Annotated in this window: 45 protein-coding genes (1 of these 45 running past the window's edge); 22 read left to right on the top strand and 23 right to left on the bottom strand. The window is 60.9% G+C overall.

Annotated elements, in window-relative coordinates; genetic code table 11:
• A protein-coding gene (gene ppdK / locus KBF66_RS03560; protein ID WP_296652330.1) for a pyruvate, phosphate dikinase crosses the window boundary here: on the top strand, positions 1 to 1,800 show its 3' portion. Its footprint begins 927 nt before the window's first position; only the last 1,800 of its 2,727 coding nucleotides appear in the window; the start codon falls outside the window, past its left edge; the stop codon is at positions 1,798 to 1,800.
• 70 nt (positions 1,801 to 1,870) lie between these two features.
• Positions 1,871 to 2,455, top strand: a complete 585-nt coding sequence (locus KBF66_RS03555) for a DsbC family protein (RefSeq protein WP_296652326.1) — start codon at positions 1,871 to 1,873, stop codon at positions 2,453 to 2,455.
• 12 nt (positions 2,456 to 2,467) lie between these two features.
• On the opposite strand, the gene KBF66_RS03550 is transcribed toward KBF66_RS03555, so the two are convergent.
• The 9 genes from KBF66_RS03550 to KBF66_RS03510 all read right to left on the bottom strand — a co-directional run bounded on the left by KBF66_RS03550 (position 2,468) and on the right by KBF66_RS03510 (position 12,560).
• Complete coding sequence (locus tag KBF66_RS03550; protein WP_296652324.1) at positions 2,468 to 3,370, bottom strand: DHHA1 domain-containing protein; 903 nt, start codon at positions 3,368 to 3,370, stop codon at positions 2,468 to 2,470.
• Positions 3,367 to 4,332: a ribosome biogenesis GTPase YlqF gene (gene ylqF, locus KBF66_RS03545; protein ID WP_296652321.1), complete on the bottom strand. Its 966-nt coding sequence runs from the start codon at positions 4,330 to 4,332 to the stop codon at positions 3,367 to 3,369. The genes KBF66_RS03550 and ylqF overlap by 4 nt, the downstream gene beginning before the upstream one ends.
• On the bottom strand, positions 4,332 to 5,780 hold the full coding sequence (locus KBF66_RS03540; RefSeq protein WP_296652319.1) for a diguanylate cyclase: 1,449 nt from the start codon (positions 5,778 to 5,780) through the stop codon (positions 4,332 to 4,334). The genes ylqF and KBF66_RS03540 overlap by 1 nt, the downstream gene beginning before the upstream one ends.
• Positions 5,781 to 5,863: 83 nt before the next feature.
• Positions 5,864 to 6,148 carry a hypothetical protein gene (locus KBF66_RS03535; RefSeq protein WP_296652317.1) on the bottom strand — a complete coding sequence of 95 codons (285 nt, stop codon included), beginning with the start codon at positions 6,146 to 6,148 and terminating at the stop codon, positions 5,864 to 5,866.
• Between the two features lie 13 nt (positions 6,149 to 6,161).
• The gene (gene arfB, locus KBF66_RS03530; protein WP_296652314.1) at positions 6,162 to 6,569 is read right to left on the bottom strand and encodes an alternative ribosome rescue aminoacyl-tRNA hydrolase ArfB; all 408 of its coding nucleotides are present in this window, start codon (positions 6,567 to 6,569) and stop codon (positions 6,162 to 6,164) included.
• A gap of 32 nt (positions 6,570 to 6,601) precedes the next feature.
• Positions 6,602 to 7,972, bottom strand: coding sequence for a tRNA 5-hydroxyuridine modification protein YegQ (gene yegQ, locus KBF66_RS03525; protein ID WP_296652311.1), 1,371 nt, complete (start codon positions 7,970 to 7,972; stop codon positions 6,602 to 6,604).
• Between the two features lie 103 nt (positions 7,973 to 8,075).
• Positions 8,076 to 9,170 carry a chorismate synthase gene (gene aroC / locus KBF66_RS03520; RefSeq protein WP_296652308.1) on the bottom strand — a complete coding sequence of 365 codons (1,095 nt, stop codon included), beginning with the start codon at positions 9,168 to 9,170 and terminating at the stop codon, positions 8,076 to 8,078.
• A gap of 47 nt (positions 9,171 to 9,217) precedes the next feature.
• A complete protein-coding gene (locus KBF66_RS03515; protein WP_296652305.1) occupies positions 9,218 to 9,682 on the bottom strand; it encodes a CBS domain-containing protein in 465 nt (154 codons plus the stop codon).
• 91 nt (positions 9,683 to 9,773) lie between these two features.
• On the bottom strand, positions 9,774 to 12,560 hold the full coding sequence (locus KBF66_RS03510) for an EAL domain-containing protein (RefSeq protein ID WP_296652302.1): 2,787 nt from the start codon (positions 12,558 to 12,560) through the stop codon (positions 9,774 to 9,776).
• Positions 12,561 to 12,728: 168 nt separating this feature from the next.
• Here KBF66_RS03510 and KBF66_RS03505 point away from each other — a divergent pair, with 168 nt between their 5' ends.
• The 4 genes from KBF66_RS03505 to KBF66_RS03490 all read left to right on the top strand — a co-directional run bounded on the left by KBF66_RS03505 (position 12,729) and on the right by KBF66_RS03490 (position 20,132).
• Entirely contained in the window at positions 12,729 to 14,027 is a 1,299-nt protein-coding gene (locus KBF66_RS03505; RefSeq protein ID WP_296652299.1) for an O-acetylhomoserine aminocarboxypropyltransferase, read from the top strand.
• 121 nt (positions 14,028 to 14,148) lie between these two features.
• Positions 14,149 to 14,976, top strand: a complete 828-nt coding sequence (locus KBF66_RS03500) for an alpha/beta hydrolase (RefSeq protein ID WP_296652297.1) — start codon at positions 14,149 to 14,151, stop codon at positions 14,974 to 14,976.
• 85 nt (positions 14,977 to 15,061) lie between these two features.
• Entirely contained in the window at positions 15,062 to 19,111 is a 4,050-nt protein-coding gene (locus KBF66_RS03495; protein WP_296652356.1) for a response regulator, read from the top strand.
• Positions 19,104 to 20,132, top strand: a complete 1,029-nt coding sequence (locus KBF66_RS03490) for a two-component system response regulator (RefSeq protein ID WP_296652294.1) — start codon at positions 19,104 to 19,106, stop codon at positions 20,130 to 20,132. Before KBF66_RS03495 ends, KBF66_RS03490 begins: the two co-directional genes overlap by 8 nt.
• Positions 20,133 to 20,182: 50 nt before the next feature.
• Here KBF66_RS03490 and KBF66_RS03485 read toward each other — a convergent pair whose 3' ends face one another.
• Genes KBF66_RS03485 through KBF66_RS03475 form a run of 3 tightly spaced genes read right to left on the bottom strand, consistent with a single transcriptional unit; the run spans position 20,183 to position 25,277 of the window.
• Positions 20,183 to 22,201: a beta-propeller domain-containing protein gene (locus tag KBF66_RS03485; RefSeq protein ID WP_296652291.1), complete on the bottom strand. Its 2,019-nt coding sequence runs from the start codon at positions 22,199 to 22,201 to the stop codon at positions 20,183 to 20,185.
• Positions 22,191 to 23,993, bottom strand: a complete 1,803-nt coding sequence (gene rmuC, locus KBF66_RS03480) for a DNA recombination protein RmuC (RefSeq protein WP_296652289.1) — start codon at positions 23,991 to 23,993, stop codon at positions 22,191 to 22,193. Before rmuC ends, KBF66_RS03485 begins: the two co-directional genes overlap by 11 nt.
• 45 nt (positions 23,994 to 24,038) lie before the next feature.
• A complete protein-coding gene (locus tag KBF66_RS03475; RefSeq protein ID WP_296652287.1) occupies positions 24,039 to 25,277 on the bottom strand; it encodes a YihY family inner membrane protein in 1,239 nt (412 codons plus the stop codon).
• An 87-nt stretch (positions 25,278 to 25,364) separates the two neighbouring features.
• Between KBF66_RS03475 and KBF66_RS03470 the strand changes: the two genes are divergently transcribed.
• The 11 genes from KBF66_RS03470 to KBF66_RS03420 all read left to right on the top strand — a co-directional run bounded on the left by KBF66_RS03470 (position 25,365) and on the right by KBF66_RS03420 (position 38,016).
• Entirely contained in the window at positions 25,365 to 25,781 is a 417-nt protein-coding gene (locus KBF66_RS03470) for a DUF2069 domain-containing protein (protein WP_296652353.1), read from the top strand.
• Positions 25,750 to 27,207 (top strand): FAD-binding oxidoreductase, encoded by a 1,458-nt coding sequence (locus tag KBF66_RS03465; RefSeq protein ID WP_296652284.1) that lies wholly within the window; start codon positions 25,750 to 25,752, stop codon positions 27,205 to 27,207. The genes KBF66_RS03470 and KBF66_RS03465 overlap by 32 nt, the downstream gene beginning before the upstream one ends.
• A 60-nt stretch (positions 27,208 to 27,267) precedes the next feature.
• Positions 27,268 to 27,426 (top strand): type II toxin-antitoxin system CcdA family antitoxin, encoded by a 159-nt coding sequence (locus KBF66_RS03460; protein WP_296652282.1) that lies wholly within the window; start codon positions 27,268 to 27,270, stop codon positions 27,424 to 27,426.
• Positions 27,427 to 27,448: 22 nt separating this feature from the next.
• Positions 27,449 to 27,673: a CcdB family protein gene (locus KBF66_RS03455; RefSeq protein ID WP_296652279.1), complete on the top strand. Its 225-nt coding sequence runs from the start codon at positions 27,449 to 27,451 to the stop codon at positions 27,671 to 27,673.
• Complete coding sequence (locus tag KBF66_RS03450) at positions 27,673 to 28,506, top strand: thymidylate synthase (RefSeq protein WP_296652277.1); 834 nt, start codon at positions 27,673 to 27,675, stop codon at positions 28,504 to 28,506. The genes KBF66_RS03455 and KBF66_RS03450 overlap by 1 nt, the downstream gene beginning before the upstream one ends.
• Positions 28,507 to 28,539: 33 nt before the next feature.
• Complete coding sequence (locus KBF66_RS03445) at positions 28,540 to 29,706, top strand: MFS transporter (RefSeq protein WP_296652274.1); 1,167 nt, start codon at positions 28,540 to 28,542, stop codon at positions 29,704 to 29,706.
• Positions 29,707 to 29,743: 37 nt separating this feature from the next.
• Complete coding sequence (locus KBF66_RS03440; protein ID WP_296652269.1) at positions 29,744 to 30,631, top strand: DMT family transporter; 888 nt, start codon at positions 29,744 to 29,746, stop codon at positions 30,629 to 30,631.
• Between the two features lie 14 nt (positions 30,632 to 30,645).
• Positions 30,646 to 31,143 (top strand): dihydrofolate reductase, encoded by a 498-nt coding sequence (locus tag KBF66_RS03435; protein ID WP_296652266.1) that lies wholly within the window; start codon positions 30,646 to 30,648, stop codon positions 31,141 to 31,143.
• A gap of 53 nt (positions 31,144 to 31,196) precedes the next feature.
• Complete coding sequence (gene xth, locus KBF66_RS03430) at positions 31,197 to 31,997, top strand: exodeoxyribonuclease III (protein ID WP_296652265.1); 801 nt, start codon at positions 31,197 to 31,199, stop codon at positions 31,995 to 31,997.
• Between the two features lie 218 nt (positions 31,998 to 32,215).
• A complete protein-coding gene (locus tag KBF66_RS03425) occupies positions 32,216 to 37,009 on the top strand; it encodes a PAS domain-containing protein (protein ID WP_296652262.1) in 4,794 nt (1,597 codons plus the stop codon).
• A gap of 2 nt (positions 37,010 to 37,011) precedes the next feature.
• Positions 37,012 to 38,016 (top strand): HD domain-containing phosphohydrolase, encoded by a 1,005-nt coding sequence (locus KBF66_RS03420; protein ID WP_296652259.1) that lies wholly within the window; start codon positions 37,012 to 37,014, stop codon positions 38,014 to 38,016.
• A gap of 96 nt (positions 38,017 to 38,112) precedes the next feature.
• On the opposite strand, the gene ntrC is transcribed toward KBF66_RS03420, so the two are convergent.
• From ntrC to ompA, 11 genes are all read right to left on the bottom strand, one after another.
• A complete protein-coding gene (gene ntrC, locus KBF66_RS03415; RefSeq protein ID WP_296652255.1) occupies positions 38,113 to 39,618 on the bottom strand; it encodes a nitrogen regulation protein NR(I) in 1,506 nt (501 codons plus the stop codon).
• 73 nt (positions 39,619 to 39,691) lie between these two features.
• On the bottom strand, positions 39,692 to 40,714 hold the full coding sequence (glnL, locus tag KBF66_RS03410; RefSeq protein WP_296652352.1) for a nitrogen regulation protein NR(II): 1,023 nt from the start codon (positions 40,712 to 40,714) through the stop codon (positions 39,692 to 39,694).
• An 87-nt stretch (positions 40,715 to 40,801) separates the two neighbouring features.
• Positions 40,802 to 41,314, bottom strand: a complete 513-nt coding sequence (locus tag KBF66_RS03405; RefSeq protein ID WP_296652252.1) for a hypothetical protein — start codon at positions 41,312 to 41,314, stop codon at positions 40,802 to 40,804.
• A 176-nt stretch (positions 41,315 to 41,490) separates the two neighbouring features.
• The gene (glnA, locus tag KBF66_RS03400; RefSeq protein WP_296652250.1) at positions 41,491 to 42,906 is read right to left on the bottom strand and encodes a type I glutamate--ammonia ligase; all 1,416 of its coding nucleotides are present in this window, start codon (positions 42,904 to 42,906) and stop codon (positions 41,491 to 41,493) included.
• A gap of 257 nt (positions 42,907 to 43,163) precedes the next feature.
• Positions 43,164 to 44,003, bottom strand: coding sequence for a molybdopterin-binding protein (locus KBF66_RS03395; RefSeq protein WP_296652246.1), 840 nt, complete (start codon positions 44,001 to 44,003; stop codon positions 43,164 to 43,166).
• Positions 43,969 to 44,880: an EI24 domain-containing protein gene (locus tag KBF66_RS03390; protein ID WP_296652243.1), complete on the bottom strand. Its 912-nt coding sequence runs from the start codon at positions 44,878 to 44,880 to the stop codon at positions 43,969 to 43,971. The genes KBF66_RS03395 and KBF66_RS03390 overlap by 35 nt, the downstream gene beginning before the upstream one ends.
• A 45-nt stretch (positions 44,881 to 44,925) precedes the next feature.
• A complete protein-coding gene (locus KBF66_RS03385; RefSeq protein ID WP_296652240.1) occupies positions 44,926 to 45,669 on the bottom strand; it encodes a 16S rRNA pseudouridine(516) synthase in 744 nt (247 codons plus the stop codon).
• A gap of 14 nt (positions 45,670 to 45,683) precedes the next feature.
• Positions 45,684 to 46,868, bottom strand: a complete 1,185-nt coding sequence (locus KBF66_RS03380; RefSeq protein ID WP_296652237.1) for an acetate/propionate family kinase — start codon at positions 46,866 to 46,868, stop codon at positions 45,684 to 45,686.
• An 11-nt stretch (positions 46,869 to 46,879) separates the two neighbouring features.
• Positions 46,880 to 48,301 (bottom strand): bifunctional enoyl-CoA hydratase/phosphate acetyltransferase, encoded by a 1,422-nt coding sequence (locus KBF66_RS03375; protein WP_296652234.1) that lies wholly within the window; start codon positions 48,299 to 48,301, stop codon positions 46,880 to 46,882.
• 37 nt (positions 48,302 to 48,338) lie between these two features.
• Positions 48,339 to 48,743 carry a hypothetical protein gene (locus tag KBF66_RS03370; protein WP_296652231.1) on the bottom strand — a complete coding sequence of 135 codons (405 nt, stop codon included), beginning with the start codon at positions 48,741 to 48,743 and terminating at the stop codon, positions 48,339 to 48,341.
• Positions 48,744 to 48,906: 163 nt separating this feature from the next.
• The gene (gene ompA / locus KBF66_RS03365; RefSeq protein WP_296652229.1) at positions 48,907 to 49,578 is read right to left on the bottom strand and encodes an outer membrane protein OmpA; all 672 of its coding nucleotides are present in this window, start codon (positions 49,576 to 49,578) and stop codon (positions 48,907 to 48,909) included.
• 251 nt (positions 49,579 to 49,829) lie between these two features.
• On the opposite strand from ompA, the gene gyrA reads away from it, so the two are divergent.
• From gyrA to KBF66_RS03340, 5 genes are all read left to right on the top strand, one after another.
• The gene (gene gyrA, locus KBF66_RS03360) at positions 49,830 to 52,481 is read left to right on the top strand and encodes a DNA gyrase subunit A (protein WP_296652226.1); all 2,652 of its coding nucleotides are present in this window, start codon (positions 49,830 to 49,832) and stop codon (positions 52,479 to 52,481) included.
• A 69-nt stretch (positions 52,482 to 52,550) separates the two neighbouring features.
• A complete protein-coding gene (serC, locus tag KBF66_RS03355; protein WP_296652223.1) occupies positions 52,551 to 53,672 on the top strand; it encodes a 3-phosphoserine/phosphohydroxythreonine transaminase in 1,122 nt (373 codons plus the stop codon).
• A gap of 20 nt (positions 53,673 to 53,692) precedes the next feature.
• Entirely contained in the window at positions 53,693 to 54,781 is a 1,089-nt protein-coding gene (gene pheA / locus KBF66_RS03350; RefSeq protein ID WP_296652220.1) for a prephenate dehydratase, read from the top strand.
• The gene (locus tag KBF66_RS03345) at positions 54,774 to 55,643 is read left to right on the top strand and encodes a prephenate dehydrogenase/arogenate dehydrogenase family protein (protein ID WP_296652217.1); all 870 of its coding nucleotides are present in this window, start codon (positions 54,774 to 54,776) and stop codon (positions 55,641 to 55,643) included. The genes pheA and KBF66_RS03345 overlap by 8 nt, the downstream gene beginning before the upstream one ends.
• Before the next feature lie 53 nt (positions 55,644 to 55,696).
• The coding region (locus KBF66_RS03340; RefSeq protein ID WP_296652212.1) for a bifunctional 3-phosphoshikimate 1-carboxyvinyltransferase/cytidylate kinase at positions 55,697 to 57,671 on the top strand (1,975 nt) is incomplete at its 3' end.

The raw sequence follows: 57,671 nt of genomic DNA, 5'->3' as shown, positions 1-57,671 counted from the left end.
CGCCGCTGGGCTGAACTGGCACAGGTGAACGAGGCCGAGCGGGCGCACAGTTTCCCGTCGCTGGAAGAGCTGATGCCTGAGATTTACGCACAGCTCTTGCACTTTGAGACCACGCTGGAAAACCACTTCAAGGACATGCAGGACATCGAGTTCACCATCCAGGAGGGCAAGCTCTGGATGCTGCAAACCCGCAATGGCAAACGCACCGGCGCGGCCATGGTGCGCATCGCCATGGAGATGCTGCAGCAAGGCATGATCGACGAAAAGACCGCGCTGCAGCGTGTCAGCCCGGACCGGCTCAACGAACTGCTGCACCCCATTTTTGACCCCAAGGCGCTGGCGTCTGCCGTGCCCATTGCGCGGGGCCTGCCGGCATCACCCGGTGCAGCCACCGGTCAGATCGTGTTTTTTGCTGACGAAGCCGAAGCCTGGGCCAAAAAGGGCAAAGCCGTGATTCTGGTACGCCAGGAAACCTCCCCCGAAGACCTGCGCGGCATGAGCGTGGCCAAAGGCATTCTGACGGCGCGCGGCGGCATGACCTCGCACGCCGCCGTGGTGGCGCGTGGCATGGGCAAGTGCTGTGTCTCGGGCGCAGGGGCCGTGCACGTCGACATGAAAGCCCGTACCATGACCATCGGCGCCGTGGACTACGCTGAGGGCGACTGGATTTCGCTCAACGGCTCGACCGGCGAGGTGTTCGAGGGAAAACTCACCACCAAAGAGGCCGAGCTCAGTGGCGATTTTGGCCGCCTGATGGCCCTGAGCGACCGCTACAAACGCCTGGAAGTCCGCACCAATGCCGACACCCCGGAAGAAGCCCGCATGGCCCACAGTTTTGGTGCCACCGGCATTGGGTTATGCCGTACCGAGCACATGTTTTTTGAGGGCGAGCGCATCGTGGCGGTGCGCGAGATGATTCTGGCTGACGACGAGGCCGGTCGCCGCAAAGCGCTGGCCAAGCTGCTGCCGATACAGCGCGGTGATTTTGAAGGCCTGTTTGCCGCCATGAACGGCTTGCCCGTCACCATTCGCCTGCTCGACCCGCCGCTGCACGAGTTTGTACCGCAGGACGACGCGTCACAGCGCGTGATGGCGGCTGACATGCGGGTGTCGCTGGGCAAGATCAAGATGCGGGTGGACGAGTTGCACGAGTTCAACCCGATGATGGGGCACCGCGGCTGCCGGCTGGGCATCAGCTACCCCGAAATCACCGAAATGCAGGCGCGCGCCATTTTGGAGGCGGGGCTGAACATGCGCGCCAGGGGCATCGATGTCAAGGCCGAAATCATGGTCCCGCTGGTGGGCACAGCACGCGAATTCAACCTGCAGGCGGCTGTGATCCGGCGCGTGGCTGACGCCGTGTTTGCCGAACGGGGTGAGGTCTTGCCCTACCTGTTGGGCACCATGATCGAGACGCCGCGTGCCGCCCTGGTGGCCGACAGCATTGGCAAAGTGGCCGAATTTTTCTCGTTCGGCACCAACGACCTGACGCAGATGACGCTGGGGTTCTCACGCGACGACGCGGCCAAGTTCTTGCCGGACTACCTCAAGAACGGTGTGTACGACCAGGACCCGTTTCGCAGTATCGACCAGTCCGGGGTTGGCATGCTGGTGCAGATGGCGGTGCAGAAAGGCCGCAGTGTGCGCCCCCACATCGAGGTCGGGGTCTGCGGCGAACACGGGGGCGATCCCGCCTCAGTGGCGTTTTTCCACCGTGCCGGTCTGGACTATGTGAGCTGCTCGCCGTACCGGGTGCCGATCGCGCGACTCGCCGCAGCACAGGCCGCCATTGCGGTTTGACCGGTTTCATGCAGACCGGTGGCATCGCTGCGAAAATAGCGGCAATGTTCACTTGTTTGAAGGAAACCAATTGAAATCTATCACTCTGACGCTGGCCTTGATCGCTGGTCTGGCCTGTGGGCTTGGTGCCTGCTCCAAGGGCGACGCTCCGCCTGCCGCCGCCACTGCGGCGGCTCCCATCGGTGCCAACAGTTACGACACCGTTGCCGCCACCGCCAAAGGGTTTACCGTGGGTGCGTTGATGAGTGCTCAGCCGGTGTACGTGTTGTTCGACCCACAATGCCCACATTGCGGTCACCTCTGGAATGCCTCGTTACCGCTGCACAGCAAGGTCAAATTTGTCTGGGTACCCATTGCGTTCAACGCAGGCAAAAGCCTGGCGCAGGCTGCCGCCTTGATGTCGGCCGCCAACCCGGTCGAAGCCATGACAGCACACGAAACTTCCCTGCTTGCCGGCACCGGTGGCATGTCGGCGTCGAGCAGCATTGCGCCCGAGCTGGAGCAGGCTGTCAAAGCCAACACGCAATTGCTGGTTTCGCTGGGCGTGGATTCGGTGCCTTTTGTGCTGGCCAAGAACCGTCGCACCGGCGAGGTGGTGAGTCACAACGGCGCCTTGGAAACCGCGCCACTGGCCCAGCTGCTGGGATTGGACTGAGAGCCCTCGCTCTCAGGCATTCAGCGTGCCGCCCAGCATTTCGGTCAGGCGCTGGTAGGGCATTCTGAACGCTGCGGCCTGGGCGTGCCCGCCACCGCCCATGCTCTCAGCCAGCGCGATGCAACTGAAGTTGCCGCGGGAGCGCAGACCACATTTGACCTGCCCCTTGCGGTCAAGTGTCCACATCAGGGCGAAACTGCCTGATCGCTGGCACAGCAGGTGACCCACCTCACTGTGGAAAACACCTGGCGCATTCACCATCCAACCGTCAACACCGTTGAAACGCAAGGTGTGCGCCTGCTGTGCAATCTGGACCGCCAACTGCTTGAATTTGGCGTCCATCGCTTCACCACGGGTGATATAGGCCGCAAGGCCGGTTGCGTCAAGTTTGGCAATTGCATGCCAGCGGGCAAACTCAAACGGCTCCATGTCCAGTGAGGCCAGGAAACTTGAGCTTTCAGGATACTGCCAGACCCAGATGTCACGGTCTTCCACATAACGAACCAGATCGGGCAAGGGTTCATCCGGGTAAAAAAATTCCCAGGCCAGGCGCGCACCCGCCTTCTCGACATCAAAGTGCACTGCCCCGCAGCGACACTGGAAACCGGACAGTTTTTCAGCGGCGCTCAAGTGGTGATCAAGCAGAACCAGCTTGGCCGCACGGCAATCAACATCCCGCAAAACCGCCTCAGAGAACGCAAAGTCCAGGACATAAACCGCCCTCGCCCTGAGTTCGGGTAAATCCTCCACCGTACGCACATCGTCATGGTCCAGACCTACAAACTCGGCTTGTCCACCAAAATAGAGCCAGGCCGCCAGTGCTGCGGCGAACCCGTCGGGGCAATGATTGCCGTGATAAATCACCAGCGGCCGGGGATCGTTTTTTTCTGGAAAGACCGGCAGTTTCAACTTCATTTGAAGGCTCCGCGCACATCAGGCCTTGGCAACTGCCGGAAACGGATCTTGCGGTCAAGCTCGATCGCGTCTTTCTTGCGCTGGCGCTGCGCATCCAGCGTCTGGCCCGCCGCCAGCCACTGCGCAAACTCTGTTGGTGTTTCCAGGCTGATGCGACCGATCACGGCCGATCGAAAGTCAAAAATGGCAATCTCGGCGGCCTTTTGCAGATTGACCCTCTGCCCACCCTGCAAAGCACCGCGCTGGCGGCCAATCGCTTCAAGCAACTGCTCATCGCTCATGGTCGCCACCGACTGCAGCTTGAAACGTGCTTCCAGCTGCGTCGGGTAGTGCTGGCGCAGATAGTCCAACAGCTCCAGCGCCACTTCCTGCTCGTCAAACGCATTGCGTCCCACCGCGCCGCTGGCCGCCAGGTTATAGCCACTTTTGGCCACGATGATGCGTGGCCACAGCATACCGGGTGTGTCGTACAGGTAGAAGTCGGGGGCCAAGGCAATACGCTGCTCCAGCTTGGTGACACCGGCTTCGTCACCCGTCTTGGCTGCGCGCCGTCCCGTCAGGGTGTTGATCAGGGTGGACTTGCCAACATTGGGAATGCCACAAATCAACACCCGCATCGGCTTGGCCATGCCACCCCGGGTGGGCGCGAGGTCATGGCAGGCGGCAATCAGGGCTTTGGCCGGTGCAGCAGCACTGGCATCCAGCGCTAGGGCGCGGGTACCGGGCAAGGCGTTGAAGTGCCCCAGCCACAGTTGTGTGCAGTCCGGGTCAGCCAGATCCTGCTTGTTCAATACCTTCAGCGTCGGCCTGCCATGGGTCAGCTGTGCCAGCATCGGGTTGGCACTGGAGGCGGGCAGGCGTGCATCGAGCAGTTCAATCACCACGTCAATGTTCTTGATGCGTTCGGCAATGGCCTTTTGCGTCAGGTGCATATGGCCAGGGAACCATTGGATCATGGCCATCAGTTGTCCCCTTGGCGTCGGTTTGCCGCCACCACCCGGTCGCGACCCTGGGCTTTGGCCTGGTAGAGCGCGCCATCCACCTGCTCAAACATATCGCCTGGTTGGTCGTGCAACTCCAACGTGGCCACGCCCGCACTGAGTGTCAAAGGACGGCCGATCCTGAAGTCACGCGTCCGCGCCGCCTGCACCAGCCGCTCGGCCAGTCGCTGTGCCTGCTCTGGTGAGGTGGCCGGGCACAGCAGCAAGAACTCTTCGCCACCCCAGCGCAGGATGTGGTCAATGCCGCGGGCAGTCTCGCGCAGCAGCGCGGCGACTTCCTGCAGCACCCGGTCACCCTCGGGGTGCCCCAGCTCATCATTGATGCGCTTGAAAAAATCGATGTCCACCAGCACCACCGACAACGCCTGCTTTTGACGGCGTGAGCGCGCCAGCTCATGCTGGTACAAGGCATCAAAACCGGTGCGATTGCGCAGACCGGTGAGTGCATCGGTCAGTGACAGTTTCTGCAGCTCGGCGTTAACCCGGCGCAAGCGCCGGATCCAGTAGGCGCTGGTGAGCATCGCTGTGAACCATACCGCTGCCAGCCAACCGAGCAAGCGGTAGTTGATCGGATTGACCACCTTGATGGCGATATGCTGGTCAATGATTTTTTGTCGCTCGACCGGGGTGATGCTTGCCACACCGGCGTTCAGAAGCCCAAGCAAGGAAGCTTGCGACTTGACCACCCCAATGCGCAGCTGATTGCCATAGTTGGGCACCTGGCCCGCAATCTTCAGGTTGAACCAGCCCTGATTCCTGATGGTGTCAGCCGCCACAATCAGCGAGCGCATGGTCAGGTCGGCCTGGCGTTCGGAAACCAGCTTGAGGGCTTGCGCTTCGCTGTCCACCAGCACAATGTTCAGATTCGGGTAGTCGCGGCGCAGGCGCTCCTCCACCGAGGTGCCTTTGGGCAGCACCATGGTTTCGTCAGACAGCGAGGACAGATCCGACACAAAGCCGTGCTCTTCGCGGGTGATCAGCACGTTTTCATCGACCAGCACCGGGTTGGTGAACAACAGCCAGCCATCGCGTTTGGGGCTCTGGTTCAAAAAACTCATCACCTCGCAGCGCCCGGCCTGCGAGGCTGCCAGGCTATCGTCCCAGTCTTTGGTCGGCAGCAGCTGCAAAGCCAGACCGCTGCGCTGCGCCACGAGCTTGAGCAGGTCGGCCGCGATCCCGACATGCTGACCCTGCGCGTCGATCTGTTCAAACGGTGGCCAGTCAGGGTCAACACAAAACGTCACCACACGGCTGACGGGTGTCGCCAGCGGCGCAGCATCCAGTGGCAGGGCTGCCACCGCCACGCGGGCCAGTTGCATCAGAGCCAACAGCAGGCTCAAGGCCAACCGGCACCACCAAACATGACCCATGATCAGCCCTAAAGTGTGTCGTAAGTCGTATGGATTCATGGGTCGCCGTTCTGCTTGACTCGATTATCCGGTCCACCACCCTCCGCCCAACAGCGGCCGGCGCAGAAAACCGTTCACCATCGCTACAAATCGAGCGACGGTCGCAACAACGACGATTTGACAAAACGCCAGTGCCCGACAAAACAGGCCTTGGCAGCAGCGAAAATGCCGGCCAACGCCGCCCCGCTGTCCAGATTGACGATCGCCACCGGCAAGGCACCCGTCTTGGCGGCCGGATCCCACACGCTGGACAGATAAATCAGCACATAAAGCGCCGGAATCAGCGCCACCACGGCCGCTGCCAGAAGCAATCGTGGGTAACGCCGAAAAAAATGTCCCTCGATCTGGGCGATTCGCAGAAACGACATGCCAGCCGCCGGTTCAGGTCTCATACCCCACCCGGGCACGCTGGGTCTTGATCTGGGAAAGCTGGACTTTATGGTCACGCAAGCGCCGCCTGGAGGCTTGTGTGGGATGAGTCGGACGACGCATTTTGGGCGGACGCGCCACGCTGTTGACCAGTTCATGCAGGCGCGCCAGCGCGTCAAACTTGTTGGCCTCTTGTGTGCGGTGACTCTGCGCCTTGATCACCAGCACACCATCCTGGGTGATGCGACTGTCGCGCAAGGCCAGCAGCCGTGCCTTGACATCATCGGGCAGACTGGATGCGCCAATGTCAAACCGCAGATGAATGGCGCTGGACACCTTGTTGACATTCTGTCCGCCCGCCCCCTGGGCGCGGATGGCGTTCAGTTCCACCTCGTCTGGCAGGACATTCAGTACATTCATTTCAATAGCAATCTATCTATATAAAATAATCGCTAGAGGCTTAAAACACCATCACCCGATGTGTGAGCGACCTCTGGCGGGTTAACGTAGCGCGCCACAAACGCTCCCACCGCGCTCTCAGGCAAGGGCAGCCACACCGTGTGGCCGCTACCGGGTGCCACGGTCATCGGTTGGGCGTCCAGATTTTCCATCGACGTCAACCGCACATCCTGATTGCCGCCAGGCTGGATGATCTCCAGCCAGTCACCCACGGCAAAGCGGTTGCGCACATTGACCTTCATCAGTCCGCGCAGCGGATCGAATTCAAGCGCATCACCCACATACAGGCTGCGGCCGGACTCGGAATAACCGCGCAAATAATTCTGCGTGGCCTCCGGCGTGTGGCGTTGAAAAAAACCGCTGGTGTAGCCCCGGTTGGCCAGGCCTTCCAGTTGCCCGAGCAGCGCCGGGTCAAGTTCGCGCCCGGCTACCGCGTCGTCAATGGCGCGCCGATACGTCTGCACCGTGCGCGCGACGTAATACGGGCTTTTGGTGCGACCCTCAATCTTGAGCGAATCCACGCCGATCTCCACCAGCCGCTTGATGTGTTCCACCGCGCGCAGGTCCTTGCTGTTCATCACATAAGTCCCGTGCTCGTCTTCTTCGATCGGCATGTAACTGCCTTCGCGCTGACTTTCTTCAATCATGTAAACCTTATCGGCCTCGGGCGCGCGTTCGATCGCGTCCTGCTCGCGCTCACGCGCGGCCGCCTGGGTCAGCACGTCGCCCGAGGCATCGACCACACCCTTTTGCGTCTTGTAGTCCCAGCGGCAGGAGTTGGTGCAGCTGCCTTGATTGGCGTCGCGGTGGTTGAAATAGCCAGAGAGCAGGCAGCGCCCCGAGTAGGCAATGCACAGCGCGCCGTGCACAAATACTTCAAGCTCCATGTCGGGGCAGGCCTGGCGGATTTCTTCCACCTGATCGAGCGACAGCTCGCGCGACAGGATGATGCGTTTGAGCCCCACCTTTTGCCAGAATTTCACCGCCGCCGAGTTGACGGTGTTGGACTGTACCGACAAGTGGATTTCCATCTCGGGCCATGTCTCACGCACCATCATGATCAGACCGGGGTCGGACATGATCATGGCGTCAGGCTTCAAGGCGATCACCGGTGCCATGTTGTCGATGTAATGGCGGATCTTGTTGCCGTGCGGAAAGATATTGCTCACCAGAAAAAACTTCGCGCCTTTGGCATGGGTGGTGTCGATGCCTTGTTTGAGCACCTCGATGTCGCCAAAGTCGTTGTTGCGCACGCGCAGACTGTAGCGTGGCTGGCCGGCATAGATGGCGTTGGCACCAAAGGACAGCGCGGTTTGCAGCATGGCCAGCGAGCCGGCAGGTGCTAGCAGCTCAGGGATTTTCATGGTCGCTCTCTTGGTTTGGCGGTTTCACGTATCCGCTATCACAATACTTTTGATAGCTTCCAGCGCATGCTGAATATTGGCTAGAACCACATTTTTACGAAATTCAGACTTGCGCGGCAATGGGTGCCAGGCCGGACTGCACATTGCCACACTGCGCCCGGTGGCGCAGCGCATGGTCCATCACCACCAGCGCCAGCATGGCCTCCAGAATCGGGGTGGCACGAATGCCCACACAGGGGTCGTGCCTGCCTTTGGTGACCACTTCGGTGGGCTGACCGGTGGTATCGATGGAATCACGCGGGATCAAAATCGAACTGGTCGGTTTGACCGCCACCGATACCTCGAGGTCTTGCCCGGAGGTGATGCCCCCGAGCGTGCCGCCCGCATTGTTGCCGATGAAGCCGTTGCGCGTCAGCGCATCGCCATGCGTGCTGCCGAGTGCCGCCACACAGGCAAAGCCGGCACCAATTTCCACCCCTTTGACCGCGTTGATGCCCATCATCGCGTAGGCAATGTCGGCGTCCATCTTGTCGTACAGCGGCTCGCCCAGACCCACGGGCACGTTGGACGCACTGACGCGCAGTCGCGCACCACACGAGTCGCCATGCTTGCGCAGCGTGTTCATGTAGTCCTCCAGCGTGCTCACGTCAGCCACCGGGGCAAAAAACGGATTGTTGGGCACATGCTCCCAGGACTCGAAACCAATCGGCACGCTGCCAATCTGCGTCATGCAGCCACGAAAGACGGTTCCGAATTTCTCAAACAACCATTTCTTTGCCACCGCACCCGCAGCCACCGAGGGCGCGGTCAGCCTTGCGCTGGAGCGGCCACCGCCACGCGGGTCACGAAGGCCGTATTTCTGAAAATAGGCGTAATCGGCGTGACCTGGACGAAAGGTCTGCACGATGTCGCCATAGTCCTTGCTGCGCTGGTCGGTGTTTCTGATCAACAGACAGATTGGCGTACCGGTGGTCGTACCCTGGTACACGCCAGAGAGGATTTCGACCTCATCGGGCTCCTTGCGCTGGGTTACAAAGCGGTTCTGACCGGGTTTGCGACGATCCAGATCGGCCTGGATGTCGGCTTCGCACAGCGCCATGCCGGGCGGACAACCGTCTATCACGCAGCCAATGGCCGGGCCGTGGGATTCACCAAAATTGGTGACGGTGAATAAGGTTCCAAAGGTGTTTCCGCTCATGGGTGGCGATTATCCCAGAGCGGTCAATGCCACGCTGCGCGCAGCAACTAGAGCGTGGGCGCGCCATCGCTTGCTTCGCCCTCGGGCCAGTCGTGGATGTAGGCCTTGAGCATCTTGTTCTCAAAATTCTGGCTGTCAACCACCGCCCGCGCCACGTCGTGAAAACTGATCACGCCCATGAGCATGCGCTTGTCCATCACCGGCATGTAGCGGGCGTGGCGGTCGAGCATCATGCGGCGCACTTCGTCCATGTCGGTCTCCATGGTACAGGTCAGCGGGTGATCGTCCATGGCGGTACGCACAATGGTGCTGGCAATGTTGCCCCCCATCTTGACCAGCACCTGGGTGAGTTCGCGCACGGTCAGCATACCCACCAGGTCACCATGCTCCATCACCACCAGTGAGCCGATGTCACGCTCAGCCATCAGACCAAGCGCCTTGATCAGGGATTCATCCGGGTTGGCGGTGTAAAGTGTGCTGCCCTTGATGCGCAAAATATCACTGACTTTCATGGATTTCCTCGTGTTCGATAGGAGCAATTGCAAACGGTGCGACTGACCCATTCATCTTAATGGCAAAGGTGGCGCCGTCAAGATGATGTTACTAGACAACCCAGTGCTCACCATCAAGTGCTGGCTGGCACAGCAGCGAATCCTGCTCCAGCAAGGTTTCGACTTCGTTGGCGGCCAGCGGTTTGGCATAGTAGAACCCCTGGGCAAAGTCGCAACCCATGGCCAGCAAGAGCTGGTGTTGTTCGATGGTTTCAACGCCCTCGGCAATCACCTTCAGCTCAAGACGATGCGCCATCACCACAATCGCCGTGGCCAGTGCCCTGTCACCCTCACCACTGGCAAGTTGCTGGATAAAGGTTTTTTCAATCTTGAAATAGTCGATGTGCCGCTTTTTCAGCTGAAACAGCGAGGCATAGCCGTCACCAAAGTCGTCAATCGCCACTTGCACCCCGGCATCGCGAAACTCCTGCAACTTTTCACTGACCCCTGCCGCCTCGCTTTGCAACAGCTTCTCGCTGATCTCAATGACAAAACACTGGCTGTTGAAGCCGCCGCCATCAAGCCGGTTGCGTGGGCCAATACGGTGCACGTCTGCCTGTAACAGTTGCATGGGTGACACATTCAGGCTGATCTGGAACGCGCGCCCATAGCGCTGACGCCACCGTTTGGCCTGGCGTGCGGCCTCACCAAAGACCCAGTTGCCAATGCTGTGGATCAAGCCGGACTCTTCTGCCAGCGGGATGAACTCGCTCGGGCTGACCATCCCCCGCTGCGGATGCAACCAGCGCAACAGCGCTTCAACTTTGTGTAACCTGCCACTTCGCAAATCCACGATCGGCTGAAAATGCAGTTGCAATTGACCGTTTTGCAAAGCACCCCGCAAATCATGAAGCATGTGCTGCCGCTCCAGGGCGAATACCTGCATGGCCTGGGTGTAGTAACTGAATCGGTTGCGACCGGCATTCTTGGCCGCATACATGGCGCGGTCAGCGTCCTTGAGCAACTCTTCCAGGCTGGTCGCATCGTCCGGGTACATGGCGATGCCAATGCTGGCCGAGATGTTGACCACTTCGTCCCCCAGCGCGCAGGGGCACAACAGCGACTGAAGAATGTTCTGGGCGATCAGCTCAACCCGGCCCGGGTCGTCAATGCTCGACAGGATCACCGTGAACTCGTCGCCGCCCAAACGAGCCACGGTGTCCGAGTCACGCACGCAGTTGGCAATGCGCTGGGCGGCCTCCACCAGCAGCAGGTCACCGGCATCATGCCCCAAGGTGTCATTCACCTCCTTGAAATTATCCAGATCGATGAACAGCAACGCCAGCTTGTGCCCGGTACGCTGCGTTTTCTTGAGCTCCTGGGACAAGCGATCTTGGAACATGCTGCGATTGGGCAGCTTGGTCAACGGGTCAAAATTGGCCTGGGACCAGATCACCTCCTGGGCCAGTTTTTTGTCGGTGATGTCGGAAAACAGGCCAACCCGGCATTGCACGGAACCGTCCCCGTGCCGGATGGTGCTGATGGTTTGCCATTGCGCGTAACAACTGCCATCCTTGCGCCGGTTCCACAACTCGCCCTGCCAATGGCCGGTGGCATCGATCTGGTGCCACATGTCGCGGTAGAAGGCCGCCGTTTGTCGCCCGGAGTGCAGCATGGCGGGGTTCTTGCCCAGCACCTCGTCGCGGCTGTAGCCTGTCAGACGGGTGAAGGCCGGGTTGATTTCCACAATGGCGTTATCAGGGTCGGTGACCATCATCGCCTCACTGCTGTTCTCCAGCACCAGTGAGGCCAGGCGCAACTTGTCTTCAGCCGCCTTTTGTGCGGTCACGTCGCGTGCCGAGCCGACCACCCCAATGACTTCACCCGCATCATTCACAAATGGTGCCTTGTGCACATCCAGGAACATGAACTTGCCACGCACATTGCCAAACTCGTCAAACTGCGAGGCTTTGCCGTTGGCCAGAGTCAAGGTATCCGAGTCCTGACACAGCTCACCAAAGGTGTGCCACTGTGGATCGTCCGGATGCGCGCTGCGCTCGCGCAGCGCAAAGTCGAGGTCGGTGCGCCCAAGCGGCTCATCGGTGCTGCCGGCAAACAGCAACTGGTCACAAATCGCCTTGTTGGCAAACAGATAGCGTTTATGCAGGTCCTTTGCCCAGATCATGTCGGGCACGTTGTCACTGATCAGACGCAACAACGTACTCAGGTCGTGGCTCTTTTGTTCACTGGCGCGCAGAGCCAGTTCTGCCTCCTTGCGCGGCGTGATATTCAGACTTCCGCCGGTGGCGGTCAACACTGCTCCATGCTGGTCCCGACTCACTGCCCGACCCCGGGTGACAACCCAACTCCAGCCACCCTGCGCATGGGCAATCCGGTATTCCAGGCGAAAGTCCCCTGCCATCGAGCGCCGTGCCAGGCGCATCTGCGCTTCAAATGTTGCGCGATCATCGGGGTGGAGCAAGGCCAGCCAGTGTTGCAGGTTGCTGACCGGGGTATCCGCTGCCAGACCAAGCCAGGGCAGGCGGCTACGGTCAACCCGAATCTGCCCGGTCACAAAGTCAAGCTCCCAAAGCACCATCTGGGCGGCGTCGATGGCCAGGCTGAGGTTGAACTCCGCCCGTGCATGGGTCTGCAACACATGCTGCCGGTTGATGGCCAGCTCATCAAGCAGGCGCGTCAGCATCGTCAAAGTGACCGGGGCCACCACGCTGGCTGCCACCAGTCCTGTCAACAGGTAGTCGTAACTGACCTCACCCTTGAGCAGCCAGCCCATGCCAGACACAATGAGCTCGGCCAGCAGCACCGCCACCAGCACGATGGCAAGCCGCAGCTTCCAGCCGCGATAACCTTCCAATTGCGCGATCCAGTGGCTTGACATCTGAACGGCTGACTACTGACGGGTATGGGTGAATGTTCGCATCAATAACTACTCCCTGATATGGTGCATTCTGCCTTCAGAATTTGCAGATCCTTTAGTTTGAATCAAACAAAGCCGTGCAGAATCCACTTTTTATCCAACGGCTCACTGGCCCACCCGAGGACTTCCATGCCTGGTTACTCCGACCCCGGTTTTGACACCCTGGCACTGCACGCCGGCAGCGCCCCAGACCCCAGCACCGGTGCGCGCGCGGTGCCGATTCACCTCAGCACCTCGTTTGTGTTCGAATCCAGCGATCACGCCGCCGCGCTATTTAATCTGGAGCGTGCCGGGCATGTTTACAGCCGCATCAGCAACCCAACCAACGCGGTGCTGGAGCAACGCATCGCCGCACTCGAGGGCGGCATTGGCGCCATCAGCGTGGCAAGTGGCCAGGCGGCGCTGCACCTGAGCATCGCCACATTGATGGGGGCAGGCAGCCACATCGTGGCGAGTACGGCGCTATATGGTGGGTCGCAAAACCTGTTGAATTACACGCTCAAGCGCTTTGGCATCGACACCACTTTTGTCAAACCCGGTGACATGGATGCCTGGCGAGCTGCCGTGCGACCCAACACCCGACTGTTTTTTGGCGAAACGGTGGGCAACCCGGGGCTCGACGTGCTGGACATTCCCACGGTCTCGGCAATCGCCCATGGCGCTGGCGTGCCGCTGCTGGTGGACTCGACCCTGACCACACCCTGGCTGATCAAACCGTTTGAACTCGGTGCCGACCTGATCTACCACTCGGCCACCAAGTTCTTGAGTGGGCACGGCACGGTGATTGGCGGGCTGGTGATCGACGGTGGCAGCTTTGACTGGGACGCATCGGGCAGGTTCCCCGAGCTGACGCAAGCCTACGACGGCTTTCACAACATGGTGTTTTCGGAAGAGTCCACTGTGGGTGCGTTCTTGCTGCGGGCGCGACGCGAAGGCCTGCGCGACTTTGGTGCCTGCCTGAGCCCACATTCGGCCTGGCTGATTTTGCAAGGCATGGAGACGCTGTCGCTGCGAATGGCACGGCACATGGAAAACACGCAGAAAGTGGTGACGTTCCTGACGAGCCAGCCATTTGTGGCGCGGGTGGGCCACCCGATGCTGGAAAACCACCCCAGCCATGCGCTGGCACAGAAACTGTTGCCACGCGGTGCGGGCTCGGTGTTCAGTTTTGACCTGAAAGGCAGTCGCACGCAGGGCAAGGCGTTTGTGGAAAGCCTCAAAGTCTTCAGCCACCTGGCCAATGTGGGCGACTGCCGCAGCCTGGTGATTCACCCGGCCAGCACCACCCATTTCCGTATGACTGACGCGGCGCTGGTGGCAGCTGGCATCACCCAGGGCACGATCCGGCTGAGCATTGGGCTGGAGGATGCCGATGACTTGATCGATGACTTGAAGCGTGCGCTCAAAGCCGCTGAGAAAGCCGCCTGAGCGGGGACAAGTCGATGCTTCCAGTTCGCTGCCAACACCCCGATTTAATCAGATAGCATAGCATTTACCGCATGATGGATAAGCGCTGGATGCCAATTTGATCACACAAAAGACTTAGACCATGTACCTCACTGTCAACCATGTGCCCACCTACTGCTACACCGGCGGCAAGCCCTTTGATGCGACCCAGCCCACGGTGGTGTTGATCCACGGGGTTTTAAATGACCACAGCGTGTGGATCTTGCAAAGCCGCAGCCTGGCGCACCATGGCTATAACGTGCTGGCCGTCGACCTGCCCGGCCACTGCCGCAGCGGCGGTGATGCGCCGAGCAGCGTCGAGCAGGCGGCAGACTTTATTGCCGCGCTGCTGGATGCCGCCGGGGTGCAGACCGCCGCGCTGGCGGGTCACAGCTGGGGCTCGCTGATTGCACTCGAAGCAGCCGCGCGCCTGGGGGCACGGGTGAGCCATTTGGTGCTGGTCGGCACGGCGCACCCGATGCGGGTGTCGGCCACTTTGCTGGACGCCTCGATCAACGCACCCGAAGAGGCGATCAAACTGGTGAACGTTTTTTCACGCAGCACGCTGGCTCCGCCACCGTCGGCATTGGGGCCGGGTACCTGGGTGTATGGTGCCAGCATCGCGCTGGCGCGGCGGGTGCTGGCCAGCAACCGGGAGGTCAACGTGTTTCACCGCGGTTTTGTGGCCTGCGACAGCTACCGCAACGGCGAGCAGGCGATCACCCGCATCACCTGCCCGGTGCTGTTTGTGCTGGGCGCGCAAGACCAGATGACGCCGCCAAGATCCGCGCAAAGCCTGGTCAACGCAGCACGCGGCGCTGGCAAAACTGTGCAGGTGGTCAGCCTGCCCGTGGGCCACCAGCAGATGACCGAAGCACCTGAACAAACGCTGGCCGCGCTGACCGTCTTTCTGCGCACGATGCCGATTTGAAAGACTGGGACACGCAAGACTGACCGATTGGCTGCCGCGAACACATGACCTACCGATCCTTGTGAGCAAGCTAAGACACCTCTTGATGCTTTGGTTCATGGGCCTGACCTCGGTCTGTTGGGCACAGGCGCTGCCATTTGACTATCGCTGTGGGGTCGATAACATTTTGGCCCCTGCTACGACCGCAGAAAACCCCTGGATACACGCCCAAGACGGCCTACTGCCGGCGACCGCGGGTGCAGACCCCTGCTGGCTCAGACTGGATCCAACCAGCATTGCACCCAAAACCCTGTCGATCAGCGCCGAGCTGATTGCTTCCAACGCCAACCTGTCCGTCCGAGTGATGGACGCTTCCGGCCTGGTACTGGCCGAAGCCAACGCATTCGGCGCGCGCAGCCAAGTGCTGGTGTTGGCCACCGGTATGTTGTTTCCACAGTTGCCGCACCCTCCGCCGATGCTGTATGCACGGGTGCTCCGCCAGGGTTTTGACGGCGAAGTTCGCTCAAACGTTATCGTCAGCGCAGTGGACCTGGCGTCCGCGGTCTCGCAGGTACAGCGCACCACGCTGTTTCACGTCGGCATTGCGCTCGCTTACACCACCTTGGCTTTGTTTTTTGGCTGGATGGCCTGGTTGCTGCGCGACACCACCTACGTCGTATTCATGGGCTATTTGCTGGTGTTTGCCGTCACCGAAGTCATTGATACGCCGATTCTGCTGAGCATCGGCAACGTAGTACCAGCGCCCTGGCTTCGACTGGCCGAAGCGGCGACGATTCCACTGGGAACGGCATTGACGCTCCTGGCCTATTCGCGTCTGGCAAAGTTTAGCCAGTATGCCCCTACTGTGAGCCGGTTAACGAATGCTTTGGCGATCATTTATGGCCTGAGCGTGATGCTTTGGCTGAGCTCCGTCGGAGAAGGTAACCGCCTGCAAATGCAGCTCAGCTACGCGTTTTGGGGATTGTCCTTGGTAGGGGTGGTCGCGTCTTGGCGCGGTGGAAACCGTACCGCTGGCGTGCTCGCACTGGCGCTGGCAGTCGATATACTGACCTGGCTGCCCTACATCACGGTGGCGCTGACGAACCCCAAGGATGCAGACCTTCTTGGTGTATTCCCCAGCGATTTGAGCATCGTTGTAACCACGCTGCTGGTGCCCTTGGTGCTGTTGTACGGTCTCTGGCGGTATTTCTTGACCCAACGCCGCGAACAACGCCAGGAGCGTGTTCGCTTGCGTCAGGAAACCCAACGATTGACCGAACAAGACGCGCAGGCTCGGGCCGATGCCAACTACCACCGAGCCCTGGCGCAAATACAAACCGAGCGCGCCCAGGCCCTGAGCGAAGCCGGTGCCACCCTCGAGCGCTTGGGCGAGATTGGCCGCAAGCTCACTTCGGGCCTAGACCAGGCCGCAGTTTTCAAGACCCTGGAGCACCACCTGGTCGAGCAGGACCAGCACCTGCTGGCTGTAGACGCCCTTTGCGTGTATTTGCTTGACCCGAGCGGCTCCCGGCTCGAGCACGTTTTTTGGTCGCGTGACGGCCAACAGCAGACGCCTGCCGACATCATTGACCTGGACGAAAGCCAAGCGGCAGAAGCGATTGCGGCGCGCCAACGTCAGACCATTGCACAGCGCGGCGAGGAGCCACTGATCTTTCCCCACAAGAATGCCGACTGGCACGGCAGCAAGCTGTATGTCACCTTGATTGTTGGTGACCAGATGATCGGTGTACTCAGCATTGAATCGAGGCATCCGGATGCCTATGCGGAACGCGAACGCTCGATTCTTGAAGCCCTGGCGGCCTACATCGCGATCGCGCTACACAACGCGACCACCATGGCTGCACTGACGAGTGCCTTGCAAGCCGCAGCCAACGCGCAACAGCAGGCCGAGGCCGCCGCACTGGCCAAAAGCGAATTCTTGGCCAACATGAGTCACGAGATCCGCACACCGATGAACGCCATCATGGGTCTGTCGCACTTGTGCCTGCAAACTGAGCTCAAGCCCAAGCAGCACAATTACCTGAGCAAGATTGCCAAGGCCTCTGATAACCTGCTGCAGATCATCAATGATGTGCTGGATTTTTCGAAGATTGAGGCCGGCAAGCTGCGCGTGGAACGTGTGCCTTTCAGGCTGCATGAGGTGCTGGATAACCTGTCGGCCATGGTCGGACTGCGGGCTCGGGCAAAGTCGCTGGAGCTGATGTTCGACCTCGAACCAAGCTTGCCAGATGCCTTGGTGGGTGATGCGTTGCGACTCGGTCAGGTGCTGGTCAATCTGGTCAACAACGCCGTCAAATTCACCGAGTACGGCGAGATCGTGGTGCGAGTGCGCACGCAATGCGAAGATGAAGCCAGCCTGATTTTGGCGTTTTCTGTGCGCGACACCGGCATTGGCATTTCTGCCGAACAACAGACCCTGCTGTTTCAGGCGTTTAGCCAGGCAGACAGTTCGACCACCCGCAAGTTCGGCGGGACCGGCCTTGGATTGGCGATTTGCAAACGTCTGGTACACCTCATGGACGGCGAGATCAGCGTGCAATCGGTACCGCAACAAGGCAGCACGTTCACATTCACCACACGGTTTGCGAAATCCGACCAGGGCATTTTGCCGCCGGTACCGCCACTTGAATGGACCTCCGCCCCGCGCGTCCTTGTGGTGGATGACAACAGCACGTCGCTGGAAATACTTCGCATGGCCCTGGTATCGATGGGACTGGAAGTCGAACTGGCAAACTCGGGCACGGCAGCCTTGCAACGACTTGAAAACAGTGCAGCACCACGATTTGACCTGGTCCTGATGGACTGGCAAATGCCTGGGATGGACGGTATTGCTGCGGTCCGCGCCATGCATCAAACCGCTGCCTTGCCAACGGTGCCAACCGTCATCATGGTGACGGCTTTTGACACCGACGCTCTGTTGCAAAAAGCGGCCAGTACGCCGATTGATGGCATTCTCACCAAACCGGTCAATCATTCAGCCCTGTTTGACACCCTGTCCCTGCACCTGGGACACCGAGCCCAGATTGGCACAACCGCAGTCGACCCCGCGTCAAGCCCGCAGGCTGACACATTCATACAGCAGTTGCAAGGCGCGAGAATCCTGTTGGTCGAAGACAACGATATGAACCAGGAAGTCGCACAAGAGCTGCTGCAGGCCGCAGGTATGCAGGTGGATTTGGCAAGTGACGGCCTGGCGGCGTTGGATATCCTGCGCCAGGACACCGGTTTCGATGCAGTCCTAATGGATATGCAAATGCCGCGCATGGACGGTGTGGCCGCGACCCGTGCGATCCGCGAGACGCTGGCGCTGCGCCAGTTGCCCATCATTGCCATGACCGCCAATGTTCTGGCGTTGGACCGCCAGCGTTGCCTGGACGCGGGAATGAATGACTATGTCGGCAAGCCGATCAACGTGGGGCAGCTGTTCGCAGCCTTGGCTCGCTGGATCAAGCCGGGCAGGGCCACGGCACAGTCCGCGTCGGAACCGACGGAGAGGCCCACCGTGCACGGTGCAAGCTATGCTCTGGACCAGCTGGCGGATACCGACATCGGGGCGGCACTGCAACGACTCGACGGCAATGAGCCCCTGTTACAACACTTGCTCAAACGCTTTCAGGATACCGGGCAAGAGATGGCTCAAGCGTTGGCAGACGCTGTGGCAGCCGATCAGGCAGACGAGGCACTGCGGTTGGCGCACAGCTTCAAAAGCATGACCGCCACGATCGGGCTTGGGCGCTTGCAAGCGATGGCCGCGCAACTCGAGCACAGCCTGCGTGCGTCAACCCCGAGCAACATCGGTGCCCAATCGAAGACACTGCTGGACGAAACGCAACTGGCACAACGCCGGCTGGCGCAGGCGCAGCGCGATGCACCCAGTCCTGTTCCGTCGGCCAGCCAGCCGGACGGCCAAGCACTGAGCGCCATCATTGCGCCTCTTGAGCAAATGCTGATCCAACACGACACGCAGGCGCTGTCCACCTACCAGCAACTCAAGGCTGCGCTGGCCGGTAGCCGCTGGCAGCCATTGTGCGAGCAACTTGAGGCTGGTATGGACCGTTTTGACTTTGAGGCGGCGCATCAGACACTCACAATCCTGGTACGAGACTTGACCGATGCGGAGGTGTTGCATGACTGATTTACTGGAACGACAAACAGTTTTGCTGGTCGACGACACGCCTGAAAACCTGGCCGTACTCAACGGCATCCTGTCACCCATCTACAAAGTGCGCTTTGCCACCCAGGGACAAAAGGCCCTGGAGATGGCACGCTCGGACCCTCCTCCGGATCTGATTTTGCTTGATGTGATGATGCCCGGCATGAGTGGCCATGAGGTCTGCCGCGCACTCAAGGGAGATCTGCGCACCCGCCACATCCCGGTCATCTTCGTCACCGCGCTGGGTGACGTGCTGGACGAGCAGGCCGGGTTTGCATTGGGCGCTGTCGACTACATCACCAAGCCCGTCACCGCAGCCATCGTCGAGGCTCGGGTGCGCACCCACCTGGCACTTTATGACCAACAACGCGAGCTGCAGCACCAAGTGCTGGAGCAGACTCGCGAAATCAATGCGACTCGACTCGAGATCATTCGTCGCCTGGCCTGCGCGGCCGAATTCAAAGACAACGAAACCGGGTTGCACGTCATCCGGATGAGCCATTACGCACGCCTGCTCAGCGAAGCGGCCGGACTCAACGCGCTTGAAGTCGACCGAATCTTTAACGCAGCGCCCATGCATGACGTAGGCAAAATTGGCATACCAGACCATATCCTGAGCAAGCCCGGCCCACTCGACGCCTCCGAATGGGTGACCATGAAAACCCACCCTGAGATTGGAAATCAGATCATTGGCGTCTCGACGTCGCCCTTGCTGCAGGCGGCGGCGAGCATTGCGCTGACGCATCACGAGAAATGGGACGGCAGTGGCTACCCGGCGGGACTGCAGGGTGAAGCCATACCGCTGGTGGGACGCATCGTGGCAATCGCGGACGTTTTTGATGCCCTGACATCCGAGCGCCCCTACAAAAAGGCCTGGCCTCTGGAACTCGCACTCAGCACCATACAACAATCAGCAGGGCGTCACTTCGATCCATCGCTGGTAAAACTGTTCCTCGGCATCCAGGATGCTGTCACCGAGGTCCGCACACGCTTTGCCAGGTGAGCGCGACCACCGCTTGCAAAATCGGGCTGAACATCACAACCGGCTATCCCTCACCACAGCGCAGACTGCCAGCTAATGCCCTGGTAGTAGTGAACCTGGTCATTCCAGAGCAAGGCGCGGTCGAACTGGATGTCGCGCTGGACTGGCGTGGATGCGGGCAGCGGTGGCTTGGCACTCAGCGACCGGGTTGACAGATTGACCTCAAAGCGCTGCAACTCGGTGCGGGTGAAGTCATAGGTATCGCTGGCAACGCCGGTGCCATAGGCAGGCATCGTGTCGTGCAAGCGAACGGGCAGACCGACACGCACCGTGTTGCCGACCGTTTGCAGCGCAATGCCATGGTGGACGTGCAGCACCGTGGCGTCGGTGCCGCGCCGACCGATGATGGCGCGCGTTGACTCGACCGGCTGCGCCGGGTTGCTCACGTCGATCAACGACAGCTTGACACCCTGGTACCAGGCAAAGCGCCCGTCACCGTTTGCACCGTCCGAGACCGCGTCTTTGCCGACACCCAGCAAGAGCGTGTCAGACAGCGGAAACAGGTAATCCGAATAGCCGCTCACCTGCAACTCCCCGGCGACCTTTGGATCTGTGGGGTCTGCCAGGTCAAGCACATACAGCGGATCGGTCAGGCGGTAGGTCACCAGGTAAGCACGCGAACCGGAAAAGCGCGAGGCGTAGAGCTGTTCACCCGCCTTGCCGAGAGGCTGTGGCCGTTTGGCGTTGGGAAGCTCACCCACCCGTTTGAGCTCGCCCGCACTTTCTTGCAGGACGCTGAGGTGCCCGGGCGACTCGGTCTGAGCGATCACCGGCAGCCAGCCACCCCAACTTGAACCGGTTTGCGTGATCACGCGCAAAGCGCCCTGGTGTTCGCCCATGCGATGGGACTTGCGATTCTGATCAAAGCCCAAATGCCCGGTGACATTGCCAGAACCGCGGTAGCTGATGCTCAGTCCCTCCAGGGCGAACTTGTGAAGGTCGGTGCTGCTTTGGGCAGCGTAGACCGGCACGGCACCGCTGTAACTGTAGGCGCTGCGGGTGGTGGCCAGATACAGGCTCTGTGCTGACAGGTAGAACGCCTCGGTGCCGCCGGTAAAACAGCGCGCACTGTGCCGCAGGCCGGTTGCCGCCAGATCGATGCCGACCACGGTGATGATGTCGGCGCTTTTGACTGCGTTGTTGGGCTGCGTCAGACAAGCCTCTGGCGACACCAGCGCTTGCACCGGACCGCCGTCAATCGACAGCGTCGGCAGCAGTTGCGGGGCCTGCAAGGCGTCAACGATGCTCTGGTTGGCAGCCGCCTTATCCGCCGGCCAGGCGGGGTCGAGGCCTGGCACCTGCGGGTAACTGCGCATGACCAGATACAAGGTGTCGCCCAGGCGGCGTGAACCAATCAATTGCGCCGTCATGCGCAGGGTGCGCCGCACTTGCAACTGATTGGCACCGGCGGTATCCACCAGGATCACTTCCGTCAAACCCTGTTGCCACATGGAGGGCGCAAACCAGGCGTCCAGCATGGGCGTGGCCATTCCCCCCTCGGCAATCACGACTGCCTGTTGGCGTTGGCTGTGCAGATACAGATTCTTACCCTGAACATCGCCGGAAAATGGCAGTTTCAGGCTGTCTGCCGGCGTCAAGCTGGTGTCGTTGGTCGAAAGCTTTTGTCGGCGCAACACCCGCCGATCGGTGCTGGTGCTGTCAGACGGGTCCAGGCTCAACACCTGGCTGCCATCGGTCTTGATCACGTCGGCCTCATCGACACCCGCTTCCTGCACATTGGTCTGCGAGAACGCCGGTGCGACGCCATTCGATGCCACTGACGCGACCGGTGTACCTGCCAGGGCCACCACTGCATCGGTCGCCCAAACATGGCTCAGATCGCGCAGAGAGTCTGGCCCCAGCGCTTGACGCAAGTAGCGGGTCAGCTCGGCGGCGCTGGCGCTCTGCAAGGCCCACTGGGTGGTGGCCGTTGGCTCCGGCGTCACGGGTGTGCTCGCACCACCGCCACCACCGCAGGCTGTCAGCCACAACGCCACAGCAAGGGAACCGATACACCGTTCAATCTTCATCTTGCGTCTCCATCAGGGTCGGGATCAAGCTTGCAACCACCGCATTCACAGGCAGTTCTTCGACATCGCGCAGTTTGCGCTGAATGGCTCGGGTGCGCACGCCGACCTCGTTGAATTTGGCGGCGGCGTTGTCAATGGACTTTTTGGTGGCTTCCACCACCTCGCCAAACTTGCCAAACTCGGTTTTCACCATGCCCAGCAGGCTCCAGACCTCAGATGAGCGCTTCTCGATCGCCAGCGTCTTGAAACCCATTTGCAAACTGTTGAGCATGGCGGCCAGATTGGCCGGGCCGGTAATCATCACGCGGCAGTCGTTCTGGATGGCTTCGACCAGACCCGGGCGGCGAATCACCTCGGCAAACAGGCCCTCTGTGGGCAGGTAGAGAATGGCAAAGTCGGTGGTGTGCGGCGGCGAGACGTACTTGGCGACGATCTTTTTGGCTTCCTGTTTCATCGAGGCTTCAAAGGCGTTGCCGGCCTGCAGGATCGCCCCCTTGTCCATCGCATCTTGCGCGTCCATCAGGCGCTGGTAGTGTTCCACCGGGTATTTGGAGTCAATCGGCAGCCAGGTGGGGTGGTCGTCGTGGCGGCCGGGCAGGCGAATGGCGTACTCGACCAGTTCGTCGCTGCCGGGCACGGTTTTGACGTTTTTGCCGTACTGGTCGATGGTCAGCACGTTGTCGATGATGGCACCCAGCTGCATTTCGCCCCAGGTACCGCGTGACTTGACGTTGGTCATCACGCGTTTGAGGTCACCGACGCTGCCGGCCAGGGTTTTCATCTCGCCCAGGCCGGCTTGCACCTGCTCCAGCCGCTCGCTGACCAGTTTGAACGACTCGCCCAGGCGCTGCTCGAGTGTGGCGTGCAGTTTTTCATCGACGGTACGGCGCATTTCTTCGAGTTTGGTGGTGTTGTCTTGCTGGATGGCGGCCAGGCGATCATTGAGCGCGGTGCGCAACTGCTCGGCGTTCTGCTGGCTGCCAGCGACCAGACCCGTGAGTTGTTGCGACACCGACTCCTGTAGTGCAGAAAATTGGGTCCTGATCTGGCTGCTGTTGCCGTCCAGTTGGTCCTTGAGCGCGCCTGACATCACGCCGAGCTGGCTTTGAATGTCGGATTTGAGCGAATCCAGCGTTTGCCGGGTGGCAGCGGTCAGCACGTCAAAACGCGCCTGGATGTGCGCCTCTTGCCCTTTGGCGCTCTCAGCCAGGGCCTCGCGTGACTTGGTGCTCTCGCTGGCCAGAGCGCCCATGTTGCTGGCGAGTTCGGCGCGAAAACCGGACAGCGCATCGACCAGTTCCTTGCGGGTGGTGCCGGCATCGGCTTGCGCCTGTGTCAGGTGCGCCAGCAAGCTCTTGCTGGTGTCGTCCAGCCGGGTTGACACTGTCGCTTGCACGCCGTCCAGACGCTGGGTCAGCGAGGCATCAAAACCGGCCAGGCGTTGCTCCAGCTTGCCTTCAAAACCCTGAAAAGCGCTCAGCAGCTCCGCCCTGCCCTGGCGCGATTCGGCCACGGTTTGCGCCAGCTTGTCGTCGATGGCCTGGCGCACCAGCTCCAGACTGGACGCCATGGTTTGACTTGCGCCTTGCAACTGCTGTGACACACCTTCCAGCGCGCCATCGTTTTTGGCGACTGCTTGCAAGGTCGCGCGGGCCGATTGGTCCAGCACGTCGAGCTTGAGTGTCAGCTCGGGCGGCAGTTCGATACGCGGCTTGCGCAGCAACGTGATGATTTGCAGCACCAGCACCAGCGCGACGGCCAGTGATAGCAGGGGGTGAATCAATTCATTCATGAGTTGGGAGTTCGGCTTTGGTGAAATTGTGAATGGAATTAATTTTCATAGCACGTCCCGCAGATGCAGCAAGCGCCAGCGCCCGTTTTTCCATAAATTTTCAGTACTGGGTTCCTGCTGCAGCAGCAAAGCCTCCAACAGCGGCGCAAGCGCCGTCGTATCGGGGTCAGCCAGCAGCAGCAGCCGTGCGCTGCTGTCGGGTGGTTCCTCTTGCAACTGTCCAACCCAGTCGAGCTCGATCAACGTCTCGATCACCGGCTCCAGTTGCAAGGATTCGACCTGCAACAATGCGCTCAGGCGCTCCAGGCTCAAGCCCTTGTCATCGCTGCCACGCAACCGGTCGAGTTGCTGCAGCGTCTCCAGCGCGAGCAAAAAGTGCCAGCCATGCGCGCGGGCCCGGCGCTGCACGCCCATCAGCAAGCTCGGCAAATAGGCTGCAATCACCGCCCCCAACAGCACGATCACCCAGGCGGTGTAAATCCACACCAGCAAAATCGGCACCGTGGCAAAAGCCCCATACAGCACCGAGTAGGTGGGCACCTTGCCCAGATAGAACACCAGCACCCGCTTGGCCAGTTCAAAGCCCGCCGACACAAACAGCCCACCCACCCAGGCGTGGCCCCATCGCACGGCGGTGTTGGGCACATACCGGTACAGCGCTGCCATGCCCCACGCCAGCAGGACAAACTGCAGTGTATCGAGCAGCAGCTGCACACCCCCAGGAATCACCGCCACCACCCCTTTGGATGCCGACAGCGCGTAGGAGGTGATGCTCAGACTCACCGCCAGCAGCAGCGGCCCCAGGGTGACCGCCGCCCAGTACACCAAGACGCGCTGACCCAGCGGCCGCGGTTTGCGCACGCGCCAGATGTTGTTGAGGGTGCGGTCGATGGTCAGGATCAACGCCAGCGCCGTCACAAACAGCACCGCAACCCCGGCCCCGCCCAATTTGCTGGCCTTGCCGGCAAACTGCGTCAGGTAGCCCAGCACCTGCCGCGCGATGCTGTCGGGAATCAGGCTGTCGATCAGCCACTTTTGCAGCACATCCTGAAACTTGGCAAACATCGGGAAAGCGGTAAAAACCGCCAGCACGACGGTAAAAAACGGCACCAGCGCAATGGTGGTGGTAAAGGTCAGGCTGCTGGCGGTCAGGCCCAGGCGGTCTTCGCGAAAGCGTTCACGCAGCGTGAGTGCGGTGTTTTTCCAGGGGAATCGGCGCAAATCGGCCAGCAGGGCATCGATCCGTTGCGGCCAGTTCGGTGGTGGGCGTGCATTGTGGGTCATGACCGCTATGATGCCACCCCAATGGATGCCCCCGCTCAAAACCCAGTGCCGACCGCCCGCGCAGTGCTTGACTCTGCCGGGATTCCGATGGCCGCGGCACCCGCCACGCCGCGCGCTTCGGTGGCGGCCACCCGTGTGCTGGCGGTAGGCAGCCTGTTGGGGCTGATCGTGCTGGGGCTGGCGTGGGAACTGTGGCTGTCACCCATCCGCCCGGGCGGCTCGTGGCTGGCACTCAAGGTATTGCCGCTGTGCCTGCCGCTGGCCGGGTTGCTGAAAAACCGCATGTACACCTACCGCTGGGTCAGCCTGATGGTATGGCTGTACTTTACCGAGGGCGTGGTGCGCGGCTACAGCGACAAGCCTCCGGGCCACTGGCTCGGGCTGATTGAAGTGCTGCTGTGCCTGCTGCTGTTTGTGGCCTGCGCGCTGCATGTGCGCCTGCGGCTGCGCCATCCCACCCCACCTTCTCCTGATGAATCTGACCATGCAAGCGCCGCTGGATGAACTGATCGAACAGTTGGTTACCCATGTTGGACGCCCGCATGTCCTGACCGAGGGTGATTTGAGCGCCTGGGAGCAGGACTGGCGCAAACGCAGCCACGGCAAGGCGCTGGCGGTGGTGCGCCCCGGCAGTGCGCCGGAAGTCGCGCAGGTCGTCAGGTGTTGCGCGGACTATCTTGCCAAACACCCCGGCTGCGGCTTGGGCATCGTGCCGCAAGGTGGCAACACCGGGCTGGTGGTGGGTTCCACCCCAGATGAAAGTGGCCACCAGATTGTGCTCAGCCTGCAACGCCTGAATGCGATTCGCGCCATCGACCCGGCCAACCTGACCATCACCGTCGAGGCAGGTTGCGTGTTGCAGGCGGTTCAGGAAGCCGCGGGCGCAGCCGGGTTCCTTTTCCCTTTGAGCCTGGCGGCCGAAGGCTCATGCACCTTGGGTGGCAACCTGGGTACCAATGCCGGTGGCACCCAGGTGCTGCGCTTTGGCAATGCGCGCGAACTGTGCCTGGGGCTCGAAGTGGTCACCCCGCAAGGCGAGATCTGGCCCGGTCTGAGCGGCCTGCGCAAGGACAACACCGGTTACGACCTGCGCCACCTGTACATCGGCTCGGAGGGCACGCTGGGCGTCATCACCGCCGCCACGCTCAAGCTCTACCCGCTGCCTGCGGCCCAGCTCACCGCATGGGCCGCGGTGCCTTCGCTTGACGCCGCATTGCAACTGCTGGGTCTGGCGCATCGCCATCTGGGCGCCGGGCTGACCGGCTTTGAGGTGATGGGCCAGTTTGCCCTGAGCCTGGTGGCCAAACACTATGCCCAACTTCGCGTGCCGCTTTATCAGGACGTGCCGTTTTGTGTGCTGCTCGAGCACGCCGACCCTGCGTCGCAAGCGTACGCCCGCACCCAGTTGGAAACGCTGCTCGAAGCCGCGCTGGAGGCCGGTTGCGTCAGCGACGCCGTGGTCGCGGAAAACCTGGCCCAGGCGCAAACCCTGTGGCACATTCGCGAAAGCATTTCGCTGGCGCAAGCGCAGGAGGGGCTCAACATCAAGCACGACATTTCGCTGGCGGTGTCGGCCATCCCCGAGTTTGTCCGCAGCACCGATGCGCTGTTGCGTGCCGCCATACCCGGCGTGCGCCTGGTCAACTTTGGCCACCTCGGTGACGGCAACCTGCACTACAACGTGCAGGCACCGCTGGGGGTCGATGCGGCCGCTTTTCTGCTGGAGCAGGAGCCCACTGTCAATCAGATCGTGTTGGATTCAGTGCAGCGCTTTGGCGGCTCGATCTCGGCCGAACACGGGGTTGGCAGTCTCAAGGTGGACCACCTGGTGCACTACAAATCACCGGTGGCAATACAGACCATGCGCGCCATCAAGCGTGCGCTGGATCCGCTCAATCTGATGAACCCGGGGCGCGTCCTGCTCCCCTAGGCATGCATGGTCAACGCGTTGATGCGCATAGAATTTGCGCATCCATCACGGAACCTCGACATGTTGAACTTTGAAAACGCCGCCAATGAAGCCACCAACCTGTCGCTCAATGTCAAGGTGCTTGAAGTCGCCCGGGGCCTGGGCACGAACTTGTCGCAGACGGTAGATGCCCTGCTGGCCGACGAAGTCACGCCGCATTCACACCCCCTTCATCCTTGATCTGCAAAACGGTTACCCTGACATGCTCGAGACTTTTGTCGCAGTGCCTTTGCGTGCCGAAGGAATCGTCGGCAGACGGCTGGGCCGTATTCATTCGCTTCTGACCGTCGGCGGGCAAAGTCTGGTCCTGGACACCCCGATGATGGCGACTTTTCCCCACCGTGGTCTGGGACGTCCTGTGTACAACCTGCGCCAAAGCCAGCTTGAAATTCAAGACGCGTTGGCCGCGCTATTTGGTGAATATTGATGCCACCCCCTCCCATCCGCTCCCAGTACGAAGACTTCCTGCGCCACGTCCACACCCATGGCGTGTTCAAGGCTGACCGCACCGGTACCGGTACCCAAAGCGTGTTTGGCTACCAGATGCGCTTTGACCTGAGCGAGGGTTTTCCGCTGGTCACCACCAAGAAGGTCTTTCTCAAAGCCATCATCGTCGAACTGCTCTGGTTCTTGCAAGGCGGGCGCAACGTGAAATGGCTGCAGGAGCGCGGCTGCACCATCTGGGACGAATGGGCGCGCCCCGACGGCGACCTGGGCCCGGTCTACGGTGTGCAGTGGCGCAGCTGGCCCAAACCCGATGGTGGCCATATCGACCAAATGCAGCAGGTCATCGACACCCTCAAAAGCAACCCCGATTCGCGGCGCATCATCGTCAGCGCCTGGAACGTGGCCGAGCTTGACCAGATGGCACTCATGCCGTGCCACGCCTTCTTTCAGTTTTATGTGGCACCACCAGCTGCGCCGGGTGCACGCGGTAAATTGAGTTGCCAGCTGTACCAGCGCAGTGCCGACATCTTTCTGGGGGTGCCTTTCAACATCGCCAGCTACGCCCTGTTGACCCACATGGTGGCGCAGCAATGTGATCTGGACGTGGGCGATTTCATCTGGACCGGTGGTGACTGCCACATTTACAGTAACCATGCCGAACAAGTGAGCTTGCAGCTCAGTCGTGCGCCTTTTTCCTACCCAGCGCTTTTCATACATCGCAAGCCCGCTAGCATTTTTGATTACCAGTACGAAGACTTTGAGGTGCAAGGCTACCAATGCCACCCGGCCATCAAGGCACCGGTGGCGGTCTGACAGCGGCTGGCCGGCGTGACGAGTCCTGCCAAATTGCCTTGGGCTCACATGGCCTTGCTGGCCATCATTTATCTCGCCTTTATCAGCCTGGGCCTGCCCGACGGTGTCCTGGGGGTCGCCTGGACGACGATGCGCCTGGATCTCAACCAGCCACTGGCGGCGGTGGGACTGCTGACGCTGGTAGGCACCATCGCCTCCGGCCTGAGCACCCTGGCCAGCCGCCATGTACTCAAGCACCTGGGGACCGGCCCGGTGGTGATGCTCAGCGGTTTCTTGACCGGACTGTCACTGCTGGGCTATTCACTGGCACCGTCCTTGACCTGGCTGATGCTGCTCACCGTTCCACTGGGCCTCGGAGCCGGCGCGGTGGACGCCGGGCTGAACCATTTCGTGGCAGCGCACTATTCGTCGCGCCACATGAACTGGTTGCACGGCTGCTGGGGCGTGGGTGCCACGTTGGGGCCACTGATCATGGGCAGCGCCCTGCTGCTGCCGCAGGGCTGGGCCAGCGGCTACCGTACCCTGGCGCTGCTGCAGCTGACGCTGGCGCTACTGTTGCTGGCGTCGCTGTCGCTTTGGACGCGTGAGAGCGCCAAAGCTGGAACGCAGGCCGACGCCACAGCGCAGCTGGCGCCGACCCAGCCCGTCCGTACGCTGGCCACCTGGCTGGCACCGCTGGCGTTTCTGCTCTATGTGTCGGCCGAGCTAGGCACCGGTTTGTGGGCGGCCAGCATTCTGGTGGGTGAGCGCGGCAGCAGCGCCGCCACGGCCGGGCTGTGGGTATCGTTCTATTACGCGGCCATCACAGCCGGGCGTTTTGCCGTTGGGCTGGTGGCCAACCGGTTGGGCAACCGGCGCTTGATCCGGTTGGGGTTGCTGCTTGCCATCTCCGGTGCGGTGCTGTTTGCGCTGCCGGGTCTGTCCTCGCCACTGGCGCTGGGTGGGCTGGTGCTGATGGGATTGGGTTGTGCGCCCATTTACCCATCGATGATGCACGAGACGGCACAGCGTTTTCCGGCCACCATCACCGCCAAGGTGATTGGGCGACAGGTCGGATTTTCCTACCTTGGCGGCGCCATCGTGCCCGCGGCCTGTGGCGTCCTGGCCACCACATTTGGCCTGGGCGCCGTGATGCCCGCGCTGGTGATGGTGCTGCTGGCATTGCTGGCCACCACCGAACGCCTGAACCGGCTAAGCTGACCCGTCCGCATCACCCACCAACACCGCACCCCTCGCCATGCACACCCACGTCACCCGCCGCCAGCTCTGGGGCATGCTGACCCTGACCCTGCTGTGGGGCATGAACTGGCCGATGATGAAGCTGGCTCTCGAGGGCCTGACCCCGCTGTTCTTTCGCGCCGGCACCATGGCGCTGGGCGCGTGCTGGCTGTTTGTCTATGTCGGCCGGCGCGGTGAGCGCCTGCGCCCGCGCGGGCGTGAATGGCTCAGCATTGTGGGGCTGGGGCTGCCCAATGTGCTGGGCTGGCACACCCTGTCGATCTTTGGCGTGCAGGCGCTGGCCTCCGGGCGCGCGGCCATTCTGGGCTTCACCATGCCGATTTTCACGGTGCTGATCGGTGCCCTGTTTTTTGGTGAACGCATCACCCCGCGGGTGCGCCTGGCGGTGCTGAGTGCAGCGCTGGCCATTGGCCTGCTGCTGTGGCATGAGTTGCAACGCCTGAGCGGGCGCCCGACCGGCGTGGCCTGGATGCTGAGCGCCGCATTCTGCTGGGGTCTGGGTATTGTGTTGTTTCGCCGCGCCCAGATGACGCTGTCTGCCACCGTGACCACGGTCTGGATGCTGCTGCTGTCCAGCCTGGTCCTGTGGGTGCTGGCGCTGGCGCTGGAGCCGCTGCCGCAACCCACCGGGTTCTCGACCCGACTCTGGCTGGGACTGGCCTACGCCGCGTTCATCAACTATGGCGTGGCCCAGCTGATCTGGTTTGGCCTGGCGCGCGACCTGCCGCCAGCCACCAGCGCCATGAGTGTGATGGCCATCCCGCTGGTTGGCACGCTCAGCGCCACTTTCATCGTTGGCGAAATGCCGCACTGGCAGGACTGGCTGGCGATGGTGTTTGTCATGCTGGCCATCGCCAGCGTGTTGCTACCCCCACAAAAAACCTGAACCTGCGCCACATCATGCAACTCAAACTGATCTTTGCCCGCGACCGCAATGGCGTCATCGGCCAGCACAACACCCTGCCCTGGCATTTGCCCGAAGACCTGGCACATTTCAAACGCAGCACGCTGGGTTGCCCGGTGATCATGGGGCGCAAGACCTGGGACTCCCTGCCAGCCAAGTTCCGGCCACTGCCCGGTCGCCTCAATATTGTGGTGACACACCAACAGGGCTGGCAGGCCGACGGTGCGCTGGTGGCGCATTCGGTCGAACAAGCCTGCGCGTTTTGTCCGGCCGACAGCACCGCCTGGGTGATCGGCGGTGCTGAAATGTATGCCCAGGCGCTGCCACTGGCCAGCGAAGCCGTGGTGACCGAGATCGACGCCGAGTTTGCGGGGGACGCCTTTGCGCCCACCTTTGGCCCGGCATGGACAGAGACCACGCGCGAGTTGCACCAGTCGGCCGCCGGGCTGCCGTATGCATGGGTGATCTACCGGCACGAAAGGCTTGCAAATTGACACAATTTGATAGCGATTAACCTAATATCCATATGCGCTAAGGAGCATTTTCTATGAAAAATATTGCCACCTGGAACGTCAACTCACTGACCGTGCGCCTGCCGCAGGTACTGGACTGGCTGGCGGCCAATCCGGTCGAGGTGCTGGCGCTGCAAGAGCTGAAGATGAGCGACGACAAGTTCCCGGCCGAGGCGTTCCGTCAGGCCGGTTACCACGCCCAATGGTTTGGCCAGAAGACCTACAACGGTGTGGCGCTGCTGTCGCGCCAGCCCGCCACGGAGGTGATCAGGAACATTCCCGGTTTCGATGACGACATGGCGCGCGTCATCAGCGCCACTGTGCCTCTGTCGGGCGGCGTCGACACCAGCCAGTCGATCCGTGTGGTGGGGGCCTATTTTCCCAATGGACAGGAACCCGGCAGCGATAAATTTGACTACAAGATGGCCTGGCTCAAGGGTCTGCGCAACTGGCTGCGCAACGAACTGCAGCAATACCCGAGTCTGGTGCTGCTGGGTGACTACAACATCACCTTTGACGATGCCGACGTATGGGACCCCGAAGGCATGCGCGACCAGATCCATTGCACCGACGACGAGCGTTACCACCTGCAGGCGCTGGTGGCACTGGGCATGCACGATGCCTTTCGCCTGTTTGAACAGCCGCCCAAGAGTTATTCATGGTGGGATTACCGCGACATGGCGTTTCGGCGCAACCGTGGCATGCGCATTGACCATATCCTGATCAGCCAGCCGCTCAAGGCACGGGCCAGCGCCTGCTGGATCGACAAAACGCCGCGCAAAAATGAACGTCCCAGCGATCACACGCCAGTGCTGCTGGCGCTCACAGAGGTCTGAGCCAGCTATGCGAAAATCGCTGTGGCGCAAAAATCTGCAAGAGTTTCCGGCGCAAATTGCGCGGCGATGGAATGCCGAGCGGCGCACCGGCCGCCGATGCACCAGGAATGTGCCGAGTCGTTCTGCCCGAGATAGCATCCTGAGCTTGTTTCCAGCCATGCGCGCGGGTCACTGAATACAGGTTTTGGTCCTGACACGGCCACATTTCGCGAGGTCCCATGCCAACATCTTCCCGCGACCGGTTTATCGTATCTGCCACCGCCAGTTACGCCCTGCTGGCGCTGGCCTGGATCTTTCTGTCAGACCAGTTGCTCTCAGTTTTCACCGACATCGGCTCCGTGGTCTGGTTGTCCAGCGCCAAAGGTGTGTTTTTTGTACTCGCCACCTCGGGCCTGTTCTTCCTTGCGATGCGGGCCGTACCTCAAGCTGGGCCAACCCGCGGCACCGTCATTTCGCAGACGCTGGACACACGCTTTCACCCCACCCAGGCCAATCGATGGCTGCACTATGTCTTCGCTGTGGTCATCACTCTGGCCATGCTGGCCATGCACCAGAGCATTGGCACCACGCCGGTTGGCCAGCCCCTGCTGGTGATCTTTATGCTGCCCATTGTGCTCAGCGCCCTGCTTGGCGGTCTCGGGCCAGGCGTGCTGGCCACCGCGTTGGCCGCGCTGTCGGTCAACTATTTGGCCTTGCCACCGCTGAACAGTTTGCGCATCAGCAACAGCCAGGACTTGTTTCAATGGTCCATGCTGATCGCCAGTGGCGTGGTGGTCAGCCTGCTGGCCCACCGACTCAAGGCTGCGCTGGCGAAAGCCAATGTCGACCGCAGTTTGCTCAATTCGGTCGTCAGCGGGACATCAGATGCCATCTTTGTGAAAGACCGCCAGGGCCGATACCTGTTGGCCAATCAGGCCACTGCGGGTTTTATTGGCAAAAGCGAAACTGACATCGTCGGGCGTGACGACAAAGGCCTGTTTGACGCTGATTCTTCAAAGCAGATCGCCGCCAACGACGCAGCCATCATGACTGCTGGTGCCAACCACACACTGGAAGAGCGGCTGGTCAGCCTTGACGGCAAATCCATGGTGTTCCTGGTGACCAAAGGGCCCGTGTTTGACACAACGGGTCAGGTCGTGGGCCTGTTTGGCATCTCCCGCGAGATCACCGCAAAGATCAGGGACGATGAAGAGCGGCTGCTACTGAGCGAAGCCTTCAAACAAACGGCGCAGCCCATGCTGTTTGCCAACGCTCAGTTGCTGATCACCTACGCCAACGCGGCGTTTTGCCAGTTGTTTGGCTACCAGGAACACGAGTTGCTGAACCAGTCGGTGAGTTGTCTGTCCCCGGTAACGCCCGATGCCCTGGCTCAGCAGGCAGCACTGACGCGCACAGTCATCGAGCAAGGTCGGTGGTCGGGACAGATCGAACGCCGCGCCAAGGACGGCAGCCTGATCACGGTCGCGGCCAATTTGGGTACGGTTCGTGATGGCCATGGCAACTTGCTCGGGTTTCACGGCAGTTACCTCGACCTGAGCCATCAGGTGGAACGGGAGCAATTGCGGGGTCGGTTGTCACAGGCCGACACGCATCGACAAGCCAGCGATGACGCCCGTCTGCGTGCTGAAGCGCAGTTGCAGGACCGTGAGTCGACGTTTGGCAGCATGCTCGAAAACATGCTGGGCGGTTGCCAGATTGTCGATTTTGACTGGTGCTATACCTTCATCAACAAGGCGGCCGAATTGCAGAACCGCTGTCCGGCGGCGACACTGCTGGGCCGCACGGTGATGGAATGCTGGCCGGGCTTCACCAAAACCGACGTGTTCGCGCTAGAGCAAGCGTGCATGACACAACGCACCGTCCAGGCCAAAGACATCCAGTTTGAATTTCCTGACGGTCATTCGGGCTGGTACCGCGTTGTGGTGCAGCCCGTACCTGAAGGCATTGCGATTTACTCCGAAGACATCAGCGCCCAAAAACAGCTGCACGCCGAGTTGTCCCAGTTCAACCAACAGCTTGAAGCCCAGGTACGCCAACGCAGCCTGGAGTATTTGAACCTGTACCACCAGGCACCCTGCGGCTACCACTCACTGGGGCCGGATGGCAAGGTGTTGCGTGTCAACCAGACCGAGCTTGACCTGCTGGGTTACACCCGTGAGGAGTTCCTTGGTCGCCACCTGTTTGAATTCATGACCCCCGACAGCGTGGTCGCGTTTCACCGTGAGTTCAACGCGTTCCTGACCAGCGGCCGTGTGCGCGATCTGGAATTTGACTTCATCACCAAGGACGGTCAGGTCAAACCATTTCTGATCAGTGGCGACCTGATCCGAGACGAGCAGGGCCAGCCCAAAGAAACCAACAGCATGATGGTGGACAACAGCGAGCGCAAGGCGCGCGAGCTGCAGATCCACGACCTCAACCGCCTGCTCAACGAAGTCGTGGCGTCCCTGCCTTTTGGTCTGGTGGTGTATGACGAACACCGCCGCGCCGTATTGCGCAACACCTTGTACGGCACTCTGCTGGACTATCCGCCCGAGCTGATGGCCAAGGAGCCGTTTTGTTTTGCCGACTCGGTACGCTTCAACCACGACCGCGGTGACTACCCCGGACGCGCATTCGATGAGGTGCTGGCAGGTTTCGTGAAATTCATGGACGAGCGTCAGAGCATCCAGTTTGAGCGGCAACAAGCCAACGGCCACTATCTGGAGGTGCGGGGTCTGCCGATCTCCCGTGGCTGGACCTTGCTCACCTACACCGATATCAGTGCCCACAAACTGGCTGAACAGAGCTTGCACGAGGCCCGACATCGGGCCGAAGCCGCTGGCGAGGCCAAAGGTGCCTTTATTGCCAACATGAGCCACGAAATCCGCACGCCCCTGAACGCCATCCTCGGGCTGGCGTACCTGCTTGAGCAGCACCAGCTGCCCGGGGATGCCAGCGACCTGGCCCACAAGATCCGCGTTGCCGGGCGATCGCTGCTGGGCATCATCAATGACATTCTCGATTTCTCGAAAATCGAGTCCGGCAAACTGCAAGTGGAAAACCGGCCCTTTCGCCTGGGTGACGTGCTGGACAACCTCTCCACCATCATGTCCAGCAGCGCCGGCGAAAAAGACCTGGAGCTCATCATTGCCCCGCCACCGGGCAAGACCAGTCAATTGCGCGGTGATGCCTTGCGGCTGGAGCAGGTGCTGATCAACCTGGCGGGCAACGCCATCAAGTTCACCGAGCGTGGTCATGTCGAGCTGGCCGTCAGTGTGGTGAAACAGGAGCCCGAACACCTGACCCTGCGTTTTTCGGTGCGCGACTCAGGCATCGGTATTGCCTTGGACAAGCAACAAGAGATCTTTGAGCTTTTCTCCCAGGTGGACAGTTCGGTCAGCCGACGGTTTGCCGGCACCGGGCTGGGTTTGGCCATCAGTCGGCGGCTGGTGCGCTGCATGGGGGGTGAACTGCAGGTCACCAGCGTGCCCGGCAGCGGCAGCGATTTCTGGTTTGAGCTGCGGTTTGAACACGGTCAGGATACCTGGCTGGCAGCGCCCGAGATGGCCGGGCTCAGCGTGCTGATTGCCGATGACAACCCGATTGCCCGTGAGGCCCTGCGCGGCATGGTGCAGGGGTTGGGCTGGCAAGCCACGGCAGTCAGTTCGGGCGAAGCCGCCATTGAACATGTGCAGGCCAGGGCGCAACAGGTCTGGCAGACCGAGGTGCTGCTGCTCGATCACAAGATGCCGGGCATGGACGGACTGGCCACTGCCAAACGGATTCGTCACGAGCTCAAGAACGCCAACGATCCGATCATCATCATGGTCACCGCATACGCCAGCCGCGAGCAGCTCAACCACCCGGATCGGCATCTGGCCGACGCGGTGCTCAGCAAACCGGTGACCGGCTCCAGCCTGTACGACGCGGTGTCGCGCGCCTTGCGGGTGCGTCAGGGCGGTGAAACACAGGCCCCGGCCCGGCCGGTCGAACGCTTGCGCGGGATGCGTATTCTGGTGGTGGACGACAGCGACATCAACCGCGAAGTGGCACAGCGCATCTTGAGTGGAGAAGGGGCCAAAGTGTCGCTCGCCGAAGACGGCAAACAGGCGCTGGATTGGCTGACGGCTCACCCCGGCGAGGTCGAGCTGGTATTGATGGACGTGCAAATGCCCATTCTCAATGGCTACGACGCCACGCGCCAGATCCGGCGCAACCCGGCGCTGGCGCGTCTGCCAGTGGTGGCTTTGACCGCAGGGGTGTTCATGGAGCAGCAGGAGCTGGCCAGCCATGCCGGTATGAACAGCGTCATCACCAAGCCGTTTGATGTCGATGCCGCCATTGCGGTGATCATCCAGCTGACCGGCTGGACCGCGCCCGGGCCGCAACCGGTGGCCCAGCGGTCCGACCTGCAGCCCACGTCAAATGCCATGGCAAAAGACACCAGCATGACACCCGACCTGCCAGGACTGGCCATCAGCGCCGGACTGGCGCTGTGGCAAGACCCGGCCAAGTACCGCCAGTACCTGCGCAAGTTTGTGCGCATGTATGGCGATGTGGTGCCCACCCTGCGCGCGCTGGACCCCAAGGACGCGGCCGCGCTGGCCCACAAGTTCAAGGGGGCAGCCGCCTACATGGCACTCAGTGAGGTGCCCCATCTGGCCGAGCAGCTGTATCGTCATTTGCAAGCCGGCACCGACCCGACACCTGGGCTGGATGCCTTGCAGCGCGCACTTGACACAGCCCTGGCATCAGCGGCGAAGTACGCACAGGACGAGGACCCCACCGAATTGACCGAAACGGTCAATCTCGACCTGGCACAACTCAAGGCCTTGTTGACCCGCCTGTTGCAGGCGTTTGACACCGACCGCCCCAGCGCCATCCGGCCCGTTCTGGCCGAGTTGGGCCGGGCGCTGCCAATGGCACGGCTTCAGGCCCTGCACACGGCCATTGAAGACTTTGATTTCCGTGGCGGTGAGAGCGCCACCCACGCGTTGGCGCATGAGCTGGGTCTAAATCTGGGAGACTGAACATGCACGTAGGCCCGATCCTGATCGTGGACGATGAGCCACAAAACCTGGCTGCGCTGGAGCAGATTCTTTCGCCACATCACCTGCTGGTGTTTGCACGCAACGGCGCTGAGGCGCTGGCGGCCGTGCAAAAACACCGCCCCTCACTGGTCCTGCTCGACATCGAAATGCCCGACATGAGTGGTTATGCCGTGTGCCGGGCGCTCAAAGCCAGCCAGGCGACGGAAAACATCCCGGTGATTTTTGTCAGCGGTCTGTCGGCGGTCGGTGATGAGGCCACTGGCTTCGAGGTGGGTGCGGTGGACTACATCGTCAAGCCGGTGTCACCACCGATTGTGCTGGCGCGGGTGCGCACCCATTTATCGCTGGTGCGTGCCAGCCATCTGGAACGAAGCCATTACGATGCCATCCACATGCTCGGTGAGGCCGGCCATTACAACGACAACGACACCGGTGTCCACATTTGGCGCATGGCCGCTTACGCCGGCGCACTGGCGCAGGCCTGTGGCCTGTCGCCTGAACTGTGCAAACAGATCGAGCTGGCTGCCCCCATGCATGACACCGGCAAGATTGGCATCTCCAACGTCATCTTGCAAAAACCGGGCAAACTCGATGCCGCTGAATGGGTCGAAATGAAAAAGCACCCCCGGATTGGCCACGACATCCTGTCCAAAAGTGACGCTCCGCTGTTTTTGCTGGCCGCTGAAATTGCGCTGCGTCACCATGAACGCTGGGACGGCACGGGTTACCCGGACCATTTGGCGGGTGAGGCAATTGCGCTGTCGGCACGCATTGTGGCGCTGGCCGATGTGTTTGATGCACTCGTCATGAAACGGCCTTACAAGCCGTCATGGCCGGTCGAGAAAGTCATGGCCACCCTGCGCGAAAGCGCTGGCAGCCATTTTGAGCCACGCCTGGTGCAGGTGTTTGAGTCGATCCTGCCGCGCATTCTGGCGATCAAGGCGGTTTGGGATTTAAAGGAACAAGAGCAAACCGCTTTGTCCTGATCCTCGCTCGGCTTCAATGCGGTGACCCATAGGGCACTGTTTAGATAAATATTGGATAGCAAACAATCTATGCTGGCTATGCGCTGAAGGCATTTTTTACTCTAAACCCAGTTCTTGAATCTTGCGCGTGATGGTGTTGCGGCCAATGCCGAGTTTTTGCGCCGCCTCGATGCGTCGACCACGTGTGGCAGCCAGGGCAGCACTGATCAGCCGAGACTCGAACCTGCGCGTCAACTCGTCCCAGACGTCGGTACGATCGGTCTTGAGCAGCACGCTGGCATCGAGTTCAAGGCCATGTTCCCAGCTGTGTTGCGCCGCATCCGCCAGCATCCGCACCGGCAGGCTCGCCGGCAACGGGTTGCTCAATGGCAGACTGAGCGTGGTATCGGCGCTGGTGACGACGGTGATCCCACTGCCAGGTTCGCCAGCGTTGACCCCATCGGCCACCCCCACCTCGGGCGGCAGGTCTTTGGGCTCGATCATCTGCGCTGGCGCCATGACGGTGAGCCAGTGGCAGACGTTCTCCAGCTGTCGCACATTGCCCGGAAAGGCAAAGTTACCCAGCCAGGCCAGGGCCGCCTCGGAAATACGTTTGGGCTCCACGCCCAGTTGCCGCGCACTTTGCTGCAGAAAATGGCGGGTCAGCATGGGGATGTCTTCACGACGTTCGCGCAAGGCCGGCAAACGCAGGCGAATGACATTCAGCCGATGAAACAGGTCTTCGCGAAACACACCCTCTTTGACACGCTGCTCCAGATTCTGGTGGGTGGCGGCAATGACCCGCACGTTAGTCTTGACCGCGCCATGGCCGCCAACACGGTAGAAATGGCCATCCGACAAGACACGCAGCAATCGGGTCTGCAACTCGGCGGGCATATCCCCAATTTCGTCGAGAAACAGGGTGCCACCGTCGGCCTGTTCAAAGCGACCCCGGCGCATGGTCTGCGCCCCCGTGAATGCGCCGCGCTCATGGCCAAACAACTCTGATTCCAGCAGGTCCTTCGGAATCGCCGCGGTGTTGATGGCGATGAACGGCCCGTTGGCGCGCGGCGAGTGTTTGTGCAAAGCACGCGCCACCAGCTCTTTGCCAGAGCCGGACTCTCCGGTGATCATGACCGTGACGTTGCTCTGACTCAGCCGCCCGATGGCCCGAAACACGTCCTGCATGGCGGGTGCCTGGCCCAGCATCTCGGGGGTTTCGGTGGCGCGCTCCTCACTCACTTCTTCACGCTGGCTTTCTTCGACCGCACGGCGGATCAGTTCCACCGCCTTGGGAATGTCGAACGGCTTGGGCAGGTACTCGAAGGCTCCGCCCTGAAACGCCGACACCGCGCTATCCAGATCAGAGAACGCCGTCATGATGATCACCGGCAGTCCGGGGAAGCGCGCCTTGACCTTGTCAAGCAGGTCCAGCCCGCTGCCACCGGGCATACGGATATCGCTAACAAGCACTTGCGGCCCCGCGTCGTCATCCTGCGACAGCGCGGCCAGCACGTCGCGGGCATTGGTGAAGCTGCGGGTGGGAAGATTGTCGCGCAGCAGAGCTTTTTCAAGAACGAAGCGTATGGACTGGTCATCGTCAACGATCCAAATGGGCTTCATACAGTCGTTTCACCTATGGTTATACCCGGACCAACGAGCACTGCCCACCCAGCAGTGCGCACAGGTCTCCCGTTCAGGGTAGAGGAATTAATATCTTGAAATCCGTGTGGCCGGGCTCGCTGTCACACTCGATCAGGCCATGGTGCTGTCCGACAAAAGTTTGCGCCAGTGTCAGCCCCAGCCCCGACCCCCCTTCACGCCCGGACACCAGCGGAAAGAAGATCCGGTCCTTGATCGAGTCTGGTACACCAGGCCCGTTGTCAATCACATGCAATTCCAGTGCCAACCGGTAGCGCTGCCGGCCAAAAGTGGTCTGGCGCGCCACGCGGGTGCGAAATGTGATGCAGGCGTCGCCCTGCGCGATGCGCTCGGCCAGTGCCTGACACGCGTTGTGCGCTACATTGAGCACGGCCTGGTTGAGCTGTTCACCATCGCCACGAAACTCCGGAATCGACGTGTCATAGTCCTGCACCACGCACAGCCCCTTGGGAAATTCAGCCAGGATCAGCGAGCGCACCCGTTCACATACCTCATGAATATTGACGTCACCCACCACATGGGGACGCCGGTGAGGTGCCAGCAGGCGGTCTACCAGTGACTGCAGGCGATCGGCCTCACGGATGATGACCTGGGTGTACTCGGTCAGCTCGGCCGAATCCATTTCCATTTCTAGCAGTTGTGCCGCACCCCGGATGCCACCAAGCGGGTTCTTGATCTCATGTGCCAGGTTACGGATCAGTTCCTTGTTGGCCTGGGCCAATTCCGCCAGTCGCTCTTCGCGGTCTTTGCGGGTTTGCTGCTCCAGCGGCTGCAGCTCCACCACCAGTTCCGGGCCTTCGGTGGGGGTGACGATCACATACACCGGCAGCGGATCACGGCCCATCCGCAGCAACCAAGCGTCGTATCGCAACGCCGCAAACTGCCGGTCACCGGCACCGGCCAGCGCGGTGCACAAATGCGCCGGCTGCAAAAAACTGTCCGGAAAGTGCGAACCCACCATCACCCGCCGCGAGATGCCACGGGTGTCTTCAAGTGCGGCATTGACAAACAGCACGGTACCATCTTTGCGCACCACCGCTACCGAGGTCGCCAGCATGTCAAGTGATTTGTAGCCATCCACCGCCGCGTGCGGTGGTGCGACCGGCGGATTTGACGGAGCTTCTTTCACGGCCCGGGTCCCGGTTCAGCGTTGCACCGTTGCGCCACTGGGGTCGGGCAAGCGCTCCAGCTCACGCCGGATGCCGGCCATGTCACTCTCGTTGCGCGCCAGGCTTGCCTTGAGCTCGGCGACACGATCCAGGTATTTCTGGTAGTTGCGTGCCTCGTCACCGCGCTTGTCCGGCTGCCCGCTGTTGTACTCTTTTTGCAGCTCGTCCTGGCGCGTCTGCGCCTTCTTCAGTTCAGACTGCAGAATCTGCCGCGCATCTGAATCACGGGCTTTTTGCTCTGCTGATGGCGCGCGCGCGCCACTGGCAGCCTGGGTGCCAGCGCCGGAGCCGGGTTTGGCTGGTGCAACGGTGCTGCGTGGCCCTTGCACCACGGTGACATTGCCACCTTCTATCAACTTGCAGCCACGCGCCAGCGCCTGGGCCTTGTTATTGGTGTACTCATTGCCACAACGGTAAATCGCCTCTTGTGCGGTCACCACCGTCACCCACGTGCAGGCCAACAACCCCAGACTGAACATTCGCTTCATGAGAGCTCCATACTGATCTGCGCCACATGCATCACGTTCGAACCAGGTCTGGCTGTTGTGACTTCGACATGCTGGCGCGGTCCGAGTTTCCCACAATAAAAAAAGGACGGTCATGACCGTCCTGATCGGGAACACCGGTGGCCTGAAACGGCCATTCCGGCATTCAACTTTGGCGCTTACAGCGAGTAATACATGTCGTACTCAACCGGATGCGGAGCCATGCGGAACCGGGTCACCTCAGACATCTTGAGCTCGATGTAGGCATCGAGCATGGTGTCGGTGAACACACCACCCTTGGTCAGGAAGGCACGGTCCTTGTCGAGATAGTCCAGCGCCTGGTCCAGGCTGTGACACACGGTCGGCACCAGTTTGTCCTCTTCAGGCGGCAGATGGTACAGGTCCTTGGTGGCGGCTTCGCCCGGATGGATCTTGTTCTCAACGCCGTCAAGACCCGCCATCAGCAGTGCCGAGAAGCACAGGTAGGGGTTGGCCGACGGATCTGGGAAACGTGCCTCGATGCGGCGACCCTTGGGGTTAGCGACGTGCGGGATACGGATCGAGGCCGAGCGGTTGCGCGAGCTGTAGGCCAGCTTCACCGGCGCTTCAAAACCGGGCACCAGGCGCTTGTAGCTGTTGGTGCCGGGGTTGGTGATGGCGTTGAGCGCACGGGCGTGCTTGATGATGCCGCCGATGTAGTGCAGGGCAAAGTCGCTCAAACCGGCATAACCGTCACCGGCAAACAGGTTTTTGCCGTCTTTCCAGACCGACTGGTGCACGTGCATGCCCGAACCGTTGTCGCCCGCGTAGGGCTTGGGCATGAAGGTGGCGGTCTTGCCGTAGCTGTTGGCCACGTTCCAGACCACATACTTCAGCACCTGCGTCCAGTCGGCGCGCTCAACCAGGGTACTGAAGCGGGTGCCAATCTCATTCTGGCCCGCACCAGCCACTTCGTGGTGGAACACTTCGACCGGAATCCCCAGCGACTCCAGAATCAGCACCATTTCGGCGCGCATGTCTTGCGTGCTGTCCACCGGTGGCACCGGAAAGTAACCACCCTTGACGGTAGGACGATGACCGCGGTTGCCGCCTTCGAGCTTGGCACCACTGTTCCAGGGAGCTTCGTACTCTTCAATCGAGAAGCTCACGTTGCCTGGCTCGTTTCTCCAGTAAACGTTGTCAAAAATGAAGAACTCGGGTTCAGGACCAAAATAAGCCGTATCACCAATGCCTGAGGCTTTCAGGTAGGCCTCGGCGCGGTGGGCGATCGAGCGCGGGTCGCGGTCGTACGCCTTGCCATCGCTGGGCTCAACTACGTCGCACTGCAAAAACATGGTGGTTTCTTCAAAGAACGGATCGATGTTGGCGGTGTTGGGATCGGGCATCAACTGCATGTCCGAGGCTTCAATGCCTTTCCAGCCCGCCACTGACGAGCCGTCAAACGCGTGACCGCCGCTGAATTTGTCTTCATCAAAGTGCGAAATCGGCACGGTCACGTGCTGTTCTTTGCCTCGGGTATCGGTGAAACGGAAGTCAACAAACTTGACTTCGTTATCTTTCACCATCTTCATGACGTCTGCGACGGTCTTGGCCATCAAATACTCCTGGTTGGGTCGTTGTAAAAAAGGTTCTTGCTCAACTGATGCAGGTTCTGTGCCAGCTATGGTGGACCACCCGCGTGGACTGACGCTCTATTTTGCCTTGAGTTTGACCGGTGGGGCCGGGTGCCCGTGTTTTTTGCTGTAGCCGCTGCCCAACCCCCTCACCGCGCCAGACACGGGCAACTGGGGAAGTGAAGAACCATCAACAAGCACCAAAACAATGCGAAAACCAACGCACCAAACAGGTGCAATCAGTCGCGCACCAACTCAGGGCCAAGTTGCAGCTTGAACTGGCCAAGCCCGACCAGCAGGGCCGCATAGGCCGGGCCAACGGACGACGGTGCACCTTTGACCCCCAGTTCAATGTGTCGCCCATATTGCGGATGGTCCACGCTGGGCAGGCTGAACACCCTGACGCCTGCATGGTCACGCTCGATCTGCTCCATCAGCGGCGTCAAAGTCGCCTCCATGGCGCCCATCACAATGATCGACTGCTCCAACCAGGCCTTCACCCTGAAGCAATCGGCATAGTGGGTGTCGAGCACCCATTCAATCATTGGCCAGGCCATCACCGGAAAACCCGGTACAAAGTGCACATGCCCGCAACTGAAACCGGCAATTTTGTTGTAGGGGTTGGGAATGATTTCTGCGCCCAGCGGAAACACACCCATGTTGAGACGGTGCTGGTTGTCTGGCGCCTGCGGGTCATACACCAACCCCTTCTCGAGCGCCAGATCCTGCATACGCTGCTCGATCAGCCCCTTGGCCTGCGGGTGCAGTTGCAGCCCGACTCCCAAGGCTTTGGCTGCACATTGCCGGGTATGGTCATCCGGCGTGGCACCGATGCCGCCGGTCGAGAAAACAACGTCACCCGATGCAAAGGCCCGGGTCAGCGCAGTGGTGATACGTTCCGGCTCGTCGCCCACGTATTCCGCATAGGCCAGCGACAAACCACGCGACGCGAGCAGTTCAATGACCTTGGGCAGATGTTTGTCGGCACGTTTACCCGACAGGATTTCGTCGCCAATGATGATCAGACCAAATCGGCGGTTGGCATCAAGGGTGGGGAGTTTGGCTGCTGGGCTGGTCATAGGTCAGGGAGTTGGCAGGTTCATCCAGGATCAGAGCTGCAGCGCTTTCCTGGGCAACCGGTGCTTTTGTTGCGGCCTGCGCGCGTTCTGCCCGCAGCGCTTGCAAGGCAGCCAGGCAAAAGTGCGCAAACCACAGGGAAGACAGGGCAAACACCAGGGTGTAGATCCAGATCGCCAGCGGCACCAAAAACACAAAAGCCGCCGCCAGCAGGGCACCCGATGCCCAGATCAGGCTCGGCGCGGCACCCAGATAGCCACACACCAGACCGATGCTCAGCAGCGCCATGCGGTGACGACGGAAAACCTCGCGCCGTTCTTCAGCACTGGCGTGTTCGGCCAGCGCGTCGAAAGCCATCACCCGGTAGGTCAGCCAGCCCCAGATCAACGGCGGCAGAATCAGGATCAAGGGTGGAATCAGCCACAGCGGCACTGACACCACCAGCGCCACCAGCGCCAGACCCGCCGACAGCAGCGACCACATCAGGCTGGTCAAGAACGAGTTGCCGTGTTTGCGCTCCAATTTCGGAAAACGCTTTTCCGCCACCAGCGAGGTCAATGCCGGGGTCATCAACAAGGCAACTGCCAGAAGTGACACCACCACGATCAGGGGTGTGACGGCAAAGATCACCATCAGCGGCACCAGCACAGCTTTCAGACCACCCAGGCCCAGCCCGTGCAACCAGCCCGACAAGGTCGAAATCAAAGTGGAGGAGTCCACCCACGATCGCACCCACTCCAGCGCCAGGTCCCAGTAAAGATAGCCCAGCCCCAGGGCCAGCCCGACCATCAGCAGCAGGGGCATAAACGACAGTGCAATCACCCGGGGGCGCAAGCAATACGCCAGCGCTCGCCAAAAGGAGTCAAACAGTAAGCTCATCCCCGAAGCATACCTGAGTAGCCAAATCAGGTCGGAGGCGATCACTCAGGCGTTGATCAGAGCCAAATCGGATGCGTCCAGCCAGCGCCATTGCCCTGGCTTCAGATCCGGTGGCAGCACCAGTGCGCCAATTTGTGAACGGTGCAAGGCCTCCACCCGGTTGCTGACGGCAGCCACCATGCGCTTGACCTGATGGTATTTGCCCTGCGTCAGTGTCAGTCGCAAATGGTGATCAGACACCACCTCGCAGGCGGCTGCACGCACCGGCGCGGGGTCATCGTCCAGCACCACACCGTCGAGCAGGCGTCGGATCTGCGGTTCGTCCAGGGCGTGCCTGACGCGAACCTCGTATACCTTGGGTACTTGGTGCCGCGGTGAACTCATGCGGTGGATGAACTTGCCATCGTCGGTCAGCAGCAAAAGACCGCTGGTATCCTGATCGAGTCGCCCTACCGCCTGCACACCTTGCACCGCCCCTTTTTGGGGTCGCTGCCGCAGCGGTGCCGGCAACAAGGTGTAGACGCTTGGGTAAGTCGACGGTTTTTGCGAACATTCGGTGCCAACGGGCTTGTACAGCAGGATGTAGGCGCGTTCGGCGTAATGCCAATCCACCCCCTGGACCCGAAAACGCAGTTCATCCGCTTTTAACTCCATAGCTGCATTGCTAACAGGGGAAAGCGCTAGAGGGTCATTTCGATCATAAACCTGGACATGGCCCTGCTGGATCAGACCGGCACAAACGCGCCGGGTGCCAAAACCCTGGCTGTAAAGGATGTCCTGCAGTTGCACCGCTTTGACGCGAATCAGGCACCGATCAGACGGGCGGCCTCGCGCGCGGCGACGACACCTTCGTCGGTCGGCACCACCCATACCTCGACCTTGCTGCCCGGGCTATGGATCGGCAGCACCGCATCGTGGGTCGCTTCAGCGTTGCGCTGCGGGTCGATGTCAACCCCCATCCAGGCCAGTTTTTGGCCAAGCTCCGCGCGCAAGGCCACGTCGTGTTCACCAATTCCCCCGCTGAAAGCCAGTACGTCCAGTCCTTGCAGGCAGGCGACCAGTGCGCCCGCCTCGCGCACCACCCGGTACGCGAACATGTCGGTGGCCAGTTTGGCGCCCGTGCTGTTGTCCGAGCGCAAGCGCCGCATGTCGGCCGAACTGCCCGACACACCGAGCAGGCCGCTTTGCTTGTACAGCAGTTTTTGCAGCTGGGCGTGGTCCCAGCCGTGCTCCAGCAAATACAGCATCACCCCGGCATCCAGCGAACCGGTGCGGGTGCCCATCATCAGACCGTCAAGCGCTGAAAACCCCATGGTGGTGGCCACACTTTTGCCCGCCAAGGCGGCGCAAAGGCTGGCACCGTTGCCCAAATGCGCCATCAGCACCCGACCGCTGGCGCGCGGCGTGTGTGCTAGCAATGCACCAATGACATACTGGTAAGACAGACCGTGAAAGCCGTAGCGGCGCAACCCCTGCTGGTACAGCGACTCGGGCAGCGCAAAGCGGTAGTCCACTTCTGGCAACGTGGCATGAAAAGCAGTGTCAAAACAGGCCACCTGGGGAATATCCGCAAAGGCTTCACGAAACGCGCGTATGCCCGCCAGATTGTGCGGTTGGTGCAGAGGTGCCAGCGAGTTGAACTCGGTCAGTTGCGCCAGGACCGCATCGGTGACCACCAGGCTCTCACGAAACATCGCCGCGCCATGCACCACGCGATGCGCCACCGCCGTGAGTGGCGGCACACCCGGAAGTGTGCCCAGCAATTCGCGCAAAACCGCCAGAGCCTGGGCAAACACCTGCTCGCTACCCAGCTGGAGCGGTTTGACATGACTGTGCGACTGATAGGTCCAGCGCATTTCAGGGGCTCCACCCGGCTCCAGTCCCTCGATGTTGCCAACCAGCACCTGCGGCTGCACCACCCCGTCCAACAGGGGGTACAGGGAAAATTTGAGCGAGGAAGACCCCGCGTTGACAGAAAGAATGGCCATGAGAAAAGCTCCTACCAGGCGAGGCGTGGGTGATTGCGACGGGCGTTATGCGCCACCATCAGGCCCAGCAGGGCCGAGGCAACACGGTTGGACGGGCCTTCGGCACGGCTGGTCAGCGCGATGGGCACACGGGCACCGAGGACCAGACCGGAGCCACTGGCACCGGCCAGATACTCCAGCTGCTTGGCCAGCATATTGCCACTCTCCAGATCTGGAACGGCCATGATGTCAGCATGACCGGCCACCTCGGAGGTGATGTGTTTGATCTGCGCGGCGTGCATCGAGATGGCGTTGTCAAAAGCCAGCGGGCCGTCAAGGATGCCGCCGGTAATCTGGCCACGGCTGGCCATCTTGCACAGCGCTGCGGCATCCAGCGTCGACGGTATATTCGGGTTGACTGTTTCAACCGCCGACAAAATCGCCACCTTTGGCGTGCTGACACCCATGATGCGGGCAAAGTCAATCGCATTCTGGATGATGTCAACCTTTTCCGACAGGGTCGGCCGGATGTTGAGTGCCGCATCGGTGATCAGCAGCGGCTTGTGGTACAGGGGCACGTCAAAGCGGAACACATGTGACATGCGCCGCCCGGTGCGCAACACCGCTTTGGAGAGCACCGCATGAATCAGCTCGTCCGTGTGCAGACTGCCCTTCATGAGCATTTCCACATCGCCGCTGACGGCCAGTTCGGCGGCACGTTCGGCGGCAGCATGGCTATGTGGCTCAGACAAGATTTCGGCACCGGTCAGGTCGATGCCGTGCTCCGCCGCAACATGGCGGATGCGGGCTTCGGGGCCGATCAGCACCGGCACGATCAAGCCATAGCGCGCCGAGTCCATGGCCCCGCTGAGCGAACCTTCGTCACACGGGTGCACCACGGCACAACGCACGGCGTCCAGGTTGTCGCTCATCGATAGCAACTCGTTGAACCTCGCCTGCGGGTCAGACACCTGGATACGTGGTGCCGTGACACGGGGCAGTCGCACCTTGACGGTCGGTGCCAGTACTCGTGCCCGGCCACTGAGTACGCAGTGCCCGCTCTGGTTGACCACCTGGCAGTCGAGCTCGACGCTGTTGTTCGATGGGTCGCGCCCGATCACGGTCACTGTCACCGTCAGTGTGTCACCCACACGCACCGGCCTGACAAAGTGCAATGCCTGATCCTGATAAATCGTCCCCGGCCCCGGAAACTGCGTGCCCAGCAAGGCCGAAATCAGCGCACCACTCCACATACCGTGCGCAATCACGCCGTGAAACAAGGTGTCGTTGGCGTACTCGGGGTCCAGATGAGCCGGGTTGGTGTCACCCGATACCGCCGCAAAGGCCTCGATGTCCTGCAGGCTCAGTGTGCGCAACAGACGTGCACTTTGGCCAAGCGTAATTTCATCAAAGGTGTAGTTTTCGACCAGTTCGGTATCGAGGGGTAAATTCATGGCACAGCGTCAGGTTAACAATCGGGCAGCACCAGCATCAAGGCGCGTTAAAGAAATCATCCAGCTGCAGCCCGTCGGCACCCGGTTTGAAACCTTGCTGTACCAGATGATCCTGCGCATCGCGCAGCACCTGACGCGTCATTTCAAGGCCATTGATATTCACGCTATTGGTCTCCATGTGGTAACGCAACACCAGCAGGCCGCGCAACTCCTCCCGTTGGTGGGCGGTACGGCGGTCCATGGAGCCAGCCGGATAGCTGGATTGCCGTGCGACCCTGCGTTCCTGTGCCACTGCCTTGATCTGCGGTTGATGCATCAGTGTGTCAACACACACCTGGTCATCCAGAGAAATACCCAAACCGATGGCCAGGCGCGCAATGCGCGCATTGAGTTGTTCCAGCGAGCTGCCCAGACGGCGCGACACTTCATCGTTCATTTGCATACATCACCTCCAGCTGAACTGAAACACCAAATTTCAGAACATGGTTTCATTTTAGGGTAAACCCTTGGCCATTACAGCCAGGAGACCAAGAATTCCGCATCGATCGGAGATAAAAAAACCCGCCGAAGCGGGTTTTTTGTGCAACACCAACCAGAGGTTGAGATCACTTGGTGCTACGTGTGCCCACCACTTCGATTTCTACACGGCGGTTCTTGGCGCGGCCGTCTTTGGTCTTGTTGTCAGCAACAGGTTGTTTCTCACCCTTGCCTTCGGTGTAAACACGGTTCTTTTCGATGCCCTTGGACACCAAATAAGCCTTGACAGCTTCCGAACGCTTGACCGACAGCTTCTGGTTGTAGGGGTCGCCACCAACAGAGTCAGTGTGACCAACGGCGATGATGACTTCGAGGTTGATACCCTTGACCTTGGCAACCAGATCGTCCAGCTTGGCTTTGCCTTCGGCCTTCAACACGGCTTTGTCAAAATCAAAGAACGCATCAGCAGCGTAGGTTACCTTGGTTGCAGCGACCGGAGCGGGCTTCGGAGCAGGAGCAGGCGTCGGTGCAGCGGCCGGTGCAGTTGGTGTAGCAGCGGGCGCTGCTGCGGGAGCCAACGGTGCCGGTGCAGGAGCTGCCTTGGGCGCCACAATGGCACCGTCGCAGCCTTCAGCGGCAGTTGCGGGGGTCCAGAAGGCATCACGCCAGCACAGTTCGTTGGAGCCATTCTTCCAAACATCACCATAGGCGGAACGCCAGTTGTCGACGGTTTGGGCACCGGCTGCAGAAGCGATAGCTGCGGTAGCGATCAACATCGCCAGTTTGTTCAATTTTTTCATGGTTCTCCTAGAAGAAAATGCCGCAGCAGCGCTGCGTGAGGATCTATGGGACGCTCAAAATGCCTATCACATTGAGCGTTGCTGTGATTGTGCCACACAGATTTTCCGGCAAAAACGATCCGATGCAAGCAAAGCACAACTATCACTGACATCACCCATTAAATTACCCCACCCGTTGCTAAGTTGCCACACAGTACACAGCATAAAATCTGCCCACTCCATCTGCTCTTGCTTTGCCTCAAGCCCGCCCCATGACCCAGTTCGCCAAAGAAACCCTGCCCACCAGTCTTGCGGATGAGATGCGTCGCAGCTATCTGGACTATGCGATGAGCGTGATTGTCGGGCGGGCCCTGCCGGATGCGCGCGACGGTTTGAAGCCGGTGCACCGGCGCGTGTTGTTTGCCATGCATGAGCTCAACAACGACTGGAACAAGGCCTATAAGAAGTCGGCACGTATCGTCGGTGACGTGATTGGTAAATACCACCCGCACGGCGACCAGTCGGTTTACGACACCATCGTTCGTATGGCGCAGGATTTTTCGATGCGCCACATGCTGGTCGATGGTCAGGGCAATTTCGGCTCGGTCGATGGAGACAACGCCGCTGCCATGCGGTACACCGAAATCCGCCTGGCCAAGATTGCCCACGAGCTGCTGGCCGATCTGGACAAGGAAACCGTTGACTTTGGGCCCAATTACGACGGTAGCGAAAAAGAGCCGCTGGTGTTGCCCACGCGCCTGCCCAACCTGCTGGTCAACGGCTCGGGTGGCATCGCGGTGGGCATGGCCACCAACATTCCACCGCACAACCTCAACGAAGTGGTCGACGCCTGCCTGCACCTGCTGAAAAACCCGGACGCGTCGATTGACGAGCTGATGGAAATCGTGCCGGCCCCCGACTTTCCCACCGCCGGCATCATCTACGGCATTCAGGGCGTGAAAGACGGCTACCGCACCGGCCGCGGCCGTGTCGTGATGCGCGCCAAGTGTCACTTTGAAGACATTGACCGGGGCCAGCGCCAGGCCATCATCGTGGACGAACTGCCTTATCAGGTCAACAAAAAGACGCTGCAGGAGCGCATGGCCGAGCTGGTGCACGAGAAAAAAATCGAGGGCATCAGCCACATTCAGGACGAGTCCGACAAGTCCGGCATGCGTCTGGTGATTGAGCTCAAGCGCGGCGAAGTGCCCGAGGTGGTGCTCAACAACCTGTACAAGCAAACCCAGTTGCAGGACACCTTTGGCATGAACATGGTGGCGCTGGTCAATGGCCAGCCCAAACTGTGCAACCTGAAGGACCTGATCGAGGTCTTTTTGAACCACCGCCGCGAGGTGGTGACGCGGCGCACGGTGTTTGAGCTGCGCAAGGCGCGTGAGCGCGGTCATGTGCTCGAAGGTCTGGCGGTCGCCTTGGCCAATATCGACGAATTTATCCGCATCATCCGCGAGTCGCCGACACCCCCGGTCGCCAAGGCCGAGCTGATGACCCGCGCCTGGGACAGTCAGCTGGTGCGCGAAATGCTCACCCGTGCCAAGGCCGATGGGGGCGTGGTCAACGCCGACGACTACCGCCCCGACGGGCTGGAGCTGCAGTACGGCATGGGTAAAGACGGCCTGTATCGGCTGTCGGACACGCAGGCCGGCGAGATACTGCAAATGCGCCTGCAACGCCTGACCGGGTTGGAACAGGACAAGATCGTTGCTGAATACAAAGAGGTGATGGCCATCATCGATGACCTGCTCGATATCCTGGCACGGCCTGAGCGGGTGTCGATCATCATCGGTGACGAACTCGGCACCATCAAGACCGAATTTGGCCTGACCAAACTGGGCGCGCGACGCAGCCTGGTGGAACACAGCTCGTTTGACTTGTCCACCGAAGACCTGATCACCCCGACCGACATGGTGGTGACGCTGAGTCACAGTGGCTACATCAAGAGCCAGCCGCTCTCTGAGTACCGCTCGCAAAAGCGCGGCGGGCGCGGCAAACAGGCCACCGCCACCAAAGAAGACGACTGGGTGGACCAGCTGTTTATTGCCAACACCCACGACTACCTGCTGTGTTTCAGCAACCGGGGACGCATGTACTGGCTGAAAGTGTGGGAGGTACCGCAAGGCTCGCGCGGCTCACGCGGGCGCCCCATCGTCAACATGTTTCCGCTGCAAGAGGGCGAGAAAATCACCGTGGTGCTGGCGCTCACAGGTGAAAAACGCACCTTCCCGGCCGACCACTATGTGTTCATGGCCACTAGCATGGGTACCGTCAAGAAGACCGCGCTTGATGAATTCAGCAACCCGCGCAAAGCCGGCATCATTGCCGTCGATCTCGACGAAGGCGACTTCTTGATCGGCGCGTCTCTGACCGACGGCAAGCACGACGTGATGCTGTTTTCCGACGGCGGCAAGGCGGTGCGCTTTGACGAAAACGATGTGCGTCCGATGGGCCGGCAAGCGCGCGGTGTGCGCGGCATGATGCTGGACGATACCCAAAGCGTGATTGCCATGCTGGTTGCCGAAGACGAGTCGCAAAGCGTGCTGACCGCCACCCAGAACGGCTATGGCAAGCGCACCAGCATCACCGAGTACACCCGCCATGGCCGTGGCACCAAGGGCATGATTGCGATCCAGCAGAGTGAGCGCAACGGCAAGGTGGTCGCCGCCACGCTGGTGCATGCCGACGACGAGATCATGCTGATCACCGACAAGGGGGTGCTGGTACGCACCCGGGTCAGCGAAATCCGTGAACTTGGCCGCGCCACCCAGGGCGTGACATTGATCGGGCTGGACGAAGGCTCGCAACTCAGCGGACTGCAGCGCATCGTCGAAAACGATGCCATCCCGGCTGCGAGCGAACTTCCCGACGAAGCGTCAGGCAGCACCGAGACCGATACCAGCGACACCTGAATACTATAAACATAGTAGCTATAGACCTAACACAGATGAGCGCTAGCGCCTGATTTTCTCCATATTTCAATGAAACGACCCTACAACTTTTCTGCCGGACCCGCTGCCATGCCGGACGAAGTGCTGGCGCAGGCAGCGGCTGAAATGCTCGACTGGCATGGCAGCGGCATGGGCGTGATGGAGATGAGCCACCGGGGCAAGGAGTTTGGCCAGATTTACCAGGAGGCCGAGGCCGACCTGCGCGAACTGCTGGCCGTTCCTGCGAACTTCAAGCTGCTGTTCATGCAGGGCGGTGGCCTGGCGGAGAACGCCATCGTGCCGCTGAACCTGTCGCGCGGTGAAACCGTCGACTTTGTGATCACCGGCAGCTGGAGCCAGAAGTCCGCGCAAGAAGCCGCACGCTACTGCACCGCGCATGAGGCCGCCAACAGCCGCGCCGATGGCCATACCAGCCTGCCAGACCCGGCAAGCTGGCACCTGAGCGGACGCAGCGCCTATGTACACATCTGCTCCAACGAAACCATCAACGGCGTCGAATACCCTGCCCTGCCCGACCTGCGCGCGCTGGGCTGTGACGCGCCACTGGTGGTTGATTTCTCGTCGCATGTCGCGTCGCGCACGGTGGACTGGTCGCGCGTGGGGCTGGCGTTTGGCGGCGCGCAGAAGAACCTCGGACCGGCCGGGTTGACGCTGGTGGCGGTGCGCGAGGACTTGCTGGACCGCGCCTTGCACATTTGTCCCAGCGCCTTCCATTACAAAACCGTGGCCGACAACGGCTCGATGTACAACACGCCACCCACCTACTCGATTTATATGGCGGGTCTGGTGTTCAAGTGGCTCAAGCGCCAGGGTGGCATCGCTGCGATCGAGGCGCACAACATCGCCAAGGCGCAACTGCTGTACGACTGCATTGACCGCTCCAGCCTGTATGTCAATCGGGTGCAGCCACATTGCCGCTCGCGCATGAACGTACCGTTTTACCTCAAAGACGCCCAAGGGCAGTTGCTGCTTGACGCCGATCATCCGCTCAACGCCGCCTTTCTGGCCGGAGCCAAAGCTGCCGGACTGCTGCAACTCAAAGGCCACAAGTCGGTCGGCGGCATGCGCGCCAGCCTTTACAACGCCATCCCGCTGGATGGGGTGCAGGCGCTGGTGACTTTTATGCAGGCTTTTGAGGCGCGCCACGCCTGAACCCCTTTTTTACTTAGCCCATGGCCAAAACACTACCCGAACTGCGCCAGCAGATTGATGCGGTTGACCTGGAGTTGATCGCCCTGCTCAACCGCCGTGCCAACCTGGCGCATGAGGTGGGCGAGATCAAAAAGATCGACGGCTCGGCGGTGTTTCGCCCCGACCGCGAAAACCAGGTCATCGCCAATTTGCAGGCCAACAACGCCGGGCCACTGAAACAGCACAGCGTCGCCATCATCTGGCGCGAGATCATGTCGGCCTGCCGCGCGCTCGAAGCCGCACAACGGGTGGCTTACCTGGGACCGGCCGGCACCTTCAGCGAACAGGCGGCGATTCAGTTCTTTGGCGGCAGCATGTCGCGCGTGCTGTGTGTCAGCATCGACGAGGTGTTTCGCGCGACCGCTGCCGGCAGCGCCGAGTATGGGGTGGTACCGATCGAGAACTCGTCGGAGGGCGTGATTTCACGTTCGCTTGACTTGCTGCTCAACTCGCCGCTGCACATCATCGGTGAGACCAGCTTTCTGGTGCGGCATAACCTGCTGCGTCTGGAGCCAGCATTGCACGACATTGAAGCGGTGTACGCGCATCCGCAAGCCCTCGCCCAGTGCCAGGACTGGCTGACCACCCATTTACCCAAGGCCGAACGGCGCGCCGCGTCCAGCAACGCCGAAGGCGCGCGCCTGGCGGCCACCAACCCGGCCTGGGCGGCGATCGCCAGCGAACGCGCCGGCAGCGAGTTTGGCCTGCATGTGGCGTCGTTTGCCATTCAGGACGACGCCTTTAACCGCACCCGCTTTGCCGTGATCTGCCTGCCCGGCACCCTGGCCGCGCCGCAGGCTACCGGGCGTGACTGCACCAGTCTCATCGTTTCAGTCGCCAATCGCCCCGGCGCGGTGCACGACCTGCTGGTGCCTCTGAAAAAACACGGCGTGTCGATGACGCGGTTCGAGTCGCGCCCGGCGCGCTCCGGCCAATGGGAGTATTACTTCTACATCGACCTGGCCGGGCATCCGGCGCAACCCAACGTCAGCGCCGCGCTGGAAGAACTGCGCGCGCTGTGTGCGTTTTACAAGTTGCTGGGCACCTACCCGGTGGAAGCCGATGTTTGAACAACTGGGCCTGATCGGCTGCGGGCTGATGGGCGGCTCGTTTGCGTTGGCACTCAAGAAAGCCGGGTTGGTCAAACGTGTGGTCGGGTACAGCAAGTCACCCACGACCACCGAGCGGGCGCGCCGCCTCGGGGTGATCGATGTCGAGGCACCTTCGGCGCTGCTGGCCGTGTCGGGTGCCGACATTGTCCTGGTGGCAGTGCCGGTATCGGCATCAGAAGCCACCTTCAAATCAATCCGGCACATGGTCACACCGCAGATGCTGATCATGGATGTGGGCTCCACCAAGGGTGACGTGGTGGTGGCAGCCGAGTTGGGTCTGCGCGAACATCTGGGTTCCTTTGTGCCCGCCCACCCGATTTGTGGCAAGGAGCAAGCCGGGGTCGAACATGCCGACGCCGACTTGTACCAGGACAAGCAGGTCATTCTGACCCCGCTTGATCGCACAGGCAGTGTTCAGCGCCAACAAGCCGAGGCGGTCTGGCGTGCCCTCGGTGCACGGGTGGTGCAGATGACACCGTCCGCACACGATGCGGCCTTCGCTGCGGTCAGCCACCTGCCGCATTTGTTGGCTTTTGCTTTGATGCAGTCGATCAGCCGTCAGGACAACGGCGCTGAATTTCTGGCACTGGCTGGCCCCGGTTTTCGCGACTTCAGCCGTATCGCCGCCAGTGACCCGAAAGTGTGGCGCGACATCTTTCTGAGCAACCGCGACGAGTTGCTGCGACAAAGCCACGCGCTGGTGGCGCAGTTGCAGGCCTTCGAGTCCCTGATCGTCACGAACCAGAGCGCCGCGCTGGAAGAAGCCATCGCCAAGGCCAGTGCCACCCGCAGCCAATGGCGCATGAACGCCAGTGACTGAGTTTTTGTTTCACTCCGCTGGCCAATGGTCGGCCAGTCCACGGTTGCCCCGCCATGTTCAAAACCGCCTTTCTTGATCTGCCGCCGCTGACACACGCCGGGGGCGTGATCACCCTGCCCGGCTCGAAAAGTATCTCCAACCGCGTGCTGCTGCTGGCCGCACTGTGCCGTGGCCAGACCACGGTGTACGAGCTGCTGGACTCGGACGATACCCGCGTCATGCTCGACGCGCTGCAGGCCTTGGGCTGCACACTGGTCAAAGATGGCAGCACCGTCACCATCACAGGCCTGGCAGGTCAGGTACCCCAGCGCCAGGCGCGGCTGTTCATGGGTAACGCCGGCACCGCCATTCGCCCTTTGACGGCAGCGCTGGCGGTGCTGGGAGGCGACTTTGAACTGCGGGGTGTTGCGCGCATGCACGAGCGCCCGATTGGTGATCTGGTGGATGCACTGCGCCAATTGGGCTGCCAGATCGACTATCTGGAAAACCCGGGTTACCCGCCGCTGCGTATCGGCCAACCGGCGCTGCGACTGGACGCACCGATTCAGGTGCGGGGTGACGTGTCAAGCCAGTTCCTCACAGCGCTGCTGATGGCGCTGCCACTGGTGGCCGCGCAAAACATTGTCATTGAGGTGGTGGGCGAACTCATTTCGCGCCCTTACATCGAAATCACGCTGAACCTGCTGGCGCGTTTTGGCGTGCAGGTGCAGCGCGAGGGTTGGCAACGCTTCACCATTGTGGCGGGCAGTGAGCTCCGCTCGCCCGGTGCTGTCCACGTCGAGGCAGATGCCTCATCTGCAAGTTATTTCATAGCATTGGGTGCAATAGCAGCAAGCGCTGATGGGCAAAAATCCATCAAAATCCAAGGTGTCGGTGCTGACTCCATTCAAGGAGATATCCGCTTCATCGAAGCCGCCCGGATGATGGGTGCCAACATTGTGAGTGGCCCCAACTGGCTGGAAGTATCCCGTGGCGAACCCGGCCACGGCTGGCCACTCAAAGCGATTGTCCTGGACTGCAACCACATCCCGGATGCCGCCATGACACTCGCGGTGATGGCCTTGTACGCCAAAGGCAGCAGCACGCTGCGCAATATCGCCAGTTGGCGTGTCAAGGAAACCGACCGCATTGCCGCCATGGCGGCCGAGTTGCACAAGCTCGGTGCCACCGTGGAAGAAGGTACCGACTTCATCCGCATTACCCCACCAGCCAGCACCGAGGCCTGGCGCGCAGCCAGCATCCATACCTACGACGACCACCGCATGGCGATGTGCTTTGCACTGGCGGCGTTTAACCCGGCGCGGTTGCCGACGCGCATCGAAGACCCGCAATGCGTGGCGAAAACCTTTCCGGACTATTTTGAATCACTTTTCGCGCTGGTGCACGCAGCCCAGGTGCCTGTCATCTGTATCGATGGTCCCTCTGCATCTGGCAAAGGCACGCTGGCCGCCGAGGTGGCACGGCGCTTGGGTTATCACTTGCTGGATTCCGGTGCACTGTATCGCATCACGGCATTGGCTACGCGCCAGGCTGGCCTGTCGCCCGATGCCAGCCATGAGACGGCCATTGCGGCACTGGCGCAAGGTCTGGTGATCGAGTTCAGGGGCGATGCCGTTTGGCTGGCGGGCACCGACATCACCGAGGCGATCCGCGCCGAGGCGGTGGGTGTCGATGCCTCCAAGGTGGCGGCACTGCCCCGCGTGCGTGCTGCGCTGATGGCACTGCAGCACAGTTTTGCCCGCCTGCCCGGTCTGGTGGCCGACGGGCGCGACATGGGCACGGTGATTTTTCCCGACGCTCCGCTCAAGGTTTTTTTAACCGCCAGCAGCGAACAACGTGCACAAAGACGGTTCAAGCAGTTGATTTCAAAAGGAAACGCCGCTACACTCGACAGTCTTCGCGCAGACTTGCAAGCGCGTGATGCGCGGGATATGTCCCGTAGCAGCGCGCCTTTAATGCCAGCGCAGGATGCCAGGCTGCTGGACAACTCGGATTTATCGGTCGACGAATCGGTGCATCAGGTGTTGG

It is taken from the genome of Rhodoferax sp. (genome assembly GCF_018063565.1).
Taxonomy (GTDB): Bacteria; Pseudomonadota; Gammaproteobacteria; order Burkholderiales; family Burkholderiaceae_C; genus Rhodoferax.
This window is presented reverse-complemented; position numbering and strand designations above follow the sequence as displayed.

Excerpts from the sequence above, each read along its gene's own strand:
- ylqF (WP_296652321.1), bottom strand. The coding sequence starts at position 4,332 with ATGGCCATGATCCAATGGTTCCCTGGCCATATGCACCTGACGCAAAAG.
- KBF66_RS03540 (WP_296652319.1), bottom strand. The coding sequence starts at position 5,780 with ATGAATCCATACGACTTACGACACACTTTAGGGCTGATCATGGGTCAT.
- KBF66_RS03470 (WP_296652353.1), top strand. The coding sequence starts at position 25,365 with ATGGCCGCGGCACCCGCCACGCCGCGCGCTTCGGTGGCGGCCACCCGT.
- KBF66_RS03500 (WP_296652297.1), top strand. The coding sequence starts at position 14,149 with ATGTACCTCACTGTCAACCATGTGCCCACCTACTGCTACACCGGCGGC.
- KBF66_RS03550 (WP_296652324.1), bottom strand. The coding sequence starts at position 3,370 with ATGAAGTTGAAACTGCCGGTCTTTCCAGAAAAAAACGATCCCCGGCCG.
- KBF66_RS03450 (WP_296652277.1), top strand. The coding sequence starts at position 27,673 with ATGCCACCCCCTCCCATCCGCTCCCAGTACGAAGACTTCCTGCGCCAC.
- ompA (WP_296652229.1), bottom strand. The coding sequence starts at position 49,578 with ATGAAAAAATTGAACAAACTGGCGATGTTGATCGCTACCGCAGCTATC.
- KBF66_RS03490 (WP_296652294.1), top strand. The coding sequence starts at position 19,104 with ATGACTGATTTACTGGAACGACAAACAGTTTTGCTGGTCGACGACACG.
- KBF66_RS03405 (WP_296652252.1), bottom strand. The coding sequence starts at position 41,314 with ATGAAGCGAATGTTCAGTCTGGGGTTGTTGGCCTGCACGTGGGTGACG.
- gyrA (WP_296652226.1), top strand. The coding sequence starts at position 49,830 with ATGACCCAGTTCGCCAAAGAAACCCTGCCCACCAGTCTTGCGGATGAG.
- KBF66_RS03495 (WP_296652356.1), top strand. The coding sequence starts at position 15,062 with ATGCTTTGGTTCATGGGCCTGACCTCGGTCTGTTGGGCACAGGCGCTG.
- KBF66_RS03515 (WP_296652305.1), bottom strand. The coding sequence starts at position 9,682 with ATGAAAGTCAGTGATATTTTGCGCATCAAGGGCAGCACACTTTACACC.
- arfB (WP_296652314.1), bottom strand. The coding sequence starts at position 6,569 with ATGAATGTACTGAATGTCCTGCCAGACGAGGTGGAACTGAACGCCATC.
- glnL (WP_296652352.1), bottom strand. The coding sequence starts at position 40,714 with ATGCTGGCGACCTCGGTAGCGGTGGTGCGCAAAGATGGTACCGTGCTG.
- KBF66_RS03395 (WP_296652246.1), bottom strand. The coding sequence starts at position 44,003 with ATGACCAGCCCAGCAGCCAAACTCCCCACCCTTGATGCCAACCGCCGA.
- KBF66_RS03505 (WP_296652299.1), top strand. The coding sequence starts at position 12,729 with ATGCCTGGTTACTCCGACCCCGGTTTTGACACCCTGGCACTGCACGCC.
- KBF66_RS03370 (WP_296652231.1), bottom strand. The coding sequence starts at position 48,743 with ATGCAAATGAACGATGAAGTGTCGCGCCGTCTGGGCAGCTCGCTGGAA.
- KBF66_RS03345 (WP_296652217.1), top strand. The coding sequence starts at position 54,774 with ATGTTTGAACAACTGGGCCTGATCGGCTGCGGGCTGATGGGCGGCTCG.
- KBF66_RS03465 (WP_296652284.1), top strand. The coding sequence starts at position 25,750 with ATGAATCTGACCATGCAAGCGCCGCTGGATGAACTGATCGAACAGTTG.
- xth (WP_296652265.1), top strand. The coding sequence starts at position 31,197 with ATGAAAAATATTGCCACCTGGAACGTCAACTCACTGACCGTGCGCCTG.
- KBF66_RS03460 (WP_296652282.1), top strand. The coding sequence starts at position 27,268 with ATGTTGAACTTTGAAAACGCCGCCAATGAAGCCACCAACCTGTCGCTC.
- KBF66_RS03420 (WP_296652259.1), top strand. The coding sequence starts at position 37,012 with ATGCACGTAGGCCCGATCCTGATCGTGGACGATGAGCCACAAAACCTG.
- KBF66_RS03485 (WP_296652291.1), bottom strand. The coding sequence starts at position 22,201 with ATGAAGATTGAACGGTGTATCGGTTCCCTTGCTGTGGCGTTGTGGCTG.
- KBF66_RS03435 (WP_296652266.1), top strand. The coding sequence starts at position 30,646 with ATGCAACTCAAACTGATCTTTGCCCGCGACCGCAATGGCGTCATCGGC.
- aroC (WP_296652308.1), bottom strand. The coding sequence starts at position 9,170 with ATGAGCGGAAACACCTTTGGAACCTTATTCACCGTCACCAATTTTGGT.
- KBF66_RS03375 (WP_296652234.1), bottom strand. The coding sequence starts at position 48,301 with ATGAATTTACCCCTCGATACCGAACTGGTCGAAAACTACACCTTTGAT.
- glnA (WP_296652250.1), bottom strand. The coding sequence starts at position 42,906 with ATGGCCAAGACCGTCGCAGACGTCATGAAGATGGTGAAAGATAACGAA.
- KBF66_RS03380 (WP_296652237.1), bottom strand. The coding sequence starts at position 46,868 with ATGGCCATTCTTTCTGTCAACGCGGGGTCTTCCTCGCTCAAATTTTCC.
- KBF66_RS03535 (WP_296652317.1), bottom strand. The coding sequence starts at position 6,148 with ATGTCGTTTCTGCGAATCGCCCAGATCGAGGGACATTTTTTTCGGCGT.
- KBF66_RS03510 (WP_296652302.1), bottom strand. The coding sequence starts at position 12,560 with ATGTCAAGCCACTGGATCGCGCAATTGGAAGGTTATCGCGGCTGGAAG.
- KBF66_RS03455 (WP_296652279.1), top strand. The coding sequence starts at position 27,449 with ATGCTCGAGACTTTTGTCGCAGTGCCTTTGCGTGCCGAAGGAATCGTC.
- KBF66_RS03390 (WP_296652243.1), bottom strand. The coding sequence starts at position 44,880 with ATGAGCTTACTGTTTGACTCCTTTTGGCGAGCGCTGGCGTATTGCTTG.
- serC (WP_296652223.1), top strand. The coding sequence starts at position 52,551 with ATGAAACGACCCTACAACTTTTCTGCCGGACCCGCTGCCATGCCGGAC.
- yegQ (WP_296652311.1), bottom strand. The coding sequence starts at position 7,972 with ATGAAAATCCCTGAGCTGCTAGCACCTGCCGGCTCGCTGGCCATGCTG.
- KBF66_RS03475 (WP_296652287.1), bottom strand. The coding sequence starts at position 25,277 with ATGACCCACAATGCACGCCCACCACCGAACTGGCCGCAACGGATCGAT.
- rmuC (WP_296652289.1), bottom strand. The coding sequence starts at position 23,993 with ATGAATGAATTGATTCACCCCCTGCTATCACTGGCCGTCGCGCTGGTG.
- pheA (WP_296652220.1), top strand. The coding sequence starts at position 53,693 with ATGGCCAAAACACTACCCGAACTGCGCCAGCAGATTGATGCGGTTGAC.
- KBF66_RS03425 (WP_296652262.1), top strand. The coding sequence starts at position 32,216 with ATGCCAACATCTTCCCGCGACCGGTTTATCGTATCTGCCACCGCCAGT.
- KBF66_RS03440 (WP_296652269.1), top strand. The coding sequence starts at position 29,744 with ATGCACACCCACGTCACCCGCCGCCAGCTCTGGGGCATGCTGACCCTG.
- ntrC (WP_296652255.1), bottom strand. The coding sequence starts at position 39,618 with ATGAAGCCCATTTGGATCGTTGACGATGACCAGTCCATACGCTTCGTT.